The organism is uncultured Nisaea sp. (assembly GCF_963974195.1).
Classification (GTDB): domain Bacteria; phylum Pseudomonadota; class Alphaproteobacteria; order Thalassobaculales; family Thalassobaculaceae; genus Nisaea.
The window spans coordinates 1-56,025 of record NZ_CAXBDC010000013.1 but is presented as its reverse complement, the minus strand read 5'-3'; the positions used below and the strand labels follow the sequence as shown (position 1 = coordinate 56,025).

Annotated in this window: 54 protein-coding genes (1 of these 54 only partly in view); 23 read left to right on the top strand and 31 right to left on the bottom strand. The window is 61.0% G+C overall.

Translation table 11 applies throughout. The features are described 5' to 3' along the window. From AAC126_RS04970 to AAC126_RS04955, 4 genes are all read right to left on the bottom strand, one after another. Positions 1–456, bottom strand: partial view of a DMT family transporter gene (locus tag AAC126_RS04970; protein ID WP_339850634.1) — the 5' portion only. It extends 423 nt beyond the left edge of the window; 456 of the gene's 879 nt are visible here — the first part of the coding sequence; it begins with the start codon at positions 454–456; the stop codon falls past the left edge of the window. Further along, on the bottom strand, positions 453–1,721 hold the full coding sequence (locus tag AAC126_RS04965) for a TIGR04372 family glycosyltransferase (protein WP_339850632.1): 1,269 nt from the start codon (positions 1,719–1,721) through the stop codon (positions 453–455). The genes AAC126_RS04970 and AAC126_RS04965 overlap by 4 nt, the downstream gene beginning before the upstream one ends. A 206-nt stretch (positions 1,722–1,927) precedes the next feature. Further along, positions 1,928–3,193 carry a TIGR04372 family glycosyltransferase gene (locus tag AAC126_RS04960; RefSeq protein ID WP_339850631.1) on the bottom strand — a complete coding sequence of 422 codons (1,266 nt, stop codon included), beginning with the start codon at positions 3,191–3,193 and terminating at the stop codon, positions 1,928–1,930. 10 nt (positions 3,194–3,203) lie between these two features. Beyond that, positions 3,204–4,265 (bottom strand): NAD-dependent epimerase/dehydratase family protein, encoded by a 1,062-nt coding sequence (locus AAC126_RS04955; protein WP_339850629.1) that lies wholly within the window; start codon positions 4,263–4,265, stop codon positions 3,204–3,206. Between the two features lie 204 nt (positions 4,266–4,469). Here AAC126_RS04955 and AAC126_RS04950 point away from each other — a divergent pair, with 204 nt between their 5' ends. Beyond that, positions 4,470–5,279, top strand: coding sequence for an IclR family transcriptional regulator C-terminal domain-containing protein (locus AAC126_RS04950; protein WP_339850628.1), 810 nt, complete (start codon positions 4,470–4,472; stop codon positions 5,277–5,279). A 40-nt stretch (positions 5,280–5,319) separates the two neighbouring features. Here the strand turns inward: AAC126_RS04950 and cysE are convergent, their stop codons facing one another. From cysE to AAC126_RS04935, 3 genes are all read right to left on the bottom strand, one after another. Next, entirely contained in the window at positions 5,320–6,138 is an 819-nt protein-coding gene (gene cysE / locus AAC126_RS04945) for a serine O-acetyltransferase (RefSeq protein WP_339850627.1), read from the bottom strand. 122 nt (positions 6,139–6,260) lie between these two features. After that, the gene (locus tag AAC126_RS04940) at positions 6,261–7,307 is read right to left on the bottom strand and encodes a permease (RefSeq protein WP_339850626.1); all 1,047 of its coding nucleotides are present in this window, start codon (positions 7,305–7,307) and stop codon (positions 6,261–6,263) included. Positions 7,308–7,354: 47 nt separating this feature from the next. Beyond that, positions 7,355–7,675, bottom strand: coding sequence for a helix-turn-helix domain-containing protein (locus AAC126_RS04935; RefSeq protein ID WP_339850625.1), 321 nt, complete (start codon positions 7,673–7,675; stop codon positions 7,355–7,357). A 168-nt stretch (positions 7,676–7,843) separates the two neighbouring features. Here AAC126_RS04935 and AAC126_RS04930 point away from each other — a divergent pair, with 168 nt between their 5' ends. Beyond that, positions 7,844–9,337: an alkaline phosphatase family protein gene (locus AAC126_RS04930; protein WP_339850624.1), complete on the top strand. Its 1,494-nt coding sequence runs from the start codon at positions 7,844–7,846 to the stop codon at positions 9,335–9,337. A 2-nt stretch (positions 9,338–9,339) separates the two neighbouring features. Here AAC126_RS04930 and AAC126_RS04925 read toward each other — a convergent pair whose 3' ends face one another. Beyond that, positions 9,340–10,734 carry an MATE family efflux transporter gene (locus AAC126_RS04925; protein ID WP_339850622.1) on the bottom strand — a complete coding sequence of 465 codons (1,395 nt, stop codon included), beginning with the start codon at positions 10,732–10,734 and terminating at the stop codon, positions 9,340–9,342. A 170-nt stretch (positions 10,735–10,904) separates the two neighbouring features. Beyond that, a complete protein-coding gene (locus AAC126_RS04920) occupies positions 10,905–11,837 on the bottom strand; it encodes an SMP-30/gluconolactonase/LRE family protein (protein WP_339850620.1) in 933 nt (310 codons plus the stop codon). 107 nt (positions 11,838–11,944) lie between these two features. Here AAC126_RS04920 and AAC126_RS04915 point away from each other — a divergent pair, with 107 nt between their 5' ends. Next, a complete protein-coding gene (locus tag AAC126_RS04915; protein ID WP_339850619.1) occupies positions 11,945–12,556 on the top strand; it encodes a LysE family translocator in 612 nt (203 codons plus the stop codon). Here AAC126_RS04915 and AAC126_RS04910 read toward each other — a convergent pair. Beyond that, positions 12,476–14,014, bottom strand: a complete 1,539-nt coding sequence (locus AAC126_RS04910; protein WP_339850617.1) for a HAMP domain-containing sensor histidine kinase — start codon at positions 14,012–14,014, stop codon at positions 12,476–12,478. The two genes, AAC126_RS04915 and AAC126_RS04910, sit on opposite strands and share 81 nt — an antisense overlap. Further along, positions 14,007–14,516: a YHS domain-containing (seleno)protein gene (locus tag AAC126_RS04905; RefSeq protein WP_339850616.1), complete on the bottom strand. Its 510-nt coding sequence runs from the start codon at positions 14,514–14,516 to the stop codon at positions 14,007–14,009. Before AAC126_RS04905 ends, AAC126_RS04910 begins: the two co-directional genes overlap by 8 nt. Before the next feature lie 188 nt (positions 14,517–14,704). On the opposite strand from AAC126_RS04905, the gene AAC126_RS04900 reads away from it, so the two are divergent. Genes AAC126_RS04900 through AAC126_RS04890 form a run of 3 tightly spaced genes read left to right on the top strand, consistent with a single transcriptional unit; the run spans position 14,705 to position 17,769 of the window. After that, on the top strand, positions 14,705–15,643 hold the full coding sequence (locus AAC126_RS04900) for a hydroxymethylglutaryl-CoA lyase (RefSeq protein ID WP_339850614.1): 939 nt from the start codon (positions 14,705–14,707) through the stop codon (positions 15,641–15,643). A gap of 4 nt (positions 15,644–15,647) precedes the next feature. After that, complete coding sequence (locus AAC126_RS04895; RefSeq protein ID WP_339850613.1) at positions 15,648–16,799, top strand: CoA transferase; 1,152 nt, start codon at positions 15,648–15,650, stop codon at positions 16,797–16,799. 7 nt (positions 16,800–16,806) lie between these two features. Next, positions 16,807–17,769: an arginine deiminase family protein gene (locus AAC126_RS04890; RefSeq protein ID WP_339850611.1), complete on the top strand. Its 963-nt coding sequence runs from the start codon at positions 16,807–16,809 to the stop codon at positions 17,767–17,769. A gap of 26 nt (positions 17,770–17,795) precedes the next feature. Here AAC126_RS04890 and AAC126_RS04885 read toward each other — a convergent pair whose 3' ends face one another. Continuing rightward, positions 17,796–18,020, bottom strand: coding sequence for a DUF1674 domain-containing protein (locus AAC126_RS04885; RefSeq protein WP_339850610.1), 225 nt, complete (start codon positions 18,018–18,020; stop codon positions 17,796–17,798). Positions 18,021–18,138: 118 nt separating this feature from the next. Here AAC126_RS04885 and htpX point away from each other — a divergent pair, with 118 nt between their 5' ends. Continuing rightward, on the top strand, positions 18,139–19,002 hold the full coding sequence (gene htpX, locus AAC126_RS04880) for a zinc metalloprotease HtpX (RefSeq protein ID WP_339850609.1): 864 nt from the start codon (positions 18,139–18,141) through the stop codon (positions 19,000–19,002). Here htpX and AAC126_RS04875 read toward each other — a convergent pair. Further along, on the bottom strand, positions 18,999–20,357 hold the full coding sequence (locus AAC126_RS04875) for a methyl-accepting chemotaxis protein (protein ID WP_339850608.1): 1,359 nt from the start codon (positions 20,355–20,357) through the stop codon (positions 18,999–19,001). The two genes, htpX and AAC126_RS04875, sit on opposite strands and share 4 nt — an antisense overlap. Positions 20,358–20,547: 190 nt before the next feature. Between AAC126_RS04875 and AAC126_RS04870 the strand changes: the two genes are divergently transcribed. Next, positions 20,548–21,846 (top strand): transcription antitermination factor NusB, encoded by a 1,299-nt coding sequence (locus tag AAC126_RS04870; protein WP_339850607.1) that lies wholly within the window; start codon positions 20,548–20,550, stop codon positions 21,844–21,846. A 27-nt stretch (positions 21,847–21,873) separates the two neighbouring features. On the opposite strand, the gene AAC126_RS04865 is transcribed toward AAC126_RS04870, so the two are convergent. From AAC126_RS04865 to AAC126_RS04855, 3 genes are all read right to left on the bottom strand, one after another. Beyond that, positions 21,874–22,194: a putative quinol monooxygenase gene (locus AAC126_RS04865; RefSeq protein WP_339850606.1), complete on the bottom strand. Its 321-nt coding sequence runs from the start codon at positions 22,192–22,194 to the stop codon at positions 21,874–21,876. A gap of 5 nt (positions 22,195–22,199) precedes the next feature. Next, positions 22,200–22,841: a LysE family translocator gene (locus tag AAC126_RS04860; protein WP_339850605.1), complete on the bottom strand. Its 642-nt coding sequence runs from the start codon at positions 22,839–22,841 to the stop codon at positions 22,200–22,202. Between the two features lie 113 nt (positions 22,842–22,954). Beyond that, positions 22,955–23,719, bottom strand: coding sequence for a phytanoyl-CoA dioxygenase family protein (locus AAC126_RS04855; protein WP_339850604.1), 765 nt, complete (start codon positions 23,717–23,719; stop codon positions 22,955–22,957). Positions 23,720–23,843: 124 nt separating this feature from the next. Here AAC126_RS04855 and rpe point away from each other — a divergent pair, with 124 nt between their 5' ends. The 4 genes from rpe (at position 23,844) to AAC126_RS04835 (ending at position 29,286) form a co-directional block, all read left to right on the top strand. Further along, positions 23,844–24,509, top strand: a complete 666-nt coding sequence (gene rpe / locus AAC126_RS04850; protein WP_339850603.1) for a ribulose-phosphate 3-epimerase — start codon at positions 23,844–23,846, stop codon at positions 24,507–24,509. 27 nt (positions 24,510–24,536) lie between these two features. After that, on the top strand, positions 24,537–26,159 hold the full coding sequence (locus AAC126_RS04845) for a heparinase II/III family protein (RefSeq protein WP_339850602.1): 1,623 nt from the start codon (positions 24,537–24,539) through the stop codon (positions 26,157–26,159). Positions 26,160–26,204: 45 nt separating this feature from the next. After that, positions 26,205–27,230 (top strand): glycosyltransferase family 4 protein, encoded by a 1,026-nt coding sequence (locus AAC126_RS04840; RefSeq protein ID WP_339850601.1) that lies wholly within the window; start codon positions 26,205–26,207, stop codon positions 27,228–27,230. A gap of 100 nt (positions 27,231–27,330) precedes the next feature. Continuing rightward, positions 27,331–29,286, top strand: a complete 1,956-nt coding sequence (locus AAC126_RS04835) for a nucleoside-diphosphate sugar epimerase/dehydratase (protein WP_339850599.1) — start codon at positions 27,331–27,333, stop codon at positions 29,284–29,286. Here AAC126_RS04835 and AAC126_RS04830 read toward each other — a convergent pair. Beyond that, positions 29,283–29,786: an AAA family ATPase gene (locus tag AAC126_RS04830; RefSeq protein ID WP_339850598.1), complete on the bottom strand. Its 504-nt coding sequence runs from the start codon at positions 29,784–29,786 to the stop codon at positions 29,283–29,285. The genes AAC126_RS04835 and AAC126_RS04830 overlap by 4 nt on opposite strands. 27 nt (positions 29,787–29,813) lie before the next feature. After that, entirely contained in the window at positions 29,814–30,731 is a 918-nt protein-coding gene (locus AAC126_RS04825; RefSeq protein WP_339850597.1) for a helix-turn-helix domain-containing protein, read from the bottom strand. A 153-nt stretch (positions 30,732–30,884) separates the two neighbouring features. On the opposite strand from AAC126_RS04825, the gene pobA reads away from it, so the two are divergent. From pobA to AAC126_RS04810, 3 genes are all read left to right on the top strand, one after another. Continuing rightward, complete coding sequence (gene pobA, locus AAC126_RS04820) at positions 30,885–32,060, top strand: 4-hydroxybenzoate 3-monooxygenase (protein WP_339850595.1); 1,176 nt, start codon at positions 30,885–30,887, stop codon at positions 32,058–32,060. A gap of 67 nt (positions 32,061–32,127) precedes the next feature. Further along, the gene (locus tag AAC126_RS04815) at positions 32,128–33,783 is read left to right on the top strand and encodes a tetratricopeptide repeat protein (RefSeq protein WP_339850594.1); all 1,656 of its coding nucleotides are present in this window, start codon (positions 32,128–32,130) and stop codon (positions 33,781–33,783) included. 106 nt (positions 33,784–33,889) lie between these two features. Then, positions 33,890–35,326, top strand: coding sequence for a hypothetical protein (locus AAC126_RS04810; protein ID WP_339850592.1), 1,437 nt, complete (start codon positions 33,890–33,892; stop codon positions 35,324–35,326). 25 nt (positions 35,327–35,351) lie between these two features. Here AAC126_RS04810 and AAC126_RS04805 read toward each other — a convergent pair whose 3' ends face one another. Then, entirely contained in the window at positions 35,352–35,858 is a 507-nt protein-coding gene (locus tag AAC126_RS04805) for a PAS domain-containing protein (protein ID WP_339850590.1), read from the bottom strand. A gap of 150 nt (positions 35,859–36,008) precedes the next feature. On the opposite strand from AAC126_RS04805, the gene AAC126_RS04800 reads away from it, so the two are divergent. Beyond that, positions 36,009–37,640 (top strand): hypothetical protein, encoded by a 1,632-nt coding sequence (locus tag AAC126_RS04800; RefSeq protein ID WP_339850588.1) that lies wholly within the window; start codon positions 36,009–36,011, stop codon positions 37,638–37,640. Positions 37,641–37,663: 23 nt separating this feature from the next. Here AAC126_RS04800 and bluB read toward each other — a convergent pair whose 3' ends face one another. Together bluB and AAC126_RS04790 are read right to left on the bottom strand one after the other, a co-directional pair. Beyond that, the gene (gene bluB / locus AAC126_RS04795; RefSeq protein ID WP_339850586.1) at positions 37,664–38,314 is read right to left on the bottom strand and encodes a 5,6-dimethylbenzimidazole synthase; all 651 of its coding nucleotides are present in this window, start codon (positions 38,312–38,314) and stop codon (positions 37,664–37,666) included. Further along, a complete protein-coding gene (locus AAC126_RS04790) occupies positions 38,311–39,738 on the bottom strand; it encodes a mannose-1-phosphate guanylyltransferase/mannose-6-phosphate isomerase (protein ID WP_339850585.1) in 1,428 nt (475 codons plus the stop codon). The genes bluB and AAC126_RS04790 overlap by 4 nt, the downstream gene beginning before the upstream one ends. 66 nt (positions 39,739–39,804) lie before the next feature. Between AAC126_RS04790 and AAC126_RS04785 the strand changes: the two genes are divergently transcribed. From AAC126_RS04785 to AAC126_RS04755, 7 genes are all read left to right on the top strand, one after another. Continuing rightward, complete coding sequence (locus tag AAC126_RS04785; protein ID WP_339850584.1) at positions 39,805–40,719, top strand: ribokinase; 915 nt, start codon at positions 39,805–39,807, stop codon at positions 40,717–40,719. Between the two features lie 52 nt (positions 40,720–40,771). Beyond that, the gene (locus AAC126_RS04780) at positions 40,772–42,043 is read left to right on the top strand and encodes an amidohydrolase family protein (protein ID WP_339850582.1); all 1,272 of its coding nucleotides are present in this window, start codon (positions 40,772–40,774) and stop codon (positions 42,041–42,043) included. 58 nt (positions 42,044–42,101) lie between these two features. Beyond that, positions 42,102–43,274, top strand: a complete 1,173-nt coding sequence (locus AAC126_RS04775; RefSeq protein WP_339850581.1) for a M20 aminoacylase family protein — start codon at positions 42,102–42,104, stop codon at positions 43,272–43,274. 52 nt (positions 43,275–43,326) lie between these two features. Next, positions 43,327–43,926, top strand: coding sequence for an ABC transporter ATP-binding protein (locus tag AAC126_RS04770; protein WP_339850580.1), 600 nt, complete (start codon positions 43,327–43,329; stop codon positions 43,924–43,926). Next, on the top strand, positions 43,923–44,729 hold the full coding sequence (locus AAC126_RS04765) for an ABC transporter permease (RefSeq protein WP_339850579.1): 807 nt from the start codon (positions 43,923–43,925) through the stop codon (positions 44,727–44,729). Before AAC126_RS04770 ends, AAC126_RS04765 begins: the two co-directional genes overlap by 4 nt. Before the next feature lie 233 nt (positions 44,730–44,962). After that, positions 44,963–45,397, top strand: coding sequence for a hypothetical protein (locus AAC126_RS04760; protein WP_339850577.1), 435 nt, complete (start codon positions 44,963–44,965; stop codon positions 45,395–45,397). Positions 45,398–45,442: 45 nt separating this feature from the next. Then, on the top strand, positions 45,443–46,066 hold the full coding sequence (locus AAC126_RS04755) for a hypothetical protein (RefSeq protein WP_339850575.1): 624 nt from the start codon (positions 45,443–45,445) through the stop codon (positions 46,064–46,066). A gap of 30 nt (positions 46,067–46,096) precedes the next feature. On the opposite strand, the gene AAC126_RS04750 is transcribed toward AAC126_RS04755, so the two are convergent. The 10 genes from AAC126_RS04750 to AAC126_RS04705 all read right to left on the bottom strand — a co-directional run. Beyond that, a complete protein-coding gene (locus tag AAC126_RS04750; RefSeq protein ID WP_339850574.1) occupies positions 46,097–46,510 on the bottom strand; it encodes a hypothetical protein in 414 nt (137 codons plus the stop codon). 49 nt (positions 46,511–46,559) lie between these two features. Continuing rightward, positions 46,560–47,486, bottom strand: coding sequence for an ABC transporter permease (locus AAC126_RS04745; protein ID WP_339850572.1), 927 nt, complete (start codon positions 47,484–47,486; stop codon positions 46,560–46,562). Next, on the bottom strand, positions 47,483–48,451 hold the full coding sequence (locus AAC126_RS04740; protein ID WP_339850570.1) for an ABC transporter permease: 969 nt from the start codon (positions 48,449–48,451) through the stop codon (positions 47,483–47,485). The genes AAC126_RS04745 and AAC126_RS04740 overlap by 4 nt, the downstream gene beginning before the upstream one ends. A 24-nt stretch (positions 48,452–48,475) precedes the next feature. After that, the gene (locus AAC126_RS04735) at positions 48,476–50,176 is read right to left on the bottom strand and encodes a peptide ABC transporter substrate-binding protein (protein ID WP_339850569.1); all 1,701 of its coding nucleotides are present in this window, start codon (positions 50,174–50,176) and stop codon (positions 48,476–48,478) included. Positions 50,177–50,264: 88 nt separating this feature from the next. Next, positions 50,265–50,888 (bottom strand): glutathione S-transferase family protein, encoded by a 624-nt coding sequence (locus AAC126_RS04730; protein ID WP_339850568.1) that lies wholly within the window; start codon positions 50,886–50,888, stop codon positions 50,265–50,267. Positions 50,889–50,925: 37 nt separating this feature from the next. After that, the gene (locus tag AAC126_RS04725) at positions 50,926–51,612 is read right to left on the bottom strand and encodes an orotate phosphoribosyltransferase (protein WP_339850566.1); all 687 of its coding nucleotides are present in this window, start codon (positions 51,610–51,612) and stop codon (positions 50,926–50,928) included. Positions 51,613–51,668: 56 nt separating this feature from the next. Further along, the gene (locus AAC126_RS04720) at positions 51,669–52,388 is read right to left on the bottom strand and encodes an ATP-binding cassette domain-containing protein (RefSeq protein ID WP_339850564.1); all 720 of its coding nucleotides are present in this window, start codon (positions 52,386–52,388) and stop codon (positions 51,669–51,671) included. Continuing rightward, positions 52,385–54,052, bottom strand: coding sequence for a branched-chain amino acid ABC transporter ATP-binding protein/permease (locus tag AAC126_RS04715; protein ID WP_339850563.1), 1,668 nt, complete (start codon positions 54,050–54,052; stop codon positions 52,385–52,387). Before AAC126_RS04715 ends, AAC126_RS04720 begins: the two co-directional genes overlap by 4 nt. Then, entirely contained in the window at positions 54,045–54,938 is an 894-nt protein-coding gene (locus tag AAC126_RS04710; protein ID WP_339850561.1) for a branched-chain amino acid ABC transporter permease, read from the bottom strand. Before AAC126_RS04710 ends, AAC126_RS04715 begins: the two co-directional genes overlap by 8 nt. 26 nt (positions 54,939–54,964) lie before the next feature. Then, on the bottom strand, positions 54,965–56,025 hold a 1,061-nt coding region (locus AAC126_RS04705), incomplete at its 5' end, for an ABC transporter substrate-binding protein (protein WP_339850559.1).

The following is a 56,025-nucleotide window of genomic DNA, read 5'->3' as shown; positions in this document are numbered from 1 at the left end:
ACCGGTCATGCTGACGCCATCGACACTCATCCGGTCGGACAGAACCAGGACCATGCCAGCGAAACCGACAAAACAGCCCAGCCATTGCCGCCGTGTCGGCGGCTCGCCGAGAAAGAGGCCGGACGCAATGGCGGTCAGGACCGGCTGAAGCCCGGTGACGAGGGCGACCAGCGCGGAAGGCATGCCACTATGAATGGCGATGAAGATGCTCGAGAGATAAATTGCGTGCAGAAAGAAGCCAACAACGGCGATATCAAAGACACCGCGCGCGGTCTTTGGCCAGCGGGCACCGGTGATCAGCGCAATGGTAACGAAAATCGCCGTCACAAGGCCGAACCGGCTCGCCATGAAGGTAAGCGGCTCGACATGCGTCAGGCCGAACTTCGCGGCAATGAAGGCCGAACTCCAGAGCACGACAAAGATCACCGGAGAGGCGACCTGTACGAGTTTGTTCATTCAAGAAAGTCCGGGTGGGTTTCCAGGTAGCTGTCCGCAAGCTGCGTCCAGGGAAGAGCGTAGCCGTATTGCGTCTGCCTGGCGGAGATCGATGTCGGGTCGACCGGCTCTCCACCGGCTGCGAGCACGGCATGGTAGTTTTCGCCGATTTCCAGAAAGCGCTTTCGGGCTGTCAGGTCTCCTGCGTGCTCATTGGAAAGAGCCTGCTGCATTTCCATGACTGCGGCCAGGATTTCATCGGCGGTATTGTCTTCTATATAATAGCCGCACTCACCCAGGGCTTCCGCTGTTGCGCGCCGTGCAGCTACATGAGCATCGAGAAGCTCACGATAGCTGGCGATACGATGGCCATCGATCTTGCGATAAGTCTTGAAGAGCAGCTTGTCACGTTCGTTCATCCACATCCCGCATTGAAGAACGCCATTAACCTGGAGCTGCGGCACGCCCAGGACGCGGAAGACGGCTTCGGGGCCGGACGAGCAGGTAATCCCGAAATCAGCGCGGGCAATAAGCCCCGGGTCAAGCAGGGTCGAGTATCCGGGTTCTTTCCAGACCTCACGATAGTGAGGGTGCTTCAGGTCGAGCGGAATTGAATCGTCCACGCCGATGCGCAGAACCTTATAACCCTCTTCAATCAAATGCTCGACAGCCGGTTTATACGTCGCGATATCGGCCGCTCGAAAGCCATGCACTGTCAACTCGGGCAGAAAATTCAGATCGCGGACGTTCAGGACGATTATGCGATCGGTCGAGGAAATACCGAGTGCTTCGAGGAAATTGTTCGTCGCGTTTGTTACTTCCTGGCTGATGGGGAAGTGACGGGGGCGTCGGCCCGGCCTCATCAGGGCCTTGATATAGTCGTCGATCAGCCCCGTTGTGCCGCGTTGATTCCAGGTTAGTTGATTTGATCGCATAATACCGGCTCCGACTTGTCCCATTCGGCGGAAGGCGGTGTCGGTTGTTTCCACAAGATCAACAAAATTTTCCAGGATGGATCTGACGCCGAGGCTTAGTTGTGCTGAGGCTTTGTCGGGCGTGAGGATTACTAACCTGTTGTGGCCTTCTCCATAAAGCTCCCAGAAGGCATGAGGCTCCATGGCAAAGTGACCGATCCTCCATGCGAGCGGCAGGATATATAGGGCCGTCCGCCCTTTCTGTGCGAGATAGGGCGCAAGACTCTGAATCAGGCGGGTTACGTGTTCAGGGGCAAAGACGTTTCTGAGTTCTTCTTCGGTAAGAAGGAGGGGGGCGCTGGAAACTTCCATCACTCAGTATTCAGACGAGCAGAGAGCGGAATGTGTAATTCCAACCCACCTTTGCCCTGTTAAGCCACCGTTGTCCGTTAAGAGAATGTCCATGCGCTGACTTGCTTTTTGAGGCTTATTGTTCGTTTGGCTTAATGCAGCGAAGCATCGGGGGCAATGCAAAAGGTAAATGCGATAATCCGGATGAAGACTTCTCGCGACCGCACTCATTCAAGAAAATCTGGATGAGATCTCACGTAACTGTCCGCGAGTTGCGTCCAGGGTAAGGCATAGCCGTATTGGGTTTGACGGCGGGCAACGGATCTTCGATCTGCTGGGTGGCCGCTACTACCGAGGAAGGCCTGGTACTCTGCACCGATTTCCAGGAACCGCCGGTTTGCCGTTTCGTCGGGGCGATGTGCTCCGGAAAGCGAGGCTTCCATTTCGATCACAGCCTCAAGGATTTGACCGGCGGTGTTGTCCTCCACGGCAAATCCGCACCCCGCGACATTCTCTATATCGGAATAGAGGGCCACACCTTGCTCCAGCATCGAACGAAGGCGCGCCGGTTTGCCGTCATCGATTGTGACGTAGTTTTTGAAGACCAGTTTGTCGTGAGGGTTCATCCACATGCCTGACTGCAGGACGCCGTTAACCATGAGCTGCGGTGTTCCCAGAATGCGAAACACGGCTTCCGGGCCGGACGAGCAGGTGATGCCGAAGCGTGAGCGTGCGATAAGTCCCGGATCAAGAAAGTCCGTATAGTCCGGCTCTTTCCAGATATCGAGGTAGCGAGGGTGGGTGACCGGTGCCTCGACCGAACCCGTAAGACCGGTGCGCAGAACCCAGTATCCCTGATCAAGCAAGTAGCGGATTGCAGGCTCGTAGGTCGCTATATCTGCCGTGCGGTAGAAATGCGTATCCTGTTCAGGCAGAAAATTGCGGTCGCGAACGTTGAGAACGACAATTCGGTCACTCCCGGCGATACCTCGTTTCTCGCAAAATGCTCGCGTGGCCGATGATACTGTTTCCGGAACGGGGAAATGGTGCGGCTTTCGGCCATTGCTGTTGAGAAATTTAATGTAATCGTCGAGGAGACCGGCCGGACCACGCTGATACCAGGTGAGGGGGCTGACATTGAGCGTTCCCGCATCCATGTGGCCCATGAGCATGGTCTGATTATTTGTGGTCTCGGCGATTGTAATAAATGGCTCAATCACCGCACGGACACCCGCGCTGTGTGTGGCTAGGGATGCCGGGGGAATGACAATGATCTGGCGGTCGTGGGTTTCCCTGAAAAGCTCCCAGAGAGCATGGGGCTCCATCGCGAGATGTCCTATGCGCCATGCTAACGGCATGATGTGAACGACCGATGATCCATCCCGTGACAGATAGCCTGAGATCTCCTGCACAAAAGCGGCGACCCGTTCCGGGGCGAAAACCCGGAAGAGGTCGGTTTTGTGCGAAACCTGCTTGTTCTGTGCTTCCGTCACCGGCTGTATCCTATTTCAGCAAGGGCTCCAGCAATGCGCGCTGGGCTTCCAGCCATTCGAAAATCTCATCGAGAAGGTTATCGAGCGTTCGCTTCGGGTGCCAGTTGAAGGCATTAGAGACCTGACGGGCATCGGTGATGAACCAGGGGATATCGGCCGGGTTCGTCTCGGGATTACCGGTGATATTCAAGCTGCGCTCTGATCGGCTGGCGCAGGCGTCCGTCAGTGCTTTCAGAGAGAGTGCGTTGTCCGGTCCGCCGCCTACATTCCAGACATCTTTCAGTGCCAGCTCCGGCCTGTTGAGCTGGAGGGCGATCAGGTCATACAGATCATCCACGTGCAGTACGTCGCGGACCTGATGTCCCAAACCGCCGAAGCCGTTGTAGGACAGGGTGCCGCCATAGAGGTGGCGAGCTGCCCAGAGGCTCATGAAGCCCTGATCCACCTTGCCCATCTGCCATGGGCCCGCCAGCACGCCGCAGCGGTTGATGATGGCCTTCAATCCGAAGGCCGCACGATATTCCTCGATGAACTGCTCCGAGCTCAGCTTTGTCGTGCCGTAGAGGGAACGGTGACCGGCGAGCGGGAAGTCCTCGGCGATACCATGCCCGGACCATCCCGTACCGGTTGCGCCGGACGGTAGAACCAGGCGGTTATTCTCCGTTTCGAGAGGTAGCGCACGCAACGGGTCGATCGGGTAGACCCTGCTGGTTGAGAGGAACACGAAAGTGGCGTCGTGTGTCCGTGCTGCTTCCAGGCAGTTCAGAGTGCCGCGCAGGTTTGTATCGATCAGATAGGCCGGGGTTCCGCCATATCCTGCCTGGACGGATGGTTCGGCGGAGCATTCGATCAGCAGGTCCATCGGGCCGAGGGCCGCAATGTCATTCGGATCACGGATGTCGGCATGTTCGAACTGGACACCCGCCGCGCGCAGGCGCGGCAGGTTCAGCTCGCTGCCGCGGCGTTTCAGGTTGTCCGCGGCGATTACCCTCGCGTCTGGGTTGTCGCGTTTGAAGGCGAGGCAGAGGTTGGAGCCAACGAAGCCGGCGCCGCCGGTGACGAGAATGCGCATGTGTCTGACTGACGGTCCAAAGCCTGATCCTGATCCGGCTTAACGTAGCCTCGTGCGCGGAGCAAATGCTAATCGGAACAATTCATTCTCAAAATGCAATTGTATCCCACGATACGGAAACCTAAGATGCCGCAAACCGGCGCTTCAACGGACCGGTACAGGAAAAGAAATTGTATACAAAAACACAGGGAAGATACCGAGTTCATGAACGCAATTCCGAAGCGATCAGATTCCGAGCGATCTGGCCAAATTCAGTCCGTTGCGCGCGCCATCAGCGTCCTGAACGCGCTGGCTGCCGACGAAGACGGCATGACCCTTACACAAATTGCCCATACCGTGACATTACCGCCATCGACCGTGCACCGGTTGCTGACCACCTTGCAGCAGGAGCGCTATGTCCGGTTCGATACCGAACGCGGGGCCTGGCAGATTGGCGTGCAGTGTTTCGCCGTGGGGAACGCCTTCCTGCGCACGCGCGACCTGGTGGCGATTACCCGGCCCTATATGCGGCGTCTGATGGAGGAAAGCGGGGAGACGGTTAACCTGGCTGTCCGCGATCATGACGAAATGGTCTACCTGGCCCAGGTCGAATGCCGGGAAATGATGCGGGCATTCGCGAAGCCGGGCGCGCGCGTTCCCATTGCCGGATCGGCCGTTGGCAAGACCCTGCTGGCCCGGTTACGGACGGACGATGTTTCAAAGCTGCTGACGCGGATCGGCTCCGAGCACAAGACCCGCCGCACCATTGATGCCTTGCCGCGGATGGAGCAGGAGTTGGCAAGGGTTCGCGAGGTTGAGTACGCCATCGATAACGAGGAGCATTCGGTGGGGCTGCGATGTGTCGCCTCCGCCGTCTTCGGCCATCACAGCGAGCCGCTTGCCGCTATTTCCATTTCCGGGCCGACGGCGCGGATCACGGATGAAAGGATCGACAAGCTCGGCAAGATCGTCTGCTCAGTTGCCCGGGAAGCAACGGCGGCGCTCGGCGGGATCTGGCCTCAGACGAATGCATAACAGCCGAATGGGTAAGCCGCTTCCGGATGCGGTTCCGTCCTTAATCGTACTCTTCTGAATAGAACCGCTGATCCATGGACAATGCCGGCTGGGCGCAGCCGGCATTGCCGACCACTTTTGCCGGAACACCAGCGACGGTGGTGTTCTTTGCAACGTTCTTGAGCACGACGGAGCCTGCACCGACGCGGGAGCATTCACCGACTTCGATATTGCCGAGCACGGTTGCCCCGGCGCCGATCATGGTGCCGCGCCGGATTTTCGGATGACGGTCGCCGGTTTCCTTGCCTGTACCGCCCAGCGTTACGCCATGCAGCAGGGAGACACCATCTTCGACAACAGCGGTCTCGCCGATCACCACGCCGGTGCCGTGATCGACCATGATGCCCTTGCCGATGCGGGCGGCGGGGTGAATATCGACACCGAAAACGCTGTTGATCCGGCTCTGGAAATATTTTGCCAGGAAGGTCCGGTCATGACCCCAGAGCCAATGGCCGATCCGGTAAGCCTGCAAGGCGTTGAAGCCCTTGAAATAGAGGAACGGCTCCAGATAGCTGGTGCAGGCCGGGTCGCGGTCATAGGTGGCGGAGAGATCCGCGCGGGCCGACTCGCCGATGGAGGCGTCGGACAGCATCGCATTGTGCACGACCTGATAGACGGAGAGATCGCTCATCTCCGTGCCGCCGATCTTCTGCGAGATCAGATAGGCCAGCGCATCTTCGAAGCTGCGCTGATCCAGAACGCTGGCATGCATCCAGCTCGCCAAAGCGGATTCCTTTTTCGCCCATTCGGCCGCATCGGTGAGCATAGAGCTCCAGACCGGATCGACGACTGCCTTCGGCTTCGGATTGGCATCCACCATTCTGTCCTCCCGCCGCTTTCCGGCGTCCGTGGAAGCCGTCGCCCCTCAGGAGCGACGGTCGCGTGTTCAGGTAAGGTAGGGATCCCGTTTTGGGAAGCAATATCCAACCTTACGCATGGATATCATGCCAAAATTGCAAGATAGATGGCAAATCCGTAAGCGGCGGCAAGGGAGCCAAGCAACCCGAGCGCCAGATACCAGGTGAAAACGCTGCCGCGTACCAGGGCAAACACCGCCATCGAGGCCGGAATACTGGTGATCCCGCCGGCAATCATGAAGCCGAGACCGGCGGCGGGCGTCATGCCCAGATCCATCAACCCGCCGACCAGAGGAATGGCAGCATAGCCGTTCAGATAGCTGGGCACGCCGACCAGGATCGCGGCCGGAATTGTCCACCATTCATCGCCGCCGAGATAGGTCGCCACCTGTTCCGCCGGAACATAGGCCACCATCAGGCTTTCCAGGGTGAAGGCGAGGGTCAGCCATTTCAGCAGGAAAAGACCGGACCTCCTGGCTTCACCGGTGAAGGTTTCCCGGCGTTCCGTGTCCTTCCAGAAACCCCAGACGATCTTCTCTGTCTTCAAGGCGTTGGAGCTGCCACAGCCGCATGATTTGACCAGATCGGGACGCAAGGCATCCTTGAAGGCACCTCCCTTGACCAGCAGGTGCGTGCCGAAACCGGCGGCGGCACCGATGGTGAAGGCGGCCGCCAGTTTCGCGAAGGTGAACTCCATGCCCATCACAGGCGTCATCAGGATGAACATTTCCGGGTCCATTAGCGGCGAGGCAAGCCAGAAGGCCATGACCGGGGCCAGCGGAACCCCGGCAACGAGCAGGCCGGCGATGATCGGCACCACACCGCATGAACAGAAGGGTGAAAGGGAGCCGAAGGCGGCCGCCAGCAGGATGGCCTGCGTCGCGTTGCCCGAAAAGGCCCGGCCGATCTGGTGATCGAGCCCGCTGGCCCGGGCGAATGCCGCGACGACGACAGAAAGAACAATGAAGGGGCCGACATGCAGGAGGGACTCGAAGGTGAAGATCGCACTTTTCACCACCTGATCGGGCACGAGAAGGGCGAGTGCGACAAATATAAGCGTGGTTGCGATCCAGACCCGGTCGATCCGGCCTAAGCGGAGCGAGAGGGTGCGTGTCAGGTCTGCTGTTGCCATAATTCTTCCGATCCTTCCGGAAATATCGAACTATTTGATCAAAAAACTCACACGTCCTGCGTCTCGTCCAGCTGCACCACGTCAAGGCCACTGCAACATTCGGCGCAGAGATAAGATACCAGGGCATCGGCCAGCTCGAAATTAGCCGTGCAGCGGAGCACCCGGCCCTCCCGTTCCTGCTTTGCCAGTCCGGCCCAGACAAGATGCGAGATGTGATGGGAGAGGGTGGATTTCGGGATATTCAGATGTTTTTGAATATCCCCCACGGTCACTCCCTCAGGTCCCGCCTTGATCAGCAGGCGAAAGGCTTCGAGGCGATGCGGGTTGCCAAGTTCCGACAGGCATTTCGATGCGGTTTCTATGTCCATATTGAGAAAATATGCCCGGTAACCGGCTTCGTCAACGATAATTCTAGATTTATCGAACTATTGTGATTTTGCACTGTCACAGAGCTTTCATGGAGCGCTGCCTTGCCCGCGCCTGAAAGCGGGCCGACAATGCGGCCGTCAATTCGCTGATTTTATGTGAGGGTTTCCATGGCGCGGCCACGTTTTCTGTTTGTCCTTTTTGACGGTTTGCGCCGCGACATGGTGCGGCCCGATACCGCGCCGGCAATTCATGGCTTCCGACAGTCCTGGACCGATTTTCCGAACAGCGCCTCGGTTTTCCCGGTGGAGACGCGGGTGCAGGTCTCCAGCTTCGTGACGGGGGCCTTCCCGGGGCCGGCCGCGCAGCATCCGGTGGGCGACGGTGTACGGCCGGGCCATGGCATCATGGGGAATACCTTTTACGATCCCGCGCTTGGCCTCGATGGCCCGATGGATACTTCGGACGATGCCAAAATGGCCGAGGCCGCACGCCGCTACGGACGGCTGCAGGGCGCCCGTAACACGGGTGAGATCCTGCATGAGGCAGGCCTGAAATACGGGGTCGTGACCACGGGCAAGATCGGCAATGCGCGATTGCTCAATCTTAATGCGGCGGCGCAGGATCAGCCGGTCTTCTCTATCTGGGGGGCCGATATCTCCAGCCCGGCCGCCGATTTCGACGGTGTGGTCGCGCGGCACGGACCGGTGCCCGAACAGCAATTGCCGAATGTGGCCGTGCAGAATTATGCCGCGACAGTGCTGCTCGAGGAATTCATCCCGAAGCATGATGCGGACATCCAGGTGATCTGGTTCAACGAGCCGGATCTGAGCTTCCACTACAAGGAAATTGGCTCACCTGACTCCCTGGCCGCGATCAAGGCTGTCGACGATGCGTTCCAGCGCATTCTTGACTGGTGGGAGGCAGAGGGCCGGGAAGACGGCTGGCAGATCATCGCGGCGTCCGACCATGGTCAGATCACGGCAACGGGGCAGATAAACGTCGCCGAAGAACTCACCAAAGCCGGTTTCAGGGTCGGCAAGGTGATCGGCCCGGACGTGGATGTCGTGGTGAAGCGCAGCTATGCGGGCGGCATCAGCATCCGGGACCGCGATCCTGCCGTGACCGAGAAGGTGTTCCACTGGCTTATCGAGCAGGACTGGTGCGGGTTGGTGTTCAGCCGGGCTGACTTGCCGGGGGCGCTGCCGATGAGCGCGATCAACGTCGCGAATGAGCGTGCTCCGGATCTCTACATGGTTCTGCGGACCTCTGATGGCGCAAACGCGCACGGCTATCCGGGGCTTTGCTATGTCGATAACGGGGATATCCCGGATGGCGGCGGTATGCATGGCGGGCTGCACCAGCATGAGATCAACAATCTGCTGACGGCCGGTGGCGATCTGTTCCGGCAGGATCACATCGTCGAGACGCCGACAGGCCTGGTCGACGTCCTGCCGACCATGCTGGCCGCGCTTGACGTCGAGGCGCCGGAAAGCACGACAGGGCGGGTGCTCGCCGAAGCTTTCCGCATCGAAGCACCGGCGCCGTTCTGGAAAGAAATGCTGATCCGGGCGGAACATGGCGGTTTTGCCCAGGAACTCCGGGTGGCCCAGATCGAAGGCGTTCCGAACCATTATCTGCGTGGCGGCCGGCGCACCGCCTGATTTCAGGCGGTGGCGTCGTTCTGCCGGATGGCGCGGTGCATCAGCAGCTCGAAACGCAGGATCAGCGCGAAACAGGCGGCGGTCAGGCCGACCGCCAGCCCCATCCAGACACCGGCGCCCTGCAATCCGTAACTGAAGGCGAGATAGGCGCCGGCCGAAAAACCGAGCACCCAATAGCCGAGGAAGGCCAGGATTGCCGGGATCGTGGTGTCTTTCAGGCCGCGCAGATTACCGGCGGCCACGGCTTGTCCCGCATCGACAATCTGGAACACCGCGGCAACCCGGATGAAGTCGATGGCAAAGGCAATGGCGACGGCATTCTCCGGATCATCCAGACGGAGGTAGAAGCCGACAATGGGCGCGGTCGCGAACCAGAAGGCAAGCGCGGTCAGCGTGGCGATACCGACGCCGACGAAGGTTGAGATCCGGCCAGCCAGCAAGGCGTCGGGCAGGCGGGCCCGGCCCATCGCAAGTCCAACCCGGATGGTCGCGGCCTGACTGACGCCGAGGGGTATCATGAAGGCGATGGAGGTGCACTGGATGGCTACGGCATGTGCCGCCAGCTGGTCCGGTCCGAACAGGCCGACCATGAAGGCGCTGGCAGCAAACAGGCTTGCTTCGGCGAGCACGGTCAGACCGATCGGAATGCCGATTTTCATGATCTCGACATAGCGTGCCCAGTCCGGGCGCCAGAACCTGCCGAACAGGTTGTAGCGGCGGAACTGCCGGTCGGTAACCACGAACAGGGTCTGTGCAAACAGCATGAAAGCCTGCACGATGACGGTTGCAACCGCAGCGCCTTCCAGACCGAGAGCTGGAGCTCCGAAATTCCCGAAAATCAGCGCGTAGTCGGCGACCGCGTTCACACCGATGGCGAGCAGCAGGATGATCAGGGAGGAGCGCGGCCGGGAATGGGCCGTGACCAGGTTGCGCAGCACCGTGAAGCACATCAGCGGCAGCAATCCCCACTTCGCCCAGTCGACATAGCCGATGGCCATTGCGGCAAGCTTGGGATCCTGGCCGGTGAGCAGCATCACGCGCTCTCCGTTCCAGAGAAAGACCAGGCAGGGAATGCAGAGCGTGATCGCGACCCAGAAGCCCTGGCGCAGGGTGCGGCGTACACCACGCAGCCTGATGGCGCCGATCTCGTGACTGAACATGGCGGCGGTCGCGGCCAGCAGGCCGATGCCGAAGAATGTCAGGGGGAAGATCAGGGAGGTTGCCAGGGTCGCCGCCGCCAACTCGTCCGGGCCGAGCCAGCCGATCATGATCACATCGACGGTGGTCAGGGCGATTGTGGCGAGCTGGGTCAGAACCAGCGGCCAGGCGAGTTTGAAGGTGGCGGCCAGTTCATGGCGCCAGGGAATGCAGGCAGATCGGGAATGAATAACAGACATGAAAACAGCTCAGGCTCAAAAGGAAGCAAACATGGATGACTGCGCGGGCCGGAGGGCCAGCTAGGCGGTCATTCGTTCCGTTAGAGCCTGCAAATGCGTTTCCATGAGGTGTCTTTAGACCGCATGGGCTGGAGGGTCAAGGCGAACCCGGAAGGGCTCGCCTTGCGCCCTTATTTGTTGAGAAAATTCAATGGTAAGCCGGGGCGGGGCCAGTCCACCGCAGCCAGCTGTCCGGCCCATGAAAGCGTGAGATACGCGGTTTTCAGATCGGACCCGCCAAAACAGATGTTGGTTGTATAGGGATCGCCGGTCTCGAAAAATTCGACCGTGCCGCCATCCGGACGGGCAACGGTGATGCCGCCGGTCATCAGGGTGGCGACACAGATATTGCCGTTGGCCTCTACCGCGAGTGAGTCGAAACGCCGCCACCCGGCCTCGGCATTGACCAGGACACCACCATTTATCGATGGCGGGAAGCCCATCTTGGAAACCTCTCCCTCGCCGGTGATCGGGTAGGACCAGAGCCGGCCGCTTTCCGTTTCGGCGACATAGAGCGTTTTCTCGTCCGGGCTGAGGCCGATCCCGTTCGGGGTCATGAAGGGCTGGATGACTTCCTTGATCAGACTGCCGTCCGTTTTCGCGTAATAGATGGCGCCGCGATCCATGTCCCGGGCACGGACCTTGCCGAGATCGGTGAACCAGAAACCGCCATTCCGGTCGAAAACGATGTCGTTCGGGCCTTTCAGTTGATACCCGTTGCAGCTGTCGTAAAGCCGCTCGACCTTGCCGGTCTTCAGGTCTATCCGCTCAATGCGTCCCGTCTCGTAATCCGCCGATTGCGCGACTGGCCGCATGTTTCCGGTCTGGGCTCCGCGCTCGAAGGCGAAGCCGCCATTGTTGCAGACATAGCAGAGCCCGTCCGGCCCGATGGCCGCACCGTTCGGGCCTCCGCCCGGCTCTGCCACGATTTCCTTTGTGCCGTCCGGAAAGACGCGCGTCAGCGTGCCGCGCCCGATCTCGACAAGCACCACGGAGCCGTCCGGCATGGCGATCGGCCCTTCCGGAAACATCAATCCGTCAGTGATGACCCTGATTTTTGACACGTGTACTTCCTTCCCCAACACTTGTTATGGTTTTGGAAGGGAGTATCGGTCAGTGCCGACTGGCCTTGCAATCAGGCAAATACACTTCTTCCGACAGGAACCACATCATGACACTGGAAACCGCGTTCGCTTTTGCGCTTGGCATGGTCATCCTGATGCTGACGCCCGGGCCATCCATGCTGACGACCATTGCCAAGTCTCTTGCCTCCGGGTTCTGGACGGGGTTCCAGTACAATCTCGGTGTCTGTATCGGGGACCTGATCTTCCTGATGCTGGCGATCTTCGGACTGCAGATCATTGCCGAGTTGCTCGGCGATATATTCATCGTCGTGAAATTCGTCGGGGCGGCCTACTTGCTCTGGCTCGGCACGAAATTGTGGCTGGCCAAGCCGGAACCCCTGGATGCCCGGCCGCAGGCATCGAAAGGCATGTTCCGGGAAATCATGGCGGGCGTCCTGATCACGCTGGGAAACCCGAAAGTGATCCTGTTTTACGGAGCGCTGTTGCCGACCTTTGTCGATCTTGAACTGCTGACCGCGCCGGATATTACCATCCTTGCCGCCATCGTCGTCTCGGCGGTTCTGCTGGTGAATAACTTTTACGGATTCATGGCCGCCAGGGCGCGCCGGATCTTCCGCTCAGGCCGGGCGGTGAAGGTGCTGAACAGAAGCGCGGGAAGCGCGATGATCGGCGCCGGACTTTATATCGTCACCCGCTGACGGGTCGGTGTCCGGAGTTTCGGTCACGCGTGACGGCGGCAGAAGGAACGATACGGCCGAACCACCTGCGGGAGGGTTCGTGATTTCGAGTGTGCCGCCATGCATTTCCGCCAGGATTTTGCAGATCGGCAGGCTGAGCCCGGTACCGTGGAAACGGCGCTCATCAAGTTCATGGGATACGGCGAGGGGAATGAGCAGACGCTCGATTTCCGCTTCGGGGATCGTGTTGCCGCTATCGTGTACCGTGAAGGACGCGGTGCCGCCCGGGGAGACGGAGAAAGTCAGCTCTACCCGTCCGTCCTCGGGGGTGTGGCTGAGCGCGTTTTCCAGCAGTTTGGAGAGCAGCGTGCCGGTAAGTTGTGCATCGAGATTGAGCACATAGCCGGGCGTCGGATGATTGACAATCAGACGCACGCCTTTGTTGCGCGACAGGGACGCGGCGGTGTCTTCCGCGCGCCGCAAAATCATCTCGACCTTGACCGGGGCAAAAACAGGCTCGACTTCGCCGCCTTCCAGCCGGGTCAGATCCAGAACATTCTCGATCAGATGCAGCAGGTGCCGTGCCGCCTGGTTGATGTTACCGGCATAGCTGAGATAGCGGTGGATCGTGTCGGGGCCGAACCGCTGGCTGCTGACAATCTCGGAGAACCCGACGATTGAGTTCAGAGGGGTACGGAGTTCCTCGATCACGCGCCCGACGAAATCGGATTTGGACTGGTGCGCGCGTTCGGCCTTGAGGCGCAGCCGGGTCAAATCGCTTTCCGTTTTCGTCTGCCGCAATTGCAGGGAATTATAGGCGGAAACGACCTGACCGATCTGATCCCGGCTATCCCAGTCGATCGGAATACGCGCGCCGCTCTCCCGCTGGATGCGGATGGCTGTCAGCATCTTGTCGAGCGGTTGGCTCACCGTTGTCCGTAATACGAGATGCGCGGCGACGGAGGCCGCTGCAAGCAGGGCGGCGCCAAGCAGGGTGATGCAGAACAGGGTATATGTCAGCCGCTCTATGGCCGGCTCTTCGCTCATGCTGATGATGAGTGTGCCAACCCTGTTGAAGCTGTTTTCACCTATATGATTGATGGCGACAGTGCGGGTCAGGGAGCCCTTGGGGGCGGGCATCTGGCCATATTGGTTCAACGCGGCGCCAGTATTGTCGAGCACCGCGATGGTGGCGACATCCCGGTCAGCAATGGTTTGCGCTACAAGCAGCCCGATCCGGTCGTTCCGGCCTTCCGCCACCGCTTCGCCCATCAGCAGGGATTGCCGGGAAATCAGGGTGTCGAGCTTGGACTCGAGGCTGCTGAGGGCTTCCCGATAAGCGACCGTGCCGTAGATGGAAATCAGGATTGTGAAAATCACCAGGATGATCGGCACAAAGCGCGTGAGGTAGCGCGCACTGATCGATGTCAGGCGAACGCTTTCCAGGGTACGGTGCTGATGGGAGGGCGGATTACTCATTCAGGGCTGCCGCCGGGATCGGCTTGATGACGGGCCATGTGCGGTCTGCAATGGCGATGTTCTTGTCCAGCTCAGATTTCCACAAGGTCTGGGTGGCCCTGTCCAGCTGCAGATAGAGCTTGCCCTCGACGACCATGAAGACTTCCGGATCACCGTCGAACTTCTGGCCAACGGCAACGCCGTAAGCGCAAAAACCGCCATAGTTAGCTTCATAGAGCCGCGGCTCCTGAAGAAACTCCTCGCGATGGGCCTCGCTGGTGAAATAATAAGTGGCACCGCCATGCTCGGTGGAAATACCCGATTTCCCGCGTACCGCCTGATTGTCCGAAAAATAAGACACGGGATCGTAACCGCGCAGGGCGAGCCCGTTATCGTCCAGGTTTTGATCGGGTGAGGCACCGAACGCCTGTGCGCAACAGAACAGGGCCGCGAAAACAAACGCGGTTATGAAAGGCGCAATCCGGGGATTCCGGCGGGTTATGCTCTGGCTTCGATACATCATTGGGGCTCGCGAATTATTATCAAAATCAGTATCCGGAAAATGTCTTACCAATTCCTAAACATTTGTTCCGTCTCCGGGTTACGGAACAGGATTTGTTCCGACACGGCGGCTGGTACGTGTCGTCGAATTGGCTAGGATGCCCTCGAAATGCTAATCCGTCGTAAACGACACTCAACAGGAGCAAAAAAATGGCAAGGCCGACACGGGTGGAAATTACTGAGGTCGGACCGCGGGACGGCCTTCAGGCGGAGCAAAAATTCGTTCCGACCGAGCTGAAGATCAAGCTTATCAATGATCTGGTCGATGCCGGCGTCAAGCGCATGGAGTTCTCCTCTTTCGTCTCGCCGCGCGCCGTGCCGCAGCTGGCGGACGTGCTGGATGTCCTGAATGGCGTTGACCGGTCCAAGGGCGCTGTGATGGCCGCTCTGGTGCCGAACGTGAAGGGCGCGATCCGCGCCGCCGAGGCCGGTGTTGACGAGATGATCGTCTTTGTCTCTGCCTCCGAGAGCCACAACAAGAAGAACGTGAACCGGACCGTTGACGAGTCGCTCGCCGGTTTCGCCCAGGTGGCGAAGATAGCGGAGGAAGCGAAGATCCCGGTCTCCGCCGCGATTGCGACCTCCTTCGGATGTCCGTTCGAGGGGAATGTCCCGGCCGAGCGGCTTGGTTATGTGGCCAAGCATTTCGTCGATTTCGGCTTCAAGGGCGTTGCGCTCGGCGATACCACGGGTATGGCGACGCCGCCGCTGGTGACCCGCAATGTGCGGTATCTGAAAGAGCATGTGCCGAGCCTGCCGATCCATCTGCATTTCCACAACACACGCGGCATTGGTCTGGTGAACGTGGTGGCCGGGCTTGATGAAGGCGTCACTCATTTCGACAGCTCCTTCGGCGGCGCCGGCGGTTGCCCGTTCGCACCGAAGGCGACCGGAAACATCTGCACCGAGGATCTGGTCTATCTGATGAACGAAATGGGTATCGAAACCGGCATCGATCTCGGCAAACTGATGAAGATCGCCAATATTGTGGAAGAGGCGCTGGAGCATCCGCTGCCGGGGCAGGTGATGAAGGCCGGGCCGAGGCTCGACCTGCATGACATGGGGGATGTGCAGACGGCGGTGGGCTGATCCCATGCCGCTTTCCGACATTAGGGTTATCGACCTGACGCGCATTCTGGCCGGGCCGTTCTGCACGCAAATGCTGGCGGATATGGGCGCGGACGTTATCAAGATCGAACCGCCCGCCGGTGATCCGGTGCGCGGCCAGGGGATTATCCGTGACGGGGTGAGCTGGTATTTCGCCCAGTTCAACCGGAACAAAAAATCGGTGGTTCTCGATCTCTATACGGACGAGGGGAAAGAGACCCTCGCCCGTCTGATCGAGGGCGCTGACGTGCTGGTGGAAAATTACCGGCCGGGTGTGCTGGACAAGATGGGGTTCGATCAGGCGCGTCTCGATGCGCTGAACCCCGATCTGGTCGTCACCAGCGTCAACGGATATGGCTCCACGGGGCCCTATGTCGACCGGCCTTCCTTCGATTTCATCGCCCAGGCCATGAGCGGGTTCATGAGCGTGAACGGTGCGGATGGCGGCGATCCGATGCGGGCTGCGCCGCCGATGAGCGACCTGATCGCGGGCCTCTATGCCGCGTTCGGCACGCTTGCCGCGCTGCATGCCCGGAAGAGGATCGGCAAGGGGCAGCGGGTGGAATCCTCCCTTACTGGCGGCCTGATCAGCATGCTGGGGTATCTTTCCGCGGAATATTTCGCCACCGGCGAGGTGCCGAAGCGGACAGGCAACGATCATCCGATCGTGGCGCCCTACGGTCTGTTCACCGCATCCGATGGCCAGGTCGCCGTGGCCCCGTCGAATGATGCGTTCGTCGTCCGGTTTCTTGAATGCATCGGGCTCGGAAACTTGCTGGAGCAGCCGGATTACGCGACGAACGAGCGCCGGGTGCGGAACCGTCCAGCCCTGAACGAGCATATCAATGCACGGATGTCGGAACAGCCGGTCGATCACTGGATCGAGGCGATCAACAAGGCGGGCTGCCCGTGTGGCCGGGTGATGGACCTGCAGGAAGTGTTCACCGACCCGCAGGTGCTGGCACAGGATCTGGTCTTGGATGTGCCGCAGCCGGATGGTACGACCATCCGCATGACCGGGTTCCCGGTCAAACTCTCGGACACGCCTGCACAGCTGCGTCATCCTGTCCCGTCTCTCGGCGGCGATACGGATCAGGTGCTGGCGTCGCTGAGACCATCGGTCAAGAAAACAGGATAAATCAGGTATGAGTGATCGGAAGGGGCTGTTCAATACGTCAGCCTATGGCGGGCCGGGCTGGTCCGGACGGGAACGCACCCATCGCGAGGAGATCGGCGATCTCTGGGCGCCGTCGGGTATCGATACAGAATGGGCGCCGCTGAAAAGCGTGATCATGCATCGCCCGGGTGCCGAGCTGGATATCTCCCACAACGACCCGGACGCCGTGCAGATGCTGGCGCCGGTGGATCTCGGCCTGGCCCGTGCCCAGCATGACGGGATCGCGGAAGCCTACCGGGCGAACGGTGTCGAGGTGCATTACGTCGACCCGCCCGTAACCCCGACGCCGAACCAGATGTTCTGTGCCGATCTGTTCGTGATGACGCCGGAAGGTGCCATTCTGGCTCGCCCGGCATCGACGGTGCGGGCAGGCGAGGAGCGTCTGATCGCACGGCGGCTGGCCGATATGGGCGTGCCGATCCTGCGCACCCTGCGCGGCACGGCTCTGTTCGAGGGCGCGGATGCGATGTGGCTTGATCCGGAGACGGTGATGGTCGGCATGGGACAGCGTACCAATGCCGAGGCCGTGGCCCAGATCGACGAGGCGCTGATCGAGATGGGCGTAGAGGTGCTGCCGGTCGACATGCCGTTCGGCTGCATGCATTTCATGGGGCTGCTGCGGATCGTCGACAAGGATCTCGCTGTCTGCTGGTGGCGCCGCACGCCGCACGCCACGGTGCGGGCGCTGGAAGAGCGCGGTTATCAGATCGTCTGGCTGCCGGAAGGCCCGGATCTTGAGCTGAACCGGGCGATGAACATCGTTACCCTGGCGCCGCGCAAGATCTTGATGTGTGCCGGATACGACAGCGTGCAGAAGACCTATGAGGATGCCGGGATCGAATGCGTGACGGTTGATTGCTCGGAGCTGGTGAAAGCCGCCGGGGCAATGGGTTGCCTCACCGGTGTGGTTCACCGCGAGGCGGTTTCCTGACGCCTTAACGGCAAAGGCCGCGTTGCTCAGAAGTCGGTGACGCGGCCTTTATGTTCCCAATCGCCAAACCGGGTCGGCTCGGGCCCGTCATAGCCGCCGATCTCTTCGCTGTCCGGAATGCCCTTGGTCTCCGGTTTCAGTTGCGGCGGTGTGACGAAGGTCCCCGCATCAACGGCTTTCGGTGCCCTGTCCGGTGACGGTTTCGTGCCGCTGACGGTGACTTGCGTGAAGGTGCGTTTGGTCTCGCTCATGGCGCATATATGCCCCTTCGGAAGCGCCGCGCCAAGTCTTGATACGTTCTCCGCGATGCCCACTTAACATTCGTTCCGGCCGTGTTGCCGGATGAACGGGAATCTTCAAGAGGGATCGATGGGTTACGCACGCACCGCTTTGCTTCTGGCCGGAATGACGGCGCTGTTTCTCGGCGTCGGCTACATGCTTGGCGGCGAGGCGGGAATGATGATCGCGCTGGTCTTCGCGGCCGGCATGAATCTCTTCACCTACTGGAATGCCGACAAGATGGTGCTCGGCATGTATGGCGCGCGGGAAATCAGCCGCGCCGACCTGCCCTGGTTCCATGACATGATCCAGCACCTGGCGGAACGGGCGGAATTGCCGATGCCGAAGGTCTATCTGATCGAACAGGATCAGCCGAACGCCTTCGCCACCGGGCGCAATCCGGAAAACGCGGCGGTGGCCGCGACGCGCGGCCTGCTGGAGCGGATGAACCGGGAAGAGGTCGCGGGCGTGATGGCGCATGAGCTGGCGCATGTGAAGAACCGCGATACCCTGATCATGACCATTACGGCGACTATCGCCGGTGCCATCTCCATGCTGGCGAATTTCGCGCTGTTCTTCGGCAACAACCGGAACAATCCGCTCGGGCTGATCGGCACGCTGGCGATGATGTTCCTGGCGCCGATGGCGGCCATGCTGGTGCAGATGGCGATCAGCCGGTCACGGGAATACGAGGCCGACCGGATCGGTGCGGAAATCTGCGGCCGTCCGCTGTGGCTCGCATCTGCTCTGGGCAAGCTGGAGAAGGGCGCGGCGGCAATCGACAATCACGCCGCTGAACGGAACCCGGCGACCGCGCATATGTTCATCATCAACCCGTTGCACGCCAATGCCGTGGACAGCCTGTTCTCCACCCATCCGAACACGCAGAACCGGATCGCCGCCCTGCAGCGGATGGCGGGTGCGGCAAATACAGGCAGAGGGCCGTGGGGTTAATCCTCTTCTGTGCCGGATTGTTCCGTCACGTGGCCGGACAACTCGTCCAACAGGCGCATGACTTCCCTGGAAGCCTCTCCGGCATCCCAGATCAGCCGGATCGCCCCATCCATATCGCCTGACATGAAGGTTTCGGCGGCGGCAATGCCCGCACGATGAACCTCCTTGTGCGGGCCGATGAGGGCGGTCCAGGCGGGATGTCCCGTAAGCTGCGGATCTGTCTGGGCATCGTACCATTTGCCAAGTCTGCAGCTATGGTGATCCGCCAGCTCGTCGGGCTTGAGAAAGGCGCGCCCGGCAAGCATCTGGGCGAGGCGGCGCATCCAGATCATATGGTCCGACTTCGCGGCATGGATCGTCGCGTTCGGTGCCCCTTCCTGAACATATGCATCGATACTCGTCGAGATGATCGGCGCGGTCCGTTCGAGAGAGTCGATCGCAGCGTCGATCAGCGACACATTCTCGGCACTCATCCGGGCGATAACGCCGACGCCGCCGGCGATTTCCTCGGTTGCGGACTGCTGCTCGATCAGAATGCCGGAAATCTCCTCCATGCGGTCGGTAACGGAGGTGATGCCGCCAGCGAGGCGTTCCATTTCCGATCCCGCCGTCTCGATGGATTGCCGGCCGGTATCGACCGTTTCCGCGCCAGACTTCATGACGGTGACAATCGTGTCCATCTCCGACCGGAGCTCGGTGATGCGTGAGCGGATATCGTCCGTGGCTTCGGCCGTCTGGTTGGCGAGGGTCTTGACCTCGCCCGCGACCACGGCAAAGCCCTTGCCGGCTTCTCCTGCCCGGGCGGCCTCGATCGTGGCGTTCAGGGCCAGCAGGTTGGTTTGTTTGGCGATGGCTTCGATGGTGGAGACAATCTGGCCGATCCGGTTCGAGGCTTCGGCCAGGGCGCTGACCTTTTCGACAGCCGAATGCACGACCTCGAAGACCGCGCCCATGGCGGAAACCGCGCTGGCGGCGGCCTGCTTCCCTGTATCGGACACGGCGACGGCTTCCTGAGCTTCCGCCGCGGCGGATTCAGAGGTCGCGGTGATACTGTTTACGGTGGCCGAAAGCTCTTCGACCGCGGAGGCAATCGACTGGGTGCGGGAATCGACCTCTCTGACGGAGCGGGTCATTTCGGCAACCTGGCGCACGCTGTCATTCGCGGTCACAGACATCTCGACCCATTGCTTGAGCTGTCCTTCGGCATCTTGCGAGTGGCTCTGGAAGGAAGCGAGAACCTCAGCCGTTCTATCGCCAAGATAAGGTTCAAGCAGGTCCGCGTTCCGGGTCAGCAGGGCGTCGATAAAGGAGTCCGGCACAAGCACGATGTCGTCGAGGGCAATGGGTTCGGTCAAAGCCTTATCCTTTCCGCATTTCGGAGGCCCGTACCAGCATCGTTCGTCTTGGTTAAGAAATACCAAACGCACACAACCTCCACCCTGGCTCCATCCTGGCCGGTGGTCTGGGGTGGCTTTTTTGAGACTGCATGGCGGCTCTGCTGCGAAAATGCTGGTCAGAAAATTGGGGCTGGGGTAAGCGACGGTCATGGAAACAGAGCGAAAACAGGACGTCTCCGCTGCCCGGAGCGTCGCCTTCGATATTCTCCGTGCGGTGCTGACCAAGGGCACGCCGCTGGATGATGCGCTGGCCGTGCATGACGGTCTCAACATGCTGCCGCGCCGGGATCGGGGTTTCACCCGCACCATTGTCGGCATGACATTGCGCCGGCTTGGCCAGATCGATGCGTTGATCGAAACCCTGATCGAGAAGCCCTTGCCGCGCCAGGCGGCGGTTGTGCATGACGTTCTCCGGCTTGCCGTGGCCGAGCTGCTGTTTCTCGATGTCGCGCCGCATGCGGCCGTCGACAGCGCGGTGACGCTGGTGGAAAGCCGGGGGCACCCGAAATTCAAGGGCCTCGTGAATGCTGTCTTGCGCCGGGTCTCCCGCGAGGGCGTGGAGCGTCTGAAGGAATTCCCGGTCGAGATAAACTACCAGCCCTGGATGATCGAAAGCTGGCAGGCTTCCTTTGGTGTCGAGGTCGCACATGCCATTGCCGAATATTCCCTGACCCAGCCGCCGCTCGATATTTCCGTCAGAAGCAATCCGGAAGCATGGGCGGAAAAGCTGGAAGCCACATTGCTGCCGACGGGGACGCTCCGCCGTGAATTCGATGGCGCGATCACAGGCTTGCCGGGCTTTGACGCAGGCGGTTGGTGGGTGCAGGACGCCGCCGCCGCACTGCCGGCCAAATTGCTGGGCGATGTCAAAGACAAACGGGTCTTCGATCTGTGTGCCGCACCCGGCGGCAAGACGCTGCAGCTCGCGGCGATGGGCGCCAATGTGCTGGCGGTTGATCGTTCCTCCAAGCGCCTGAAGCGGCTGGAACGTAACCTGGACCGCATGGGGCTCCGTGCCGGTGTCGCCGTCGCCGATATCACCGGCTGGACAGCGCCCGACAGGCCTGACGCCATCCTGCTCGACCCGCCCTGCACGGCGACCGGCACCATTCGCCGCCACCCGGATATCCTGCATGCCAAGGGTATTGGCGACCTCAACAAGTTGACGACCCTGCAGGCGAAGCTGCTTGCGAAGGCGGCCGGGATGCTGCAGCCGGGCGGACGGCTGGTCTATTGCACCTGCTCCCAGCAATCGGAAGAGGGCGAAGCACAAGTCGCCCGCGCGCTGGCCGAGTTGCCGCTTGAACGCGATCCGGTAACGGTTGAAGAATTGGGCGGACTGGACAAGCTGCTGACTGCGGATGGTGACGTCCGCACCGGCCCGCATCTTTATCCGGAGCTGGGCGGTTTCGACGGGTTCTTCGTCGCGCGTTTCCGGCGGGTCTAGAGAGGGTTAAAACCCGCTCCGGCAAGCTTACATGGGAACGAAAGGGACGCGCTGGCGGTGCGCCGCCAGCGCAACCAGCTCGTCCACGACGCTGAGAAAGTGCGGCGCGTTGTTGTGCGCTTCCCAGCCGGCTTCATCCACGTAAAGCTCATAGACAAAAAATGACAATGGGTCGGTCGGCGAGCGGTAGGGCATGAAAAATTTCACGCCTTCTTCCGCCATTGTCGGCTCGATCAGCCCTTGCAGGATATTGGCAACAGCATCGCCCTGACCTTCCTTAGCCACGATGTTGATCGCGACAACAAATCCCTCATTGAGATTTGCGGCGGCGGGGTCTGTGTAAGTCATGGCGCTTAGCTCCGGCTTGCCAGCAGGCGCAGGCCTGCGAGGGCGAAGAAGGTGCCGAGCACGCCCTCGATCACACGGCGCGATCTGCTGTACAGCCGGGCCATGACCGGTGTGGAAAACATTACGGCATAGAGAACATGGATAGCGATCGACATCATGAAGGTGCCGACGACAATCGCGATGCCGACCGAAAACGGCGCGCCGTCCTGTAATCCAAGAGAGATTATCGCGATCCAGGCCAGCGCGGCTTTAGGATTGGTCATCTGGATGATGTATCCGCGCTTGAAATAGCCGGCGGGGCGAAGCCGTGCGCCGCTCAGCTCTTTCGCCTCGATATCGTGCAGGGATGCGGCGGATTTGAAGAATTTGAAGGCAAGCCAGAGCAGGTAGATGCCGCCAAAGATTTTTATCAGAAGAAGCAGTGACGCATAGGCCGTCAAAACGGCTGACAGGCCGAATAAGGTGAGCAAGGCCCATGTGAACGAACCGCTTGCCACCCCCATCGCCAGGGCAATTCCGGACGGTCTGCCCACGCCCATGGATGTGCCGATCACGGCAAGGATGTTGGGGCCGGGGCTTGCGATGGCGAGAAGAAAGGTGGAGTAGGCGAGCAAAATTCCGGGGAAATAAAAAGCGAGATCCTGCATGGCTTGCTCCGTATGGATAATTCAATGTTCATGTTTTGTTCTTTTAAGTTATGGCAAAATTCCACGCGTGTCAATAACGCCGTTTCAGCGGGGTTCCGACCGATTTTTTCCCGTTATGCCGTCTGATGTGACGAAAGCTGCGCCGCCATTTCCGCGGGCGTCATGCCGGTTACGGATTCCCGGGCTTCCGTCATAAGTGGACACTCCGCCACACCCCATTGCAGAACGAGATTGCGGCGCTGAAGTGCCGATGCGTTCGGGGTTCCTCCATGCAGGACGAGCGGATGGATTGCGACAATGGCGCCTGGTGCGCATTGAGCTGTAAGGATGCAGGGATCGTTCGCCGGAACTTCGTTTGCCGAAATGCTGCTCTTGTGTGATCCGGTGACAAAAGCAGTCGCGCCGTTGTCCGTCTGCATGCCGTCAAGGCAGATCATGATCCGAAGCATTTCCGGCTCTGCCGGGCAGATATACTTGTTCGGAAAATCCCTGTGCCAGCTGATACCGCTGCCGATTTTCGGAGCTTTCGACGTGATGTTCGCGAAATGCAGCACGATATCCGCTGTGCCGAGCGCCTGCGCGACGATGCCTGTCAGCCGTGTGTCGATGATAAACTTCAGCAATCCCGGATCGAACCGTGTGGGGTCGCCGAGGATGAAAACCGCGTCCTGATCCGCCGCCAGTTCCCGGCCGTTGCGTTTGCGTGCTGGCTGCGCCCTTTCGAAGACACATGCGTCAGACAGATCCGGCTCATTTCCGCTGAGGGCGCGCTGATGCAGGCTATCGACGGCTCCCCGCATCACGGTGAGATCGTCCTCATCAAAGATCGGGCCCGAGATGGCAAAACCGTCATGTTCGTATGCAGAAAGATTGATCATTAACCGGTCTTTTCAGGGCGTGCGCAAAGTTTAAACTGGAAGCCTGTGCGTCAGATCACAAATGCTATCAGACTTGAGCGCCAGACTTCTTGTTCCCCGCCGGGCAACCTGTTAGGTGAAGGCCATGCAACAGAACACACGAATCGCACCCTCCATCCTGGCGGCGGATTTCGCCCGGTTGGGAGCGGAAATCGAGGCCATCGACAAGGCTGGCGCCGATTATATCCATGTCGACGTGATGGACGGTCATTTTGTCCCGAACATCTCCTTTGGGCCGGCCGTGACCAAGGCCGTGCGCGGCAGTACGGCGAAGACATTCGACGTGCATCTGATGATCTCGCCTGTCGATCCCTTCATCGAAGCCTTTGTCGATGCCGGTGCGGATATCATTACCGTGCATCCGGAGGCGGGCGCCCATACCCATCGCACGCTGCAGCTGATCAAATCCTTCGGCAAGAAGGCGGGGATCTCGCTCAACCCGGGCACGCCGGTCGAGGTTGTCGACAACCTGATTGATCTCTGCGACCTGATCCTGATCATGTCGGTGAACCCCGGCTTTGGCGGGCAGAAGTTCATCGACAGCCAGTTGCGCAAGATCGAGGCGGTGCGGAAGAAGATCGACGCCACCGGACGGACCATCGATCTCGAGGTTGATGGCGGGGTGACGATCGAGACGGCGCCGGGCTGTATTTCCGCCGGTGCCGACGTGCTGGTTGCCGGGACCGCTGTCTTCAGGGGCGGGCCGGATTCCTACGCCGCGAATATAGCGGCCATTCGCGGTGAAAAGTGAGTTTCTGCTGAGCCTTTGGGGGCGGGCATGCGGACATTAAAGGAGCTTTATTTCGCCTCGCCGGTTTATCGCTGGCGCCTTGCGGCGAAACCATTGCTCGGGCTCAATGACCGGCTTTCGGACGATCTGCCGGGGGATACCTCGATCGGGCGTGCGATCCTGGACGGGCGCATGTCCTATGCGAACGGCAGCTTTACCCTTGAAGCGGATCCGTGGATCAAGGAGCCGGGAGAGCCCGGCGCGCTGGAACATCTGCACGGCTTTTGCTGGCTGCGCGATCTGCGCGACCTTGGCGGCGAGGCGGCCCGGCTGCGCGCTCGCGATCTGGTCGATGGCTGGCTGGCCCGGCATGACGAATGGGACGCACTGTTGTGGCGTCCTGATATTCTCGGCGCGCGGCTGTCTTCCTGGATCGGCAATTACGACTTTTTCGGCGGCTCGGCGGACGATGAGTTCCGTGCCGATTTCTTCCAGTCCATTGGCCGCCAGTACAGACATCTGGTCGGCGATATCGAGGCCTCGGCGCCGGGCGCCCGGCGCCTGCTGGCGGCCAAGGGCCTGTTCGCGGCCATGGCGGTGATTGGCGAAGGTTCCGGCAAGTTCGACCAGGCCCTGCAATGGCTGCATCGTGAGCTCGACCGTCAGGTCGCCGCCGATGGCGGCCATGTCTCCCGTTCGCCCGCCATGCAGGTCTCCGTACTCGCCGATCTGGTCGAGATCAGGAAAGCGCTGCGTCTGGTCGGACATGCCGACGAGGCTTTGGACGAGCGCATTTCCATGATGACGGCGATGCTCCGGCTGCTGCGCCATGGCGATGGCGGCCTGGCTTTGTTCAATCATGCGACAGAAGGCGAGGTCTGGTTCATCGACAGCCTGATCGCCCAGGCGGAAACCAAGCGGAAATCGCTGGCCTCGGCTCCGGATAGCGGATTCGAGAGACTGGTTGCCGGGCGGACCTGTCTGATCATGGATACCGGCAAGCCATCCTCGGCGGATCACGCGGCGCATGCCGGTCTGCTGTCTTTCGAGCTGAGCATTGGCAAGCAGCGGATGATCGTGAATTGCGGTGCCAGCCCGGCAGACCCGAAATGGGATGGCGCGCTCCGGGCCACAGCGGCGCATTCCACCCTCGTGGTTGATGATCGTAACGCGGCCGAGATCGAGGTGGATGGCCTTACCGGCACCCGCCCGGCGCATGTCCGGTCCGTGCGCTCCGAAAACGATGGTGACATGCTGATCGAAGCGGAGCATGACGGCTATCTGCCGACCCATGGCCTGAAGCATTTCCGCCGGGTCTATCTGTCCCATGCGGGGGATGATCTCAGGGTCGAGGACCGGCTGATCTATACAGGCGATCCCGGCGATTTGCCGAAGGAAGCCTGCATCCGCCTGCACCTGCACCCGAAAGTCCGCACCTCCATCATCCAGAGCGGCTCGGCGGCGCTGATCCGGCTCGGCAGCGGTTCCGGCTGGCGCCTGCGCTGCGATCGCGGGCTTGCCCTGAACGAGAGTGTCTATTTCGGGCGGGGTGGTCAGTTCCAGCGTTGCGAGCAGTTGGTGATCCGCGAGCCGCTGGACGATATCAGGGCGACCGGAGAGGTTACGATCCGCTGGGCGCTGCAACGTGAGGACGCCAAGGCGGCCGGATGACAATCGGCTGGCCCTTTTGGCCTGCGGAACGCTATAAGAGCGCCCATGCAACTGCTTACAGCCCTTGTTTTTTTCGGTGTTCTGTTCGTCGCGTCCCTGGCTGGCACGCGCGCGCTGATCACTGTGCTGACGCGCCGTGCGGTGATCGATGTCCCGAACGAGCGCAGCAGCCACGTTGTACCGACGCCGCGTGGCGGCGGGATTGCCGTTGTCACGGTGATGCTGGGTGGCTGGATCGGCTGGCTGGTCCTGCAAGGCACCCTTGATGGCAAGTCTCTGCTGATTGCCGGATTGACCGCCGGCCTCGCGATACTCTCCTTCATTGACGACATGAAAAACCTGCCGGCGCGGCTGCGGCTGCTTGTGCAGGCGCTGGCTGTTGCCGCCGGGCTGATGGTGACGGTCCCGGACACGGGCTTTACCAGCGGTCTGATCCCGGTCTGGCTCGAGCTTCCGATTGCGGGATTCGCCTGGCTCTGGTTCGTCAATCTGTTCAACTTCATGGATGGTATCGACGGTATCACTGGGGTCGAGACGATCAGCATTGGTAGCGGCCTGATCGGATTGACCGTGATCGGCGGGATCGGCGCTTCCATCCAGCTCCCGGCGCTGGCGATGGTTGCGGCGATTGCCGGTTTTCTGGTCTGGAACTGGCAACCCTCGAAGATTTTCATCGGCGATGTCGCCTCGATCCCGCTCGGCTTCCTGTCCGGCTGGATGCTGCTGGAGGCGGGCGCTGCCTCCGACGGGCTCTCGGGGTGGGCGGCAGTCTTGCTGCTGCCGGGATATTACCTGTTCGATGCGACCTTCACGCTGGTCAGGCGCGTGCTTCGCCGGGAAAATGTTTTCGAGGCGCATCGTCAACATTTCTATCAGCAGGCGACGCAGCGGGGCTTCAGCCATGCCGGTGCCTGTCTTGCCATTCTGGCACTGAATATCGGCCTGATAGCGCTGGCCCTCCTCGTGGCGCCGGTTTATCCACTGTTTTCCGTGGCCATTGGCCTCGGTGCCGTCATCCTGCTCTGCCTGCTCTTTCACAGGGGCAGGGTAAAGGCGGAGGCGGCGGTCTGACATGGCGTGCGGCTTGCCGGGGCAGACGCCCCCAGGCATCTGGTCTAAGGTCGTTGGCGTTTCGGGTCCGTTTGGGGCGGGGAAGTGATGAGCGATGACAATGTTCGGGTCTAAGCGCAGTTTTCTGACCTTCCTGCATGATGTCGGGATGGCGGCGCTGTCCTTCCTGATCTCGCTGACCTTGCGGCTCGGTCAGGACATCCTGGTCTGGCCGCGCGAGGTGGTCGGCTTTGGCCTGGTAGCCTTCACCGCCGTTGCCGCCCTGGTGTTCTTCTCCATGCGGCTTGACCGGACGGTCTGGCGCTATGCCTCAATGAGCGACCTCAGCCGGATTGTCCGGGCGGTGGTTGTCTGTATCGCGCTGTTCCTTGTCGTGCAGTTTCTGGCGACCCGGCTGGACGATTTCCCGCGTTCTTTCCTGATTATCGAGTTTTTCGTTCTGACATTACTGCTGGCCGGCCCGCGCTTCGCCTACAGGCTGGTCAAGGATGGTGCCTTCTCCAGCCTGTTCGAACGCAATGCGGCAGGCCGGGTGCCGGTGCTGCTGATCGGCGCCGGGGACGGCTCGGACGCGTTTATCCGCGAGATGGGCCGGGAGAAGGACGCGCCGTACCGGGTTGTCGGCATCGTCGACGATCTTGGTGGCCGAGTTGGCCGTATGATCCGGGGCATACAGGTGCTGGGTACGCTGGATGAGCTGGAAAAGGTCGTGGCTGATCTGCGCAAGCGGGACACGGCACCGCAACGGCTCGTCATTACCCGGCAGTCCATCGAGGGCGTTGTCATCCGGGATCTGCTGGACAGGGCGAACACCCTTGGCCTTGCGGTTGGCCGGATGCCGAAGATGGCGTCGCTGGAAGGCGCTGACGAGCCATCCGAAACAGTGCGTTCCGTCAGCGTGGAAGACCTGCTTGGACGCCCCCAGAAGGTTCTCGACCGCAAAGGCGTTTCGGACCTGATCGGCGGCCGCAAGGTGATGATCACCGGGGCCGGGGGAACGATCGGCGGTGAGCTTTCGCGCCAGATCGCGGCCCTTGGCCCGTCCGAGATCGCCTTGCTCGATGCGGGTGAGTTCCAGCTCTATCAGATCGACCTGGAAATCTCCGAAACATTCCCGGACCTGCCACGCAAGGCGCTGCTTGCAGATGTCCGCGATGCACAGTCAGTTGATGAGCGGATCTCCGGTTTCGCGCCGGATATCGTCTTTCACGCGGCGGCGCTGAAGCATGTGCCGCTGGTCGAGGCGAACCCGACCGACGGGGTGATGACCAATGTCATCGGCACGCGCAATGTGGCGGATGCCGTCGCGCGGCATGGCGTGGGCGAGATGGTGCTGATCTCCACGGACAAGGCGGTGAACCCGACCAATGTCATGGGCGCCACCAAGCGGACGGCAGAGGCCTATTGCCAGGCCAAGGACCGGGAAGAGGCCCGCCGGGGTGGGCCGCGCTATGTCACCGTCCGGTTCGGTAACGTGCTTGGCTCGACCGGCTCGGTCATTCCATTGTTCAAACGTCAGCTGGCCCGGGGCGGCCCTCTGACCGTGACCCATCCGGACATGACCCGTTATTTCATGACCGTGCGCGAGGCGGTGGAGCTGGTGCTGCAGGCGGCCGCCATGGATGCGAGCGCGAGTGCCGATACGCGGGAGAGCGGCGCCATCTGCGTGCTCGATATGGGCGAGCCGGTGAAGATCGCCGATCTGGCCGCGCAGATGATCCGCCTGTCCGGTCTTACGCCCGGTATCGATATAGAGATTTCCTATACCGGCCCGCGCCCGGGCGAAAAGCTTTTCGAGGAACTGTTCCACGATGCCGAGGCCTTGATCGCAACAGAGATCGAGGGCATCCACCGGGCCTCGCCGCGCACGGCCGATCTGGCGGTGCTGTCCCGCGTGCTTGACGAGATCGAAGCGAGCGGGCGTCAGCGCAATGGCGATCAGGTGCTGGGACTGTTGGCCCGGCTTGTGCCGGAATTCAGCGGGCAGACGGGTTCGGCGGCAGGGCAGCCGGAAAAACATGCTCCCGAAGCGCGTGCAGTCGAGCGTCCGGCCTAGAGGCTGAGAGCGCGGATGATTTCATCGGCCGCCTGTTCGGCGGTGCATGTCGCCGTGTCGATCCGGAGATCGGCTCCGGCCCAGGGGTGATAATCCCGGGCCATCACTTTCTGCCAGTCGGGCAGGGATTTGCCGGGAATATCGGCCTGCCGGGTTTCAACGCGCCGCCGGTGTTCCGCTTCATCGGAGCAATAAAGTTCTACACCGAAAAAAGCGCTCCCGGCTGTGCGTGCGGCTTCGGTGAAGATGTCTCTGGTCAGTTGCCACGGGTTCACGCAATCGACGATGGCGCTGAGCCCAAGGGTGAGGTTCGAGGCGGCGAGGGCCGCGGCGATCTGGTAACCCTGAGGACCGATATCCTGTCCGGGGGCGTCCGCCATCAGGACGCCTTCGATTTCATCGACACGAAGATAGGGGATGTTCTGTCGCCGGGCGAGTTGCCGCGCGATGGTGGTCTTGCCGACCCCGGGCAGGCCGGCGAAAGAGATCAGTGTGTGCATGTGCGGCTTTGCAATCCTGCTCCCGGCTCAGACATCCGTTGTATCGATTTCCGGGGTGCCCGTCAGATAGGATTTATGCTGTTTTCTGAACTGGGTTGGGGTCAGGCCGGTCCCGGTGGCGAAGAACCGGCTGAAATAGGCCTGGTCTTCAAACCCGAGACCGTAGGCGACTTCCGCGACGGACCGGGCCGTGTAGAGCAGGTCTCGTTGCGCTTCGAGCAGGGTGCGCTGCTTTAGTATCTCGAGCGGCGTGCGTCCGGATCGCGCCTGTGTGGCCCGGCGCAATGTGCGCTCGGATGTCGCCAGGCGTTCGGCGTAATCGGTAATCGTGAGCTGGTCCCGGAAGCACTCTTCCACCAGTGTCCGGAACCGTTCGAACAGATTGTCCGGCAAGGTGGCGTCGTTCCTGGACCCTCGGGCGCTTTCGGTGAGCCGGATGAACAGGCCGAGGATGCGGAGCAGATCCGCAGCCACAAGGGCGTGTTTGCCGGCTTGCTCCCGCCTGCTTTCAAGAAACACCCGCTCGCAGGCCAGGCGTATCTCTTCAACCGTTCCCAGATCTTCGGCAAGCGGCACAATGGCTGATGTGCGAATGGCGTTCCGTGCCGCCGCGTCGCCGGCATGTCCGACCAGTTCGCTCAGATAGGCTTCCGCGATTGTCAGGACATAGCCTTCCGTGTCCGGCCTGAAAACATAGCCATGAATGGCGTTCGGCGTGACGGCTGTCAGGGCGGGCGCGACGAGGCGGGCTGTCGAGCCCTCAAGCTGCATCTCGGCGGCGCCTGCGGTAAGCAGCAGGAATTGGAAAAGCTCCGGGTGCCGGTGTGGCCGGATTGTCCAATCATTTTCCCGGCTGCGCATCGGGATCGTTTCGATGTGCAGGAAACGCGGCTCCACAATGCCATCACCATCCAGATAAAGATTGAAGGAGGGAATGGAGTTCATAAGGGATTTGCCGGTTGCTGGGGCGCGCATTATCGGTGCGCAGGTTTCTAATAAAGATCAATTTGGCCGGAAAATGCAATTCTTTGTCCTGAACCTCTCTTAGCGGTTCCCGCTTTCCCGGATAAAATTCGAGATGTTCGGGAGGATTCAAAAATGAAAACCCAGGTCGCGATCATCGGTGCCGGGCCCGCCGGTCTGCTGCTTGCCCAGCTATTGCGCCAGAGTGGCGTGGAGTCCGTCATTCTTGAGGCGCGGTCGGAGGAATATGTGCTCAGCCGGATCCGCGCGGGCGTGCTGGAACATCCGACGGTCGAGCTGTTGCACTCCATTGGCGCCGGTGAACGGCTTGGCCGGGAGGGTATGCCCCATGACGGGGTGGACATGATCTTTCGCGGGGAGAAGCGGCGCATAGATTTCCCCGCATTGACCGGCGGCAAGAAGGTCACGGTCTATGGCCAGCAGGAGGTGGTGAAGGACCTGATCGCGCTGAAAAAGGATTTCGACGGGCAGATCCTGTTCGAGGCCAGGAATGTCCAGCTGCATGACATTGAAAGCGACAGCCCGTCGGTAAGTTTCACCCGGCAGGGTGAGGAGGTGGTGCTGTCCTGCGATTTCATCGCCGGATGTGATGGCTTCCACGGTGTGTCGCGCCCGTCCATCCCGGCCGGCCGGCTGCGGATGTTCGAGAAAATCTATCCCTTTGCCTGGCTTGGCATTCTGGCGGAAGCGCCTCCGGCCCAGGATGAGTTGATCTATTCCTATCACGAGAACGGTTTCGCCCTGTTCAGCATGCGTTCGCCGGAAGTTACGCGGCTTTATCTGCAGTGCGACCCGGAAGAAAATCTCGATGAATGGCCCGATGAACGGGTCTGGAGCGAGCTTCACACACGGCTGGAATCCGGAGATGGATTCCGAGTGAATGAAGGCAAGATCCTGCGCAAGGACGTGACCCCGATGCGCAGTTTCGTGTGCGAAACCATGCGCCATGGACGCCTTTTCCTGGCAGGTGACGCCGCGCATATCGTACCGCCGACCGGTGCGAAGGGACTGAACCTCGCAGCAGGTGACGTGAAGGTGCTGAACGATGCGCTGGTGGCTTTCTTCAAGGGCGGATCAACCGCTTTGTTGGATGCCTATGAGGCAACAGCACTGAAACGCGTCTGGGCAGCGCAGCGGTTCTCCTGGTTCATGACCCGCCTGCTGCACAAGTTCCCGGACGGCGAGCCGTTCGACGCTGAAATACAGATCGCGGACCTTGATTACTTCACCGGCTCGGAAGCGGGGCGGAAGACCATCGCGGAAAATTACGTGGGTCTCCCGTTCGGTTGACTGAAACAGGAGGAAGTCGAGTGCGCTGTTGGTTGGCGTCCAGCTCTTAACGCGCTATGACCGATGCATGAGCCACGATATTAATGCTTTAATGAAGCTGGTGGAGGCGGGCGAGGTCGATGCTGCCGAGCCGGGACTTGTCGCCATCGTTTCAGAAAATCCGCGCCAGCCGGCAGCACAGTTCTATCTCGGCATTATCCGCCTGAAGCAGGGACGAAACGAAGAGGCTGAAGCGGCTTATGCCGCTGCTGCCAGGGGGCTTCCTGGGGTGGCTGCGGTGCACATGAATCTGGCCCTGGCGGCTCACCGGGCTGGCAGTAAGGCAGTTTCCAGATCGGCGCTGATCCGGGCTCTTGTCTTAACTCCCGAGAGCATTGCTTCCTACACGCTTCAGAGTGAATGCGCCGTTGAGGACGGCAGCACGAGCGATGCCTTGGTGGCGGCCATACGCGCATTTTTCATTGCGCCGGACGAGCAGTGCGGTTTGTTGCTTGGCGCGTCCGAAGGTGCTGGCGATGCTGCGAAGGCTAAACGTGCCATTCAGCATTTGCTGGAGATGAACGCAGCCAAGCTCGGCGCCAGTATCAATAGCGCCTTTATTTTCCAGAAAAACGGCAGGACAAGGGAAGCTGAAGCGCTCTACCGTGCGCTGCTCAAACGTGCGCCGAACAATCCTGAACTCTGGTTCAATCTGGGTGTCACGCTGATTGAAGAGGGAAGGTTTGAGGCCGCTTCGGAACCCTATGCACGGCGGGCGCGGCTGGTTCATGGCCGGCCATTGAATGATACGAATGAATACCAGTCAATGCCCTCAGGGCCTGTCGCGCCGGTTGACCGTACTTGCGCTCGTCACCGTCTCAAACATGATGCCGAACAATATCGCTACCTGACGGACCTGAACGCCTTGCCTGAAAATTTCCAGAGTGAATGGAAAGCATATCAAGATCTGTTGGAAGGGTTGACTGAAGAGCAACGGGCGGCGATTTCATTCGATCTCGATGACAGCGCATATGCGCGTGTTCAGCGGTCCTACAATCGCCTCGTTCATATAGCAGCATCCGGTTGGACGGATGCCGATCCTCTTAATGCGGAGCTGGACTGGACGCGGATCGAGGAAAGTTTTCTTGATGGCGATCCGCAGGCGATTGCTATCGACGCTCTATTGAATGAAGACGCTCTCGCCAGGCTTCGCCGGTTCTGCTTTGAGTCGACGATTTGGCATCAGCTTAAAGGCGCCGGTTATCTTGGTGCCTATTACCGCTCCGGTTTCAACGATCCGCTGCTGTTTGCCATCGGGCGAGGCTTGTGCGCCCGGATGCCCCGTGTTCTCGGCCCGCACAAGCTCAAAATGATGTGGGCCTACAAGTACGATCAACATATGGCGGGCATCAATCCTCATGCTGATTTTGCCGCAGTGAATGTCAATTTCTGGATCAACCACGCAGAGTCCAATCTCGAACCTGAAACGGGCGGTTTGCTGGTGTTCCGGAAACCGGCGCCGAAAGAATGGACATTCGAACGTTATAACGCCGCACCGGCGAAAGAGATCTACGATTTCCTCGGGGATGAGAAGGATGCCCCGGTTAGGGTCCCCAACCGCGAAAACCGGGCCTTGCTGTTCGATTCACGCCTGTTTCACGAGACGGACCGCTTCAAATTTCGAGACGGGTATATCCATCGGCGGATCAATATCACCATGCTGTTCGGGCATGGCGGAGTCTGATGCCAGACGAGCCGCACAGTTCCGCCAGCAGGCTGGAGAGGCAGCCGTTGCGGGGCGGACAGCAGCATGCTTAGTCGCTGCTCAATGCGCCTTGTTGCTGGCGCCGATGGACACAGCCAGCTGCTACTATCTCAGCCTTGCTTCCAGAGGAACTGAGAGCTTTTCGGACTCAAGGCGTTTTGCCAAATGGGCTCTGGCTGCATTTCCGAAGCGGAATGCCGTGCCGTTGCACCGTGAACTGTTCACCCTTGCGGGGCTTGCAAAAGACGAACTGTCAACGCTTCGCCGGGCTGTGTTGATTGCACCGGGAAATGCTGACGGGCTCTATAATGTTGGTAATGCAGAGGACCGCGCGGGCCGATCAGAGGCGGCACTGTTAAGCTTCGCGCGGGCTGACATTATCCGGCCTTTGCATAGTGGCACTCTCGGGAATATTGCGCGCATCAAAAGCCTTATAATCGGTCATGAGAGGGCGGGAGTGGCCTTACGGAAGGCCCTTTGTGTTGAGCCGTCGGATGTACGCTCCTTGCGCCATGGTGGGCTCTGGCGGCGTGGCAAGGACGACCCTCTCGGTGCAGTAGACTGGTTTCGCCGCGCCGTGATCATTGATCCTGGCAAAGAAGTTCAAGGAGAGCTGGGCCGGGCTTTGATGATGACCGGTGAATTGGAAGAAGGATGGCGACGGCTTGAATATTTCCGTCTGCCAGATTGGCATGCACCGGTGGGTGGCCTGCCGCGCTGGGAAGGGCAGCGCCTCTTCGAAGGTTCCTTGCTTCTCTGGAGCATGGACAAGATTGGCGATGAGCTTTTTTTCTCAACGTTCCTGCAAAGGGCGCTCAAGGCTGCAGGACGTGTGACCCTTCTGGTCGATCCGAGAAACTGTTCGCTTCTGCGGGTGTTGCACCCGGAAATCCGGATTATCTCGTCGATCGACGAAGCGATGTCTGGCAACCCTCAATGGAAAGCATCGGCCTGCTATCCATTGGATTTTGTGGGGCGTTTTTTCGCCAAGACACTGGAAGACCTTGGCGAGAAGGGTGAGGAGCGGGTCCTTGGAAAATCAGCATCGCGCCATGATCTTTTACACATCGGTATTTCCTGGAAATCCGATGCGGAGCTTATTGGCGGATTGAAATCCACCGATCTTGCTGACTGGAAGGAGATCTTCGCACAGCCTGGCTGCCGGTTCTTTTCCTTGCAATATGGCGATGTGTCCGATGATTTGGAGGCCTTCCCAAATATTGAAACTATTGAGGGCTTTGACCCTTTCGGGGCAACGCTTAATTTTGCGGAACGAGTCTCGGAGCTGGATTTGGTGATCACGGTGGGTAACACAACGGCGCATGTCGCCGTCCGGACGGAGACGCCAGTCTGGGTTCTGCTTGCGTCTGGCTTGGGGCCGAGCTGGATCTGGCTTCGCCAGGGCACACAGACACCTGTATATCCGCGAGCTCGGATATTTCGGCAGCCGATACCCGGCGATTGGAAATCTGCTTTTCGGCAGGTGGTGGCTGAACTGTCCTGCTGGTTGCATTCCCGTTGATGTAAAACCCTGCTGCGCACCAATCTCAGATAAGCGAACCTGTCGAGTCTGGTTTTTGCTCGTAGAGGAAGATTGAAATCACCTTGTCAACAGCCGAACCGTCAGTGGAAAGAGGCAGGTGAAGGCGTTCGATCGGGGCATAATCAAGAGCGAATTGAAGACTTGGTGACCCTAATCTGTGAAGGGGCAGACCAGTTTCGACGACACGAACTCGATCAAGGTGAGGGAAGCTTTGCTTGAAGTCGGGAAAGGCTTCGTCGAGATAGGTTCCTTTGAGTTCACGTCTCATGGCGCGTGTAACTTCCGTACCCTGAACCTTGACCATGAAGCGGATTGGCTCTCGCGTGACGTCGACAAGCACCAGGTTCGGCAGGAGGCTTGGAATGTCGATCGGGTCGAAGTGCGTACGCGAGGGCAGCCGGTCTCCTGGATGTATCGACATCCAGTATTCGGCAAATTCCCTTGCTTTGGAATTCTGTATCGCCGGATGGATACTCTTCAGGTATGCCAGACTTTTTGTCGCACGATCCATTGGCGCCCTTGGTTGTCCACAAGTGAAGCTCAGTGTTCATTCTATACGGGATAACTGACTGCAATGCAGCTTTGAGAAAATCACAAAATCATAAAGGGTTAGGCGCGCTGCCCGCGATCAGGCAGTGTGATTGGATCAACTGAGGCAAGCATGGCTGTGGCAATGAGAAAGACCTGGGCGCACGAGATCATCATCGGACTCTTCGAACAATTGCGCTGGTCCTATCTGCCGCCTCTGATGGTTTATCTTGCCTACGGCATTTCCGGGCTGACATCGATTGTCGGGACCTTCTTCGTGAAGGAATATCTGGATCTGTCTGCCGAATTTCTGGCCGCGCTTGGCTTCTGGGCCGGCATCCCCTGGGCGTTGAAAATGCCGGTGGGGCATCTGATCGATATCATCTGGAAGTGGAAAGCGGTCCTCGTCTATCTCGGCGCGCTGCTGGTCTCTGCAAGCCTTCTGATCATGTACGGACTTATCGCGCACACGGACGCCATGACGGCGGTGATGCCGGCCGCGGCCTGGTTCGTTCTGAGCGCGCTGCTTTCGCCGACGGGCTACATCCTGCAGGACGCGGTCGCCGATGCCATGACCGTCGAAGCAGTACCGGTCCTTGATGAGAATGGTGAGCCGTTCGCGGAAGACGATGTCAAGGCCATGCACACTACCATGCAGATGCTTGGCCGGTTTGCGCTGATTGGCGGGATCGCGCTTGTGGCTGTCATCAATATCACGATGTTCAATGGCGTGGCGGATATGAGCGAGGCGGAGAAAGTCGGCATCTATGCCGATATCTATCTGCTCGCACTGGCCGTTCCGCTGGTGTCCGTTGTCGGTGTCATCCTCGGCGGGATCATGCTGCGCCACCGGGCGCGCAAGCTGCGCGCGACCGGCCTGCCGCCCGCCGAAGTCGACGCAATGCTGTTCCGGCCGGACGGGGAGGCACACCCGAACTGGTGGATTCTCGGCGGCAGTCTGGTGTTCGCCGCCTTCACGATCAGCGTCGGTCTGAGCGGTTTCGGTTATTCCGAAGAGGTTGTCTTCGCCGGATCGATGGCAATTGTCTGCTTCCTGATTTCCCGCCTGCTGCCGGAGCTGGAGCCGGCCCAGAGGCTCGCCCTTATCGGGACCTCGATTATCGTTTTCGTGTTCCGGGCGATACCCTCTCCGGGCGCCGGGTCGGCCTGGTTCAACATCGATGAGCTTGGTTTCGACCAGCAGTTTTTCTCCGTCCTGACGCTAATCAGCGCGGGCCTGGCGATGGTCGGGATGGTGGTTTTGCGGCCGCTTATGGCAACACGGTCAATCGCCTATATCGTGGTCCTGCTGTCTTTGTTCGCCGGAATTCTCTCGCTGCCGGATATCGCGCTCTATTACGGTATCCATGAATGGACGGCGCCGTTGACCGGCGGGGTGGTGGATGCCCGGTTCATCGCCCTGATCGATACGGCAATTGAATCGCCGCTCGGTCAGGTCTCGCTGATCCCCGTACTCGCCTGGATCGCCAAGACAGCGCCGGTGCATCTGAAGGCGACCTTCTTTGCGGTCATGGCGTCCTTCATCAATCTTGGCCTCTCCGCCGGAGCCCTAGGCACGAAATATCTGAACCAGATATTTCTGGTCACACGCGAGGTGCGGGACAGGACGACGGGAGAAGTCCAGGTTCCGGCCGATTATAGCGAGCTCGGGATGCTGTTGATCACCGTCGCGGTGCTGACCATCGCACTTCCGCTGATCGTGGTGGCGGTGATCCAGCCCACGCGGCTCAGAACACCGCGGTAGGCCGGTCTCCGGAAGGCCCGTGGTCAGCGGCGCAGGATCGTGCTGCTCTCGGCCGCTTTCTCTTCCCAGCCGACTTGCTCCAGTTTCGGGCGTTCCGATTCTTCCGCCGGATAGCCGACACAGAGATAGGCGGTGAGGGACCAGCTTTCCGGTACATTCAGCGCCTCGGTGACACGAACCGGATCAAGGATCGAGAGCCAGCCCGCGCCAATGCCTTCCGCGCGGGCGGCGAGCCAGAAGGTGTGGATGGCATTCACGGTGGAGTAATCCAGCATCTCCGGCATGGTCTGCCGGCCGAGACCATGGCCGCGCGGGGTTCCGTGATCGGTGAAGATGGCGACCTGCTCCGGTGCCTGATCCAGTCCGGCCAGTTTCAGGCGGGCATAGAGCTGCTTTCGCTCGCCGTCATAGCCTTCAAGCGCTTGCCTGTTCGCATCCTCGAACGCAGCCCGGACGATTTTCCGGCGCTCCGGGTCGGAGACGGTAACGAAGCGCCAGGGCTGACTGTAGCCTACGGAAGGGGCGAGCGATGCGACCTCTACAAGGCGCTGCAGAGCTCCTTCGGGAAGCGGATCGGGCCGGAAGGCCCTGACGTCCCGGCGCCAGCGCAGCAGCTGTTCAAACCGCGTCCTGAACGCCTCGTCGAACTCTGGTGCTGGCTCGTCCTCTGTCATCGCCCGTACTGGTCGTCGAAACGTTCGATATCGTCTTCACCGAGATAAGAGCCGGATTGTACCTCGACGATGATCAGAGGCTCCTCCGTCGGGTTCTCCAACCGGTGAATCCAGCCGAGCGGGATGTCGACGGACTGATCTGCATCCAGATGAATGACGTCCAGCCGATCCATGTCCGGTCCGCGCGTGACCAGGGCTTTCCCTGATATCACGGTCCAGTGCTCGGCCCGGTGCTTGTGGCTTTGCAGGGAGAGTCGCCCGCCAGGTGTCACGGTGATGCGCTTGACCTGATAGCCGTCGCCGCTGTCGATATTGCGGTAGCTGCCCCAGGGCCGATAGGTGGTTGCGTGGCTGATCGCTTCCGGCCTGCCGTTCTGCTTCAGCGCCTCGACAGCGAGTTTCACGTCCTGATCGGATGCCATCGACGCGACCAGAATTGCGTCGGGGGATTCGACCACGATCAGCTTTTCCGTGCCGATGACGGTAACCAGCCGGGATTCGGCGCGTACCAGCGTATCCTTGACGTTGTGCAGCCAGACATCGCCATGCGTCGCGTTACCGTCCGCGTCCTTGTCCTGCACGGCCCAGAGCGCACTCCAGGAGCCGACATCGGACCATCCCGCATCCAGCGGCACGACGGCGCCGAGATGGGTTTTTTCCATGACGGCGTAGTCGATGGAGATCGATGGTGCGGCGGCAAAGGCTTCGCCGTCGAGGCGCTTGAAGTCGAGGTCCGAGACGCCCTTTTCCAGCGCCGCTTCCGCCGCGGTCAGAATGTCCGGCGCCAGCCGTTCAAGCTCGGTCAGGAAATCGGCAGCCCGGAAGAGGAAGGTTCCACTGTTCCAGTAATAGTCGCCCGCTTCGAGATAGCCTTGTGCGGTTTCGAGATCGGGTTTCTCGACAAATCCCTCGATCGCGTAGCAGCCGTCCATACCGTCGAGTATGCCGTCGCGGCGGATATAGCCATATCCGGTTTCCGGGAGAGTAGGTGTGATGCCGAAAGTAACCAGCCGCCCCGCTTTCGCGGCCACGGCACCGGTCGCGACGGCCGCACGAAAGGCGTCCGGACGCTCGACCCGGTGATCGGAAGCAAGCAGCAGAACAAGCCCGTCCGGATCGATACTCCGTACATGCAGGGCGGCAACCGCCGCCGCCGGGGCGGAATTGCGTCCGACCGGCTCGAGCAGGATGGCGGAGGTCTCGACGCCGGCGCTTTGAAGTTGCTCCGCAACGGCGAATCTGTGCTCCGCATTGCAGATCACGGAGGCGGGGCCAAAGCCTTCGGAGGCCGGGAATCGCAGCGCCGTTTCCTGCAGCATGGTCCGATCACTCAGTATCGGAAGCAGTTGCTTCGGGTAGAGCGCCCGGGAAACCGGCCAGAGCCGCGTGCCGGAGCCTCCGGAGAGGATGACAGGATAGATCATGTGCTAACCGCGCATTTTATGTATCAAAGAGGCTTACTAACATTCAGCACCGGACGGAAGCAGATCATGATCGTCGTGTTCGGATCGATTAATGCAGACATCTTTTTTTCCTTCGAAAAATTGCCCCGGCCGGGAGAAACTGTTCTGACCGACGGGTACAGTCTCCGTCCCGGCGGCAAGGGGGCTAATCAGGCGGTTTCGGCGGCGCGGGACGGGGCGGATGTCCGCTTTGTCGGGGCCGTTGGACGTGATCCGAATGCCTCCACCTGTATGGCGGCGCTGGAGGAGGCCGGGATTGACACCTCCAGCGTTCATGTCATTGACGGTGTGACCGGCACGGCTGTGATTGCTGTCGAGGCAAGTGGCGAGAATCAGATCCTCGTCGCCAGCGGCGCGAACACGAAAGTATCCGCGAAATGGCTGCGGGATGATCTTTTGACCCTGCAGACGACCCTGCTCTTGCAAATGGAATTGCCGCAGGCGGAGACCGAGGCGGCCATCCGGAAGGCGCGGGCGAAGGGCTGCCGGGTGATTCTCAACGATGCGCCGTTCCGGCCGCTTTCCCGGGAAGTGCTCGCCGATGTCGATATTCTCATCGCCAACGAGGAAGAGGCTATGGGGTTGCTTGGCGGTGGCCCGGATCTGGAGAAAGCGGATCTCGCGCGCGGTCTCGCCCGGCTTTGCCGGGGCACGGGGATTGTCACCATCGGTGCCGCGGGTGTCGTCGTCGCGCATGGTGACGGCTGTTTCAAGGTTCCGGCATTGCCGATTGCACCGGTTGATACGGTCGGTGCGGGGGATACGTTTTGCGGCGTTCTGAGCGCGGCGCTGGATCGTGGAGAGGATATGATCGATGCCGTTCGCCGGGCTGTTGCCGCCAGCGGGGTGATCTGCACCTTGCCAGGAGCCCAGTCTCCGGAGTTGAATGAGGAACGGATCAACGCGGCTTTGGCCGACCTGCCTTCCGTGACACATACCTGACTGACGACAGCAAAACAAAGAGCGGGCCCGAATAGCCCGGTGAGGACACATCATGACGACTGAAACCCTTTATGAGGGCGGCACCATTCTCGACGGAGCTGGCGCCAGCCTCGAAAACCACGGTGTGATGGTGCGCGACGGCAGGATCGTCGAGGTTGCCCCCCGTGACCGGTTTCAGGGCTTCACCGGTTTCCGGGTCGATTTCACCGGCGGCACGCTGCTGCCGGGTCTGGTCGATTGTCATGTGCATCTCTGCATGGGCGGCGAGGGCAACCCGGCCTCGGTCCAGGCGATGATGACGCCGGGCCAGATCACCATGGCGGCCTACAAGCACGCGCAGACTTCCCTGATGGGCGGGATCACCGCGCTCAGGGATTGCGGCGGCAAGGACTATCTGGAGCTTGCCGTACGCGATGCCTGCAACAGCGGCGCCCAGATCGGGCCGAGCATCCTTTGCTCCGGCAAGATCATCTGCATGACCGGCGGGCACGGCAACCGCAACGGCCGCATTGCCGATGGCGTTGACGAGGTGGTCAAGGCCGTGCGCGAGCAGATCTATGCCGGCTCCGACCTGATCAAGCTGATGGCGACCGGCGGCGTGATGACGCCGGGCGTGAGCCCCGAGGACGCGCATTTCACGGCGGAGGAAATGGCTGCGGGTGTGGCCGAGGGCAAACGCTTCCACAAGCGCGCGGCCAGCCATGCCCAGGGCGGTCTCGGTATCCTGAACGCCGTCCGCGCCGGTGTTGCCTCGATCGAGCACGGCATCTTCATGGACGATCAGTGCCTGAAGGAAATGCTGGAGGCCGGAACCTATCTGGTGCCAACCCTGGCGGCGGTGAAGAACATCGTTTCCAACAAGGATAACGGCGTTCCGCTGCAGGCGGTGGAGAAGGCCATACGGGTCGAGGAACGCCATATCCAATCGATCAAGATGTTCTATGACGCGGGCGGCAAGATCGCCATGGGCACCGACGCGGGCACGCCGTTCAACAAGCACGGCAAAAACGCACTGGAACTGCGCTACATGGTCGATATCGGCATCGCGCCGATGGACGCGATCATCTTCTCAACCAGCAACGGCATCGACCTGATGGGGCTGGAAGAACGTGGCACCGTCGCTGAAGGCAATCACGCCGATCTGCTGATCGTCGATGGCGATCCGCTGGCCGATATCGACCGGGTTGCGGATCGGGCGAACCATCGTATGGTGGTGAAGAACGGCGTTCCCGCGCGGATCCGCACGGATGATGCTGAGCACGAAACACGCAGCCCGGCGGACAATGTGCTCCGCTTTGCTTCAGCCGCCAACGCGGCTTTTTGATCTGAACTTGGGCCGCCAACGCGGCCTTCTGATTTCAAACCACGGAGCGGATTATCCAATGCCCATCAATAACCGGATCGCCGAGTTCCACGAGGAAATGACCGCATGGCGGCGTGAGCTGCACCGGCATCCCGAAACAGCGTTCGAGGAACATTGGACGGCCGCCTTCATTGCCGAGAAGCTGGAGAGCTTCGGTATCGAGGTGCATCGGGGGCTGGCCGGAACCGGCGTGATCGGCACATTGAAGGGCAACGGCGAGGGCGGTGCCATCGGCCTGCGCTCCGATATCGATGCGCTTGATATCACGGAGCAGACCGGCGTTGAGTACGCTTCGGAAAACCCCGGCAAGATGCATGCCTGCGGCCATGACGGACACACCACCATGCTGCTCGGCGCGGCCAAGTATCTGGCGGAAACCCGGAACTTCTCGGGAACCGTCCAGTTCATTTTCCAGCCTGCGGAAGAGAACGAAGGCGGCGGCCGGGTCATGGTCGAGGAAGGCCTGTTCGACAAGTTCCCGGTGGATTCCGTCTGGGGCATGCATAACTGGCCGGGCATGCCGGTTGGCACAGTCGCGGTCCGTCCGGGCCCGATGATGGCCGCCTATGACATGTTCGAGCTCGACATCAAGGGTGTCGGCGGGCATGGCGCCATGCCGCATCTCGGTATCGATCCGATTCTGGTCTCGGCCCAGGTGGTGACCGCCTTGCAAAGCATCGCCAGCCGCAATGTCGATCCGATGGACGCAGTGGTCGTATCGGTCACCAAGATCCACGGCGGCGATGCCTATAACGTCATTCCGGGCATGGTTCAGCTCGCGGGAACAACCCGCTCCTTCCGTCCGGAAGTGCGGGACATGATCGAGCCGAAAATGAAGCAGATCATCGACGGCGTCTGTGCCGGTTTCGGGGCGACGGCAGAGCTGCGCTATGAGAAGCGCTATCCGCCGACCGTGAATTCGGATGCGGAATCCGCGATTGCCGCCCAGGTGGCCGAACGGCTTGTCGGCAGCGAGAAGGTGATTCTCGATCCGACCCCGAGCATGGGCGGCGAGGATTTCGCCTTCATGCTGGAGAAGAAGCCGGGTTGCTATATCTGGATGGGTAATGGCGGCGGCGGCGAAGGCAAGATGCTGCACAATGCAGGCTATGACTTCAATGACGAGGCTCTGCCCTGGGGCGCCAGCTACTGGAGCCAGCTTGTCGAGGACCAGTTGCCGCGGGCAAGCTGAACCCTGAAATCATAGAAAACAGAGAGCCAGTCTTTTCTGAAAGGCGCACCGCATGCTGACGGTCCAGGGCCTTGTAAGGCTGCATCTCGGACCTCTCGATCTTGAGGTCGCGGCAGGAGAGTGCGTGGCATTGCGCGGCCGCTCCGGCTCCGGGAAATCGCTTGTCTTGCGGGCCATTGCCGACCTCGATCCTGCCGATGGAACGGTCGTCCTGGGCGGGCGGGAGCGGAACACCATGTCCGCGCCCGACTGGCGCCGGCAGGTCGGCTATTTGCCGGCGGAACCCGGCTGGTGGACGGAGCGCGTCGCCACGCATTTCACCGACTGGAGCGCCTGCCGGCCCATGGCCGAACGGCTGGGGCTGGACCCGGCTGCGGGTGACTGGTCCATCTCCCGTCTCTCTTCGGGGGAGCGTCAGCGTCTCGGTCTCGTTCGGCTGCTGGAGAACCGGCCCCGCTGCCTGTTGCTGGACGAGCCGACGGCCGCGCTCGACGAAGCGGCAACGGCGGTGGTCGAGGATCTTGTCGCGGAACATTGCGAAGCTGGCGGGTGCTGTCTTTTTGTCACGCACGATCCGTCGCAATTCGCCCGCGTTGCCCGGCAAGGATACCGTCTTGAAGAGGGGAAACTTGTTCCGGAGGGGCGGACATGAATTATGTGACGCTCGACTATACGGACCTGGCTCTGGCGGCATCCCTGCTTCTGATCAACGGCGGGATTTCTGTAGTACTCTCGCTTGGTCTTGCCCGAAGCCTCGCCATCTCGGCGGTCCGGATGGTTGTGCAACTCCTGTTGATCGGGTTGATCCTCGATTTTCTGCTGGCTTCCGTCTCGCCGTTCTGGACCGGGCTTGCCGTGCTGGTGATGCTGGGATTTGCCGGGTACGAGGCCATGGCGCGGCAGGACCGGCGGCTGAAGGGCTTTTGGGCCTATGGGCTCGGCACTGGCGTGATGACGCTGGCTGCCTTGCTGGTGATGAGTTTTGCCCTGATTACACAGGTCGCGGCCGATCCCTGGTATCACCCGCAATATCTGCTGCCCATGCTTGGCATGGTTCTGGGCAATTGCATGACCGGCGTGGCGCTGGCCATTCGTTCTATCACCAGCGCGCTGGCCGATAGCCGGAGCGCGGTTGAGGCCCAGCTGACGCTTGGCCGGACATTCCGGTTGTCGGCCTTGCCCATGGTCCGTTCCGCACTGAAGACCGCCATGACCCCGACCATCAATTCAATGGCGGCGACGGGGCTGGTGTCTTTGCCCGGGATGATGACGGGGCAGATCCTTGCAGGTATCGATCCGGTCGAGGCCGTGAAGTACCAGCTTTTGGTCATGTTCCTGATCGCCGGTGCAACGGCAATTGGGGTTACCGGGGCTGTATTCGCAATCAGCCGGCGCCTTTCCGACAATCGCCACAGGTTAAGGTTGGATCGGCTGACGGATGGTTCTGTTTATTAGTGATGTTTGGTGTTTGTTTGTCTATTTATTGTTTTATTTTGGTAAAGTTTTATTTTAATTGGTTTATGTAATGTTTGGATTTTTCTGTCTTCTAAAATATATTTCTACGACGATCGAATGATTGTTCTGCGGTTATTGGGCTTTAAGAATGACCCGGCGATTGAACGTCAGGCGTCTCGTTTACGCCCGCAAGGAAGCCGACATAGAGTAGTTTGACGGGATCATTAGAGGCTATGAATCATTTTTCGGGTGTCCGTGGCGATAGGTCGCAAAATGATCGTCTGCGAAGAACCAAGGACCGCAAGGAACTGACGCCGGTTGCTGTCAAGACAGTGGCGACGCTGTTCGATCTTTGGGCATTGCCGCCGCGCAAAGCCGCGAAGCTGATGAATGTCGACGAGGCGACCTGGGCTGCAATGGATGATGGCAGCTGGCAGGGTATTCTTTCCGCCGAACAGCTTGAGCGGACGTCCGCTTTCGTTGCGATTTACCGTAGCCTGACCGATATTTTCGGGGAATCCACCGCGGAAAACTGGCCGATGGCCGCGAACCGGCTTGACCCTTTTCGCGGCAAGCCGCCCGTCGATTTCATGGCCTCTGGGGACCTCGACAGAATTCAGGCAGTCCGTCGTCATCTGAAAGCGGTTCAGCATGCGAAGGCGATTTGATCCGTACCCTGCAGTGCTCTTTCTATGGCTGGCGCATAAAAAAACATGAATAATTCAACGCACTTGCAAGATGCGCCCGTAGAACTTGCGGATGACGAGATCCGGAATGCCAGCCGGGCCATCCTCGCTGGACGGTTTCGCTCGGAATTCAGCGAGCAGGTCAAGCAGATCAGCTTCGTTGAGGAGATGGACGGCCTGCCTGAGCCGAAGCTCGCGTTTCTCTACAAGCTTTGGCTTGATAACGCGGACCCGGAGACCGGCCGGCATAACCGCTCGGACTTCGACATGGTGTCCATGCTCCCGGCGGTTGGAAATATCATGATCCTGGACGTTCTGCGGAACGGGCTGGACGGCCGCTACCGTCTTTACGGAACCGGTATAGCGGACTCATCAACGCGCGACTGGACCGGTCACACTGTTTCCGAGATGAACCGGATAACCCGTCATGAACAGGCGTTGATGTATCGCGCGGTCTATCTGAGTGTTTATGAGTCGAACAGGCCGATCTATTCGGAGCATCAGGCGCCGCTTCAGCTCAGCGGAAAGATCTGGCGCCGTCTGGTCTTGCCGGTCTCCTATGGCGGGGAGGTCTGCGAGCAGTTCATCGTCGGAAACATACCGGTCTCGTCGGTTCCGAAAGATACCGGGGAACAAGAAGGGCTGCTCTAGGGGAGCTTGTCCCGCGCAGGCTGTGCCGGGTTAGCTGCAGGGGGCGTTGTAAAGCCAGCCGCCGTCCGGATGCGGCCGGGCATAGACGTCGATCGACTGATCGAACCGCACATAGCAGGAAAACAGCGGCAGGGTCATGAAGTTGGTCAGCACCAGCGAGACCGTATCGCCACCGAACAATGTTCCCACCAGACAGATCTTGGTGCGCCCGTTGCGCGCCAGCCGGAAACTGGTCCGCTCCCGCGTTTTCAGCTGCACCCGTCCGGTGATGGTGAAGGGCGCGCGATTGCGCACCAGCACGCAGACCTCGCCGGTCTGTCCCGCGCCCGGCGGCGCTTTTCCGTCGCGCCTGTTCATGACTGTTGACTGTTCTTCCTCGCAGGCGGCGAGGCCGAACGTGGCAAGGAGGATGAGCAGGAGGGAAAAGGCGCGTATGCGGTTCATGGGGCCAAGCTAGAGACGGGGTGACAAGGCGTCAATGCGGCGCGGTATCTCATTGTCCGTGCCGTGCTTGTGTCCGGGGATCCAATGCATCCTGAAGCCCGTCGCCAAGGAAATTAAAGGCGATGACAGCGGCGAAAATCAGCATGCCGGGCCAGATGGCGAGCATGGGAGACAGGGAGATCAGATCCTGTGCGCCGGTCAGCATGTTACCCCAGCTCGGGATCGGCGGCTGGATGCCGAGGCCGAGGAAACTGAGCACGCTTTCGAACAGGATCACGTTACCGACAGTCAGCGTCATGGCGACGAGGATCGGGGAGGCGGCGTTGGGCAGGAGGTGCCGGAACAGAATGCGGGACGGCGGCAGGCCCTGGGCGCGGGCGGCTTCGATGAAGTCCCGCTCGCGCAGGCTGAGGACCGTGCCGCGCACCAGCCGCGCCGTTGTGGTCCAGCCCACCAGGGCGATGATCACGATGATGCGGTAGAGACTGAAATTCTCCGAATGTACCAGCTCCGGCGGCAGACCGAGCTTCGCCGGGTCTATGGCGGCCAGTACGATCAGCAACGGCAGCAGCGGCAGGGATATCACCCCGTCGGCGAGCCGCATCAGCACGGCGTCCGTAATGCCGCCTCGATAGCCCGCAATCAATCCGGCCACTGTGCCGATGGCCGTGGCGCTCAGGGCGGCTGCGATCCCGACCGTCAGCGATACCTGCCCGCCGTCAAGCAACCGCATCAGCAGGTCCCGGCCGATCTCGTCCGTGCCGAGTGGATGGGCGGCGGACGGTGGTGCCGCGATATTGAAGAGATCGATCGACGTGGCGTCGATATCGAAAGCGGCACCGATCAGGGGCGCGCTGGAACAAACAAGCAGCAGGCATGCAAGCAAAACCAGGCTGACGGCGGTTGAGCCGTCGCGCAGCAGGCGCCGGAGCGGTCCGCGCCGTGATTGTGCCGGATGATGGAGGGATATGCTCATGCCCGGCGCCCGCCGGTCAGCCGGATACGGGGATCAATCAGGCCATAGGCGATGTCGGCGGCGATGTTTGCGGCCAGGGTGACGGCGGTGGCCAGCAGCAACCCGACAAGGGCCAGGTTGTAATCGTTCCCCATTACGGCGTCATAGATCGTCTTGCCCATGCCGAGATAGGCGAACATGGTCTCGACGATCAGGGCACCGGAGAAGAGCGCGCCAAAATCGAGCGCCATGATGGTCACGACCGGGATCAGGGCATTGCGGAACCCGTGACGCCAGAGAATGGCCTGTTCGGTGACACCTTTTGCCCGCGCTGTCCGGATATAATCCTCACGCAGGACCTCGATCATCGCCGCCCGGCCGTGGCGGGTATATTGGGCGATGCTGGCGACGGCGAGGGTGACGACAGGGAGCGCCAGATGGGCCGCCCTGTCTCTGAAGCCGCCATCGCCGATGGTGACCATGCCGCTTGCCGGAAACAGACCGAGCGTGACGGCGAAAAGCAGGATCATCAGCAGGGCGAGCCAGAATGCCGGGACCGATATGCCGGCAAAGCAGAGCAGGTTGATCAAACGGTCCGCCATGCTGCCGGGGCGGCGGGCGGCGGCGACGCTTGCGGGTAGGGCGATGGAGACGGCAAGAAGGAAGGCCAGCCCCATCAGCAGCAGGGAGTTCAGCAGCCGTGGTGCCAGAACATCCAGCACCGGCGCGCCGAACAGCCTGGAATAACCAAGATCGCCTTTCAGGGCACCGGCCAGCCAATCGCCGTAGCGTTCGATAAAGGGCCGGTCGAGACCATGCAGGGCACGCAGCCGCGCCACGTCTGCGGATGTCACGCTGGGGTCGCCGGCCAGCATCAGGTCGATCGGATCGCCCGGCATCAGGGCCAGCAGCCCATAGGTTACGAAGGACATGACCCAAAGCAGGATCAGAGCCTGAAGCAGGCGGCGGATCAGGAATCCGGTCATGATGATCCGGGGACTCTCATGCTGCTACTGGCTCGCGCTCGATCCGTCGCGCCACTGTTCGATCCAGTAGGTGGAGCTGTATTTGTGCCCGGTCGGCCTCAGGCCCTTCAGCCATTTCGGCAGAATATAGGCCTCGGACCGGAAATAGAGCGGAATGACCGGCAGGTCCGTCGCATAGAGGATCTGCTGCTTGGCCCAGAGAGCGCGGCGCTTTTCCCGGTCGAGCTCGACTTCGATGGCGTCGATCAGCGCATCCATTTCAGGACTGTTGTAGCCGGTGGCGTTCTGACCGGCCCAGTTGTTCTCCTCGGTCGGGATCGAGGTTGAATAGAGCGTGGTCTTGGGCAGGGATTCCGGCGCCGAAAGCCAGGCGAACATGGCCATGGCCGGGAATTTACGCTTCAGGACGGTCTCGCCGAAAAACACCCGGGCAGGCTCGTTCCGGATCGTCACCTCGATGCCGACTCGTTTCCAGTAATCCTGCAGCACCTGTTCGACCAGCTCCCGGATCCGGTTCCCGGCCGTGGTCATGATCTCCAGACTGAGCTTCGTGCCGTCCGGTCTGTACCGGACACCGTCCTTGATCACGGTCCAGCCTGCCTCGTCCAGCAGCGCCTTGGCGCGGGACGGATCATAGGGATAGAGCGGCAGCTTGTCGTGATAGGCCCAGTCCAGCGGGTTGACCGCGCCATGGGCGACCGGCTGGTTGCCGTCGAACAGTCTGTCGGAGATGGCCTGCCGGTCGATGGCATGGAGCAGGGCCCGGCGCATCTTGACGTCGGCCAGCACCGGGTTGTCGAGATTGAACTCGATATGCTCGTAGATCAGGCCGGGCTTGTAGATAACGTCGAATGTGTCGCCATGGCGCTTCTCGAAACCGAGCGCCTGATCGAGGGTGAGGCCGGCCTCGCCCGCGATATAGTCTATGGAGCCGGAAAGCAGATTGGCTTCAAGCGCGGCGGTCTTTTCGATGGTCTTGACCACGATACGCTCAAAGGCCGGCTCCTTTCCCTGCCAGTGTTCGTTCCGGGTCAGCACGATATAGGCGCCCTCATTCACCTCCGTGACCCGGTAGGGGCCGTTATAGAGGCCTGGCGTGCCGGGCGCGGTCTTGTAGAGGGTGCGGTTCTTGTATTCGCGAGGGTTCGCGAAAGCGGCGCGTTCCAGATGGGCGGGCAGGAGCTGGAAATCGCCGAGCGTGTTGTAGCGGTAATCGATCTTGTCCCGGACGATGGTGAAGGTGCGCTCGTCCTCGACCTCGATATCGACAATTTCCTGATAGCTGTTGGCATCCGCGACGCCGGTTTCCGGATGCCGCCCGACTTCCCAACTGAACAGCACGTCATCGGTGGTAATCGGCGTGCCGTCGCTCCAGAGGGCGTCCGGCTTGATGGTGTAGGTGGTTCGCACGCCTTCCTGGCCGGTTTCCTTGCCTGCGGCGTCAAGTACAGCAAAGCGTTTCGCCCGCTTGTTCTCGAAGGTCGGCAGTTCGGTGCACCAGATGCAGATCGGCTCCCAGTCATGGCCGAAGATGGTGATCTGCCGTTGCGCCATGCCGAGCACATAGGTCTTCACCAGCATGGAATCGATCATCGGGTTCAGCGTCGTCGGGAACTGGGTAATCCCGATGACGAGTTGTTCGCGCGCATCGGCGGGGCGGGCAAGGGGAAGTGCGGAAAGCAACAGGAACAGCCAGAAGGTCAGGACGCGGGCGGATCGTCGCATCGGGGGCTGTCTCCGTCTCAGTGGATAGATTTTATAAGGATAGGAGGCACGGCGGGTGATTTCCAGCGCCGTGCCCCTGCATCGGTGATCAGGTAAGCGGAATATCCAGCACATGCTTCTTGAAGGCTGGCCGTGCGGCAATGCGCGAGTACCAGGCTTCCAGCGCGGGCATGGATGGCCGGTCCTGGATCAGGGTCAGCCAGCGATAGCAATTTATGGCAAGCACGATGTCCGCCATGGTCAGCCTGTCGCCCATGATGTAGTCGCGGCCCGTCAGCCGTTCGTCGAGGATTTTCCAGATCGGGATCATGCTTTCCCGCGCGGCCTCTATCGCCGCCAGATCGCGCTCTGCTTCGGGAGTCCGGACCAGGCCCCAGAAAATTACCGTGATCGGGGCCAGAACGGTGGTCTGCAGCCAATCCATCCAGCGATCCGCATCCGCATAGGCACGCGGGTCCGCCGGGGCCATGTCGCCAGCCGAGTATTTGTTGCAGAGATAGCGAACGATGGCGTTGGATTCCCAGAGGACAAAATCGTCCTCGATAATCGTCGGAACCCGGGAGTTGGGGTTCAGGGAAAGGTAATGACTGTCTTTCGTGTTGGCGAAGGCACCGCCGAAATCTTCGCGCTCGTTCGGTATCGACAACTCCTCGCAGAGCCAGGTTACCTTCTGCACGTTGCTCGAATTATTACGGCCGAGAATCCTCAGCATCACTCTTCCCCACTTTGATTTTTACAGGTTTGTTTTATCAGACGTCGACAGTCTCGCGGCTGGCGGCCCAGCCGTCCGGATCGCGCAGGAACTGGCGTACTTCGTTGAGCTGCGCTTCGGTAAAGCCGCGCTTCTCCGCCGCCGCCAGCACATCCCACCAGGTGCAGAGCCCGTGCAGGTCCACGCCCTTTTCCTTCATGGAAGAGGTGCTCTGCGGGAAATTGCCGTAATGGAAAACCACGAAGCAGTGGGCGACTTCGCCGCCAGCCTCGCGAATGGCGTCGATGAAGGAGAGCTTGGAGCCACCGTCCGTCGCCAGATCCTCGACCAGCAGGATGCGCGCGCCTTCCTCGAAAGTGCCTTCGATCCGGGCGTTGCGGCCGAAGCCCTTCGGCTTCTTGCGGATATAGAGCATCGGCAGGCCGAGCAGGTCAGCGATCCAGGCGGCAAAGGGAATGCCTGCCGTTTCGCCGCCAGCCACGGCATCGAATTGCTCGAACCCGGCTTTCTGGGCGAGCAGCTCGACGCCCATTTCCATCAGCTGCTTCCGGGCGCGCGGGAAGCTGATGATCTTGCGGCAATCCACATAGACCGGGCTGAGACGGCCGGATGTGAAGGTGAACGGCTCTTCCGGGCGGATGTGAACGGCTTCGATTTCAAGCAGGATATTCGCTGCGGTCTCGGCGATGCTCTGGCGGAAGTCGGGTGTCTGGCTCTCGTCCATCGACGGGGGATCTCCTAAGGCGGGCAAGTCGATTTTTGGCGAGCATAAACCAAGCGTCAGCGCTGTTCACCCTCGGAAAGCAGGATTGTTTTCAAGCGGTCGTGAGAAAGTGCCGCTACGGGCTCGTTCAGAATCAGAGTGCCCCGATGCAGCACGGCGATCCGGTCGGCGACGGCAAGCGCCGTGGCTGTGCTTTGCTCGGCCAGAAGCACGGCGGCACCGTCATTCGCGAGCTGCCGGATGGCGGGAAACAGCTCCTGACAGATGACGGGGGCAAGGCCGAGAGACGGCTCGTCCAGCAGCAGGATTTCCGGGCGCTGCATCAACGCGCGGGCGATGGCGACAACCTGTTGTTGCCCGCCGCTGAGGCTCCAGCTCTCCCGGTCAAGAATGGTGCCGAGCAGGGGGAAGAGATCCGTGAGCTCTTCGATCCGTGCGAGGCGCTGTCCGCGTGTTGCCTTCATTGCCGCATGCAGCGTGTCTGAAACGGACATGCCGGGGAACAGGCGACGTCCTTCGGGACAATAGCCGATGCCGCGCTGCGCCCGGTCCGGCGTATCGCTTCCGGCAAGCGACTGCTCCCGGAACAGGATTTCTCCACCCGCGAGCGCTTCCAGTCCCATGGCGGCCCGCAGCAGGCTTGATTTACCGGCGCCGTTCAGGCCGATGAGGGCGAGGATCTCGCCTGGTGCGACCTCGAGTGTAAGGCTGCGCACCGCAAGCGCGCCGCCACGCCGGACCGAAACATCCCGGAAAGAGAGCAGGGAGGCACTCACAGCGGGCTCTCCCCGAAATAGGCGCTGATGGCCGCCGGATCACGGGCGACATCGGCAGGCGTTCCCTCGGCGACGACCTGCCCGGCACTGAGGCAGATCACCCGGTCCGCCAGCGGCAGCAGGAAATCCATCGCGTGGTCGATCAGCAGGATGCCGTGACCCGCATCCGCCAGCCGTTTCAGCAGGGCGGAAAGTTCCGAGCGCTCTACCTCGTTCATGCCGGCAGCCGGCTCGTCCAGGGCGAGGATGGAGGCGCCGGTGGCAAGCGCGCGGGCGATTTCGAGATGTTTCAGGGCCGCCGGTGGCAGGGTTCCCGATCGCTCGTTGACGTGGTTTGCAAGGCCGACCTCAGTCAGCCGGGTCAGGGCGCTCTCGCCTTCTATCCTTGCGGCCTCGACGCTTTCCAGCACGGTCAGGTCCGGCGCGATCTGGGGATGCTGAAAGCTGCGGCAGAGACCGGCCCGGGCGATATATTCCGGCGGCCTGCCGGTAATGTCATCGTCGCCGAGCCGGACGCACCCTCCATCCGGCTTTTCGATACCGGAGAGCAGATTGACCAGCGTTGTCTTGCCGGAGCCGTTCGGGCCGATCAGGCCGAGAATTTCACCGGGGGCAAGAGTGAGGGAGACGCCGTCGAGCGCGGTCACGCCGCCGAAGCGCTTGGAGACTTCCTCAACTGCCAGCCTGAGCGGGGCAGGTGGGCGCGGCGGCATATCCTTGTCTGGTGCTGCCGCGGGCGTTTTGCTTGTCCCGAACAGACCGGCAAGCCCGCGCGGCAGGAAGATGATGGCCGCCAGCAATGCGGCGCCATAGACCACGAGATAATAGTCGGCAAATCCCCGGAACCATTCAGGCAGATGGACGAGCAACAGGGCACCAAGCACGGCCCCGAGGGGAGAGGCGCGTCCGCCGATCACGGTCATGGCCAGGATCAGCACCAGAACGTGGAACTGCAGCACGTCCGGTGAGACGACACCGACCGCATGCGCCTGCAATGCTCCGGCAAGACCGCCGAAGGCGGCGCTGGCGATGAAGAAGCGAAAACGGATCCCCGCCCCGTCGATGCCGAGCGCGGAGGCGGCAAGCGGTGCTTCGCGCAAGGTCTCGACCGCAAGACCGCGTTGTCCGGCCGTCATCCGGTGGGAGATATAGAGGGCAAATCCGACGCAGGCCCAGACCAGCATGGTGAGCGGCAGGCCGTGCCCGAAGGACACCGCGCCGACCTCGATGGGCGGCACTCCGTAGAGGCCGTTCGCGCCACCTGTGACCGCCGTCCAGTTCGTGGCGGCAAGCAGGGCGAGCTGGGCGATGCCGAGGGTGGCGAGGGCGAAATAGTGCGAGGCGAGACGCAGCACCGGGATGGCGATAAGTGCCGCCAGAAGGCTCGGCAACAGGATGCCCGCAGCCAGCGTCAGCGGAAATCCGAGGCCGAGTTCCAGCGCGCCAAGACCAGCCGCGTAGGCGCCAAGCCCGAAGAAGCAGCCCTGCGCCAGCGACAACGCGCCAAGGCGGCCGAAAATGAGCTGATAGCCGATGGCGGCAACGGCATAGATCCCGGCACGGGTCAGCACATGCAGCGCGTAATCACCTGCGAAGAACAGGGCATAGAGCGCCAGCGCTCCGGCGCCGATGCCCAGAGCCAGCCTGGAGTGCGCATCAGACACGGGCGCGCGCCCGCTCCGGCAACAGCCCGGATGGCCGGAAGACCAGCATGATCAGCAGCAGGGCATAGAGCAGCGCCTCCGCCACCAGATAGGAGGCGAACGCGGCCACGAGTGTCTCGAAGATACCGATCAGCAGCGCGCCGATCACCGCCCCGTCGAGTCTGCCCCAGCCGCCAATGGTGACCGCGATATAGGCTTTCAGCATGAACAGCCCGCCATCGTTCGGACTGACGAAGAACTGGTTGGACAGCAGCAGGCCCGCCGCGCCCGCGAGGGCGATGGCGAGTGCGAAGGAGAGGGTGATCATGCGTTTCGAGCGGATACCGATGGCGGCGGCCATTTCCGGGTCCTGCGCCACGGCCCGCATATGCCGCCCGGTCTGGGTCCGGCCGAGAAACAGCCCGGTGCCGGAAATCAGCACGGCGGCACAGATCATTACGGCGATCTGCTGAAGCGAGATGGAGAGGGCGCCGATGGTCAGGCTGTCGCCTGCGATCAGGGGCGGCCCGGCACGGGGTGCTGCACCGAACAGAGCGTTCGCCAGATGTTGCAGCACCAGCCCGGCGGCGATGGTGCTGACGAAAACCGCGACCTGATGGCGTTTGTGGACGGGGAAATAGGCAATCCAGGCAAAACCTGCCCCGATCAACCCCATCAGCGCCATCACCAGCGGCAGCAGGAAAAGTCCCGGCAGCGCGGTCGCCTCACCGATCAGCGGAGCGAGTGCGATGGCGGCGAACCCGCCCGCCATGACCAGCTCGCCCTGGGCGAAATTCACCGCTCCCGCCGCATTCAGTACGATGACGAAGCCGAGTGCGATCAAGGCGTAAGCGGCCCCGAGAGCGAGGCCGTTCAACAGGATCTGGGTGAGGGCAATGGCTGACATGGCTTGTCCGGGTGCCGGGATGCAGCCTATTTCACGCCGCTGATATTCTCGTAGCGCCGCTTGATTGCGGGCACCGCGCTTTTGCCATCGTAACAAACGATGACCGCGTCATGCGCCATGTTGCCCTTGCCGTCGGATTTGTAGGTCATGGCGAGCCCGTCATAGCTGTTGCCTGCCAGCCAGTCTCGCACTTCCTTGGCCGTTCTGGCGCCTGAATTCCGCGCCGCGATCATCATGGCTGCGCCGTCATACTGGGCCAGCGCGAAGGCGTCCGGCTCGGTGCCGAAGCGGGCGCGGTATTCCGCGGTGAAATCCTCAACCGGCCCTTCCGGCTCGGAGATTGGCGAGGAGGCGCTTTCGGCGCAGACACCAGCGAGCTGTTTCGGCTCCAGCAGGGCGGCCGTGGTCGGCTGGTGCATGGCGGAGCCGGCGAGGATCGGCAGCGCGATGTTCTGGTCCCGGGCCTGGCGTATAACCAGCGCGGTGGAGCCGGAATGCAGATGCAACAGGATCAGGTCGGGATTGGCCTCCTGCATTCGGGTCAGGGCCGGAAGCATGTCCTTCACGGAGATGTCGATGGCTTCCTCGAACACCAGCGGTGCGCCGAGCTCCTGCATGATCCGGCGCAGATGCTCCGCGCCGCTCTGCCCGTAGGCGGTGGTCTGGTACAGCAGGGCCGGCCGCTTGGCGCCGAGTTCCTCTACCGCGTAGCGGGCCTGCGCCACTTTCACGACGCGGTCGCCCGGGAAGAAACGGAACACCCAGGGAATGCCAAGCTCGGTGATCTTCGCCGTGCCGGAAACGGTGAGCAGCGGCACACCGGCTCGGCCCGCGATCGGCAGCATGGCAAGCATTTGCGTGCCCAGCATGGAAGCAACGGCGGCACTCGGCTCGTCTTCCAGCGCGCGGCGCAGTGCGGTGACGGCGCCCTCGGGCGACGTGCCCGTGTCTGTCACTTCGGCATCCAGATCGAGATCCTTGCCATAGCGCTCGATGGCAAGTACCGCGCCGTTGCGCTGGGACGTGCCTTCGAGCGACAGGAAGCCGGTGATCGGCACCAGAACGGGGATGGTTTCGGCTTTTGCGG

Excerpts from the sequence above, each read along its gene's own strand:
- AAC126_RS04965 (WP_339850632.1), bottom strand. The coding sequence starts at position 1,721 with ATGGAAGTTTCCAGCGCCCCCCTCCTTCTTACCGAAGAAGAACTCAGA.
- AAC126_RS04955 (WP_339850629.1), bottom strand. The coding sequence starts at position 4,265 with ATGCGCATTCTCGTCACCGGCGGCGCCGGCTTCGTTGGCTCCAACCTC.
- AAC126_RS04950 (WP_339850628.1), top strand. The coding sequence starts at position 4,470 with ATGAACGCAATTCCGAAGCGATCAGATTCCGAGCGATCTGGCCAAATT.
- cysE (WP_339850627.1), bottom strand. The coding sequence starts at position 6,138 with ATGGTGGATGCCAATCCGAAGCCGAAGGCAGTCGTCGATCCGGTCTGG.
- AAC126_RS04940 (WP_339850626.1), bottom strand. The coding sequence starts at position 7,307 with ATGGCAACAGCAGACCTGACACGCACCCTCTCGCTCCGCTTAGGCCGG.
- AAC126_RS04935 (WP_339850625.1), bottom strand. The coding sequence starts at position 7,675 with ATGGACATAGAAACCGCATCGAAATGCCTGTCGGAACTTGGCAACCCG.
- AAC126_RS04930 (WP_339850624.1), top strand. The coding sequence starts at position 7,844 with ATGGCGCGGCCACGTTTTCTGTTTGTCCTTTTTGACGGTTTGCGCCGC.
- AAC126_RS04925 (WP_339850622.1), bottom strand. The coding sequence starts at position 10,734 with ATGTCTGTTATTCATTCCCGATCTGCCTGCATTCCCTGGCGCCATGAA.
- AAC126_RS04915 (WP_339850619.1), top strand. The coding sequence starts at position 11,945 with ATGACACTGGAAACCGCGTTCGCTTTTGCGCTTGGCATGGTCATCCTG.
- AAC126_RS04910 (WP_339850617.1), bottom strand. The coding sequence starts at position 14,014 with ATGAGTAATCCGCCCTCCCATCAGCACCGTACCCTGGAAAGCGTTCGC.
- AAC126_RS04905 (WP_339850616.1), bottom strand. The coding sequence starts at position 14,516 with ATGATGTATCGAAGCCAGAGCATAACCCGCCGGAATCCCCGGATTGCG.
- AAC126_RS04900 (WP_339850614.1), top strand. The coding sequence starts at position 14,705 with ATGGCAAGGCCGACACGGGTGGAAATTACTGAGGTCGGACCGCGGGAC.
- AAC126_RS04895 (WP_339850613.1), top strand. The coding sequence starts at position 15,648 with ATGCCGCTTTCCGACATTAGGGTTATCGACCTGACGCGCATTCTGGCC.
- AAC126_RS04890 (WP_339850611.1), top strand. The coding sequence starts at position 16,807 with ATGAGTGATCGGAAGGGGCTGTTCAATACGTCAGCCTATGGCGGGCCG.
- AAC126_RS04885 (WP_339850610.1), bottom strand. The coding sequence starts at position 18,020 with ATGAGCGAGACCAAACGCACCTTCACGCAAGTCACCGTCAGCGGCACG.
- htpX (WP_339850609.1), top strand. The coding sequence starts at position 18,139 with ATGGGTTACGCACGCACCGCTTTGCTTCTGGCCGGAATGACGGCGCTG.
- AAC126_RS04870 (WP_339850607.1), top strand. The coding sequence starts at position 20,548 with ATGGAAACAGAGCGAAAACAGGACGTCTCCGCTGCCCGGAGCGTCGCC.
- AAC126_RS04865 (WP_339850606.1), bottom strand. The coding sequence starts at position 22,194 with ATGACTTACACAGACCCCGCCGCCGCAAATCTCAATGAGGGATTTGTT.
- AAC126_RS04860 (WP_339850605.1), bottom strand. The coding sequence starts at position 22,841 with ATGCAGGATCTCGCTTTTTATTTCCCCGGAATTTTGCTCGCCTACTCC.
- AAC126_RS04855 (WP_339850604.1), bottom strand. The coding sequence starts at position 23,719 with ATGATCAATCTTTCTGCATACGAACATGACGGTTTTGCCATCTCGGGC.
- rpe (WP_339850603.1), top strand. The coding sequence starts at position 23,844 with ATGCAACAGAACACACGAATCGCACCCTCCATCCTGGCGGCGGATTTC.
- AAC126_RS04845 (WP_339850602.1), top strand. The coding sequence starts at position 24,537 with ATGCGGACATTAAAGGAGCTTTATTTCGCCTCGCCGGTTTATCGCTGG.
- AAC126_RS04840 (WP_339850601.1), top strand. The coding sequence starts at position 26,205 with ATGCAACTGCTTACAGCCCTTGTTTTTTTCGGTGTTCTGTTCGTCGCG.
- AAC126_RS04835 (WP_339850599.1), top strand. The coding sequence starts at position 27,331 with ATGTTCGGGTCTAAGCGCAGTTTTCTGACCTTCCTGCATGATGTCGGG.
- AAC126_RS04830 (WP_339850598.1), bottom strand. The coding sequence starts at position 29,786 with ATGCACACACTGATCTCTTTCGCCGGCCTGCCCGGGGTCGGCAAGACC.
- AAC126_RS04825 (WP_339850597.1), bottom strand. The coding sequence starts at position 30,731 with ATGAACTCCATTCCCTCCTTCAATCTTTATCTGGATGGTGATGGCATT.
- pobA (WP_339850595.1), top strand. The coding sequence starts at position 30,885 with ATGAAAACCCAGGTCGCGATCATCGGTGCCGGGCCCGCCGGTCTGCTG.
- AAC126_RS04815 (WP_339850594.1), top strand. The coding sequence starts at position 32,128 with ATGAGCCACGATATTAATGCTTTAATGAAGCTGGTGGAGGCGGGCGAG.
- AAC126_RS04810 (WP_339850592.1), top strand. The coding sequence starts at position 33,890 with ATGGACACAGCCAGCTGCTACTATCTCAGCCTTGCTTCCAGAGGAACT.
- AAC126_RS04805 (WP_339850590.1), bottom strand. The coding sequence starts at position 35,858 with ATGGATCGTGCGACAAAAAGTCTGGCATACCTGAAGAGTATCCATCCG.
- AAC126_RS04800 (WP_339850588.1), top strand. The coding sequence starts at position 36,009 with ATGGCTGTGGCAATGAGAAAGACCTGGGCGCACGAGATCATCATCGGA.
- bluB (WP_339850586.1), bottom strand. The coding sequence starts at position 38,314 with ATGACAGAGGACGAGCCAGCACCAGAGTTCGACGAGGCGTTCAGGACG.
- AAC126_RS04790 (WP_339850585.1), bottom strand. The coding sequence starts at position 39,738 with ATGATCTATCCTGTCATCCTCTCCGGAGGCTCCGGCACGCGGCTCTGG.
- AAC126_RS04785 (WP_339850584.1), top strand. The coding sequence starts at position 39,805 with ATGATCGTCGTGTTCGGATCGATTAATGCAGACATCTTTTTTTCCTTC.
- AAC126_RS04780 (WP_339850582.1), top strand. The coding sequence starts at position 40,772 with ATGACGACTGAAACCCTTTATGAGGGCGGCACCATTCTCGACGGAGCT.
- AAC126_RS04775 (WP_339850581.1), top strand. The coding sequence starts at position 42,102 with ATGCCCATCAATAACCGGATCGCCGAGTTCCACGAGGAAATGACCGCA.
- AAC126_RS04770 (WP_339850580.1), top strand. The coding sequence starts at position 43,327 with ATGCTGACGGTCCAGGGCCTTGTAAGGCTGCATCTCGGACCTCTCGAT.
- AAC126_RS04765 (WP_339850579.1), top strand. The coding sequence starts at position 43,923 with ATGAATTATGTGACGCTCGACTATACGGACCTGGCTCTGGCGGCATCC.
- AAC126_RS04760 (WP_339850577.1), top strand. The coding sequence starts at position 44,963 with ATGAATCATTTTTCGGGTGTCCGTGGCGATAGGTCGCAAAATGATCGT.
- AAC126_RS04755 (WP_339850575.1), top strand. The coding sequence starts at position 45,443 with ATGAATAATTCAACGCACTTGCAAGATGCGCCCGTAGAACTTGCGGAT.
- AAC126_RS04750 (WP_339850574.1), bottom strand. The coding sequence starts at position 46,510 with ATGAACCGCATACGCGCCTTTTCCCTCCTGCTCATCCTCCTTGCCACG.
- AAC126_RS04745 (WP_339850572.1), bottom strand. The coding sequence starts at position 47,486 with ATGAGCATATCCCTCCATCATCCGGCACAATCACGGCGCGGACCGCTC.
- AAC126_RS04740 (WP_339850570.1), bottom strand. The coding sequence starts at position 48,451 with ATGACCGGATTCCTGATCCGCCGCCTGCTTCAGGCTCTGATCCTGCTT.
- AAC126_RS04735 (WP_339850569.1), bottom strand. The coding sequence starts at position 50,176 with ATGCGACGATCCGCCCGCGTCCTGACCTTCTGGCTGTTCCTGTTGCTT.
- AAC126_RS04730 (WP_339850568.1), bottom strand. The coding sequence starts at position 50,888 with ATGCTGAGGATTCTCGGCCGTAATAATTCGAGCAACGTGCAGAAGGTA.
- AAC126_RS04725 (WP_339850566.1), bottom strand. The coding sequence starts at position 51,612 with ATGGACGAGAGCCAGACACCCGACTTCCGCCAGAGCATCGCCGAGACC.
- AAC126_RS04710 (WP_339850561.1), bottom strand. The coding sequence starts at position 54,938 with ATGTCAGCCATTGCCCTCACCCAGATCCTGTTGAACGGCCTCGCTCTC.